Genomic DNA, 54,342 nt, shown 5'->3' with positions numbered 1-54,342 from the left:
CCTAGACACGGCGGTTCCAGTGCCGGAACAGCGGCTCCGCCAGGAACAGCACAAATAGCAAGCGCATCACCTGCATTGCCGTCACCAACGGCACCGACAGTTGCAGGGTCTCGGCCGTGAGGCTCATTTCGGCAATGCCGCCAGGCATCATGCCCAGGGTCAATGAGCGCAGGTCCAGATGGGTCAAGGCGCTCAAGCCCACTGCCGCCAAAGTCGCCAGCGCCATGGTCAGGGCCGTGCCGATCAAGGTGCGGCCCATGAACGACGGCGCGCGGCGAAAGAACTGACGGTTGAAGTGGCAACCCAGGCCGCTGCCGATCAGCCATTGACCCATCTGGCTGCCGCCGTCGGGCAGGCCGATGTGCAGGTCCCACACCACGCTGGCCGTCGCACTCACCAGCAACGGGCCGAACAGCCACGGGTTTGGCTGGCGCAAGCGTTGCCATCCCCAGGCTACCAACGCCCCGAGCGGAAACAACAACGCCAGCCATGCCCAACTGACCGGTGCCGGATGAAACTGCGGCGCGCCGCCTTCAAGCAGGTACTTGAAGATTGCCGGCACGCACAGCACCACCACCAGCACGCGCAAACTCTGCCCCGCCGCGACCCGGCTGAGTACCGCGCCATTGCGCGCGCCGAGGTTGACCATCTCTCCGGAGCCGCCCGGCATGCTCGAGAAAAACGCGGTGGCGCGGTCTTCGCCACTGCGGCGCATCAACCACACGCCGACGATGCTCGACAGGCTGGTGACCAGCGCGCCGAAGAAGATCAGGCCGAAGTGGCTCATCACCTGCTCGATCACCACCGGGGTGAAGTGCAGGCCGATGCCGATCCCCACCACCCATTGGCCGCATTTGCGCCCGCCGGGAATTTCCGCCAATTGCCACGGCGTGAGGCAGCGCACCAGGATGATCGCCAGTAACGAGCCGACCATGTACGGCAACGGCCAGCCAACCAGGCTGGCCAGGTAACCGCCGGCCAGGCCGACCAGCGGTGTTCCCCACCATTGTTTGAAGGTGACCTCAGACATCAGCCACGGCACGACGCTGCAGGGCACGTTTGCGGTAGATGCGCACCAGTGGGAAGGCCAGCATCAGCGCTGTCAGTACCCACACACCGAAGGTGATCGGGCTCGACCAGAGGATGTCCAGCGCACCGTTGGAGATCGACAGCGCGCGGCGCAGGTTCTGCTCCATCAGGCCACCGAGGATAAAGCCCAACAGTACCGGCGACAGCGGGAAGTCCAGCTTGCGCAGGATGTAGCCGAAGATGCCGATGCCGACCATCAGGAACAGGTCGAAGGTGGTGGCGTGGACCGCGTACACACCAATCGCGGTGATGATCGCGATCACCGGCACCAGCGCCCAGTTCGGCACGGCGAGGATGCGCGTGAAAATGCGGATCATCGGGATGTTGAGGATCACCAGCATGATGTTGGCGATGAACAACGAGGCGATCAGGCCCCAGACGATGTCCGGTTGCTGTTGGAACAGCAGTGGGCCCGGCGTGATGTTGTACAGCGACAAGGCGCCGATCATCACCGCCGTGGTGCCCGAACCCGGTACACCTAGGGTCAGCATCGGCACCAGCGCGCCGCAGGCGGAAGCGCCGATCGCGGTTTCCGGGGCGGCCAGGCCGCGCATGTCGCCCTGGCCAAATTTGCCGCTGGCACCGGCCAGGCGTTTCTCGGTCATGTAGGCCACGGCCGAGGCCAAGGTCGCGCCGGCACCTGGCAGTACGCCCATGATGAAACCAAGCAGGCCGCAACGGATGTTCACTACAAACACCGCAGACGCTTCCTTCAGGTTGAACATCATCCGTCCGGTGGCCTTGACCGCTTCCTGGCCACGGTGGGTTTTTTCCAGCAGCAACAGGATCTCGCTGATGGAGAACAAGCCCAGCACCAGCACGACGAACTGGATGCCGTCGGTCAGGTGGATGTTATCGCCGGTAAAACGGTAGACGCCGCTGTTGGCATCAATGCCCACCGCCGAGAGAAACAGGCCGATCAGCGCCGCGACGAAGGTTTTCAGCGGTTTGTCGCCGGCCATGCCGCCCAGGCAGACAATCGCGAACACCATCAGGACGAAATATTCCGCCGGACCAAAGGCAATCGCCCATTTGGCCAGCAGCGGTGCAAACAGCACCATGCCGCAGGTGGCGATAAACGCGCCGATGAACGAGCTCCATGCCGACAACGACAGTGCCACACCGGCCAGGCCTTTGCGGGCCATCGGGTAGCCGTCGAGGGTGGTCATCACGGTGGACGCCTCGCCCGGGATGTTCAGCAGGATCGAGCTGATACGGCCGCCGTATTCGCAACCCAGGTACACGGCGGCGAGCAGGATCAGCGCCGATTCCGGCGGCAGGCCCAACGCGAAAGCGATCGGGATCAACAACGCCACGCCGTTGATCGGGCCCAAGCCCGGCAACAGGCCAACCACGGTGCCGATCAAGGTGCCGCACAGCGCGGTCACCAGGTTGTAGGGGGACAGCGCAACGCCGAAGCCCTGGCCCAAATAGCCAAAAGTATCCATGTCAGTTCTCCAGAACGTCGAGCAGGCCGAGGGGCAGCGGAACATCCATGGCTTTATCGAACAGCAGATAAAGACCAATGGCCATCAGGCTGACGATCACCACGCTGGGCAACCAGCGGCCGCCATACAGGCGCGCCATGGGGATACCGATCAGCATGCTGCTGAGGATGAAACCCAGTGGTTCGAAGGTGCCGGCAAACACAATCAGCAGGGCCACGCAGACGCCGATCTTGATCAGGGTCTGGCGGTCCAGCGCGGGTTCTTCCTCGGTGTGCTTGGTCGGCTGTGGGCGAAACAGCATGTAGATCAGCCCCAGGCTCATCAGCCCGAGCATCAGCAGCGGGTAGGCGCGAGGGCCGACCGGCTCGTAGGAAAATGCCGCCTGATACGGCCAGGCCATCAGGGCGAGGCCGGCACAGACCAGCAACATCACCGAGGCGAAAATGCGTTGTAAGAGCATAGGAAACTCCTGGGCCACTTTTGCAGGCGCGACACTGCTCGCGAAAAATGCCCGGACGCCGCGTGTGTCCAGCAGCACGCGTCGTCGTTGACGTTTTTCGCGGGCAAGCCCGCTCCCACAGAGGGGCGATTACTGGATCAGGCCGAACTCTTTGGCCAGCACTTTGTAGTCAGCCACCTGCTTCTTCACGTAGGTGTCCAGCTCCGGGCCGGTCATGGCGAACGGGAACAGCTCGCGCTGGTCACGCAGCTTGGCGAACTCGTCGGAGGCCAGCAGTTTGTCGAAGGCATCCTTCCACCAGGCGTAGTCGGCATCGCTGACTTTCGGCCCGAGGTAGAAGCCACGCACCACCGGCCAGACGATGTCGTAGCCTTGCTCCTTGGCGGTCGGAATATTCTTCATTTCCGGCTCGTCCAGGCGCTGTTCGGAGAACACCGCGAGCAGGCGCATGTCACCGCTGAGAATGTGCGGCATGGAGTCGGAGATGTCGGTACTGCCCACCTGGATATGCCCACCGAGCAGCGCGGTGGCGATTTCACCGCCGCCCTCGAGGGCCACATAACGCAGCTCACGCGGGTTGATCCCGGCGGCCTTGGCGATCAGCGCGGTTTGCATCCAGTCCTGGCTGCCGACGGTACCGCCGGAGCCGATCACGACGCTGCCCGGATCTTTCTTCAGGGCTTTGACCAGATCGTCGAGGGTCTTGTAGGGCGAATCGGCTTTCACCGCGATGGCCCCGTAGCTGGTGCCGACCGCTGCCAGCCAGCGCACGGCGCTCTCATCGAAGCGACCGAACTTGCCCTGGGCCAGGTTCAGCAGCGAGCCACTGGACCAGGCCACCAGGGTGCCGGCGTCCGCCGGGCGCTGCGCGACCACCGCGTTGTAGGCCACCGCGCCCACGCCACCAGGCATGTAGGTCACGCGCATCGGCTTGCTCAGCAGCTTTTCATTGACCAGCGCGCTTTGCGCCAGTTTGCAGGTCAGGTCAAAACCGCCGCCCGGGGAGGCCGGTGCGATGCATTCCGGGCGCTTGGGCTCGTCGGCGGCCAGCAGTTGGCCGGCGAACAGCATGCAGCCGGCGGCGAGGGCCAATTTACGCAGTGAAGGGGTCATGATGATCTCCGTCTTTGTTGTTATGAGTTGTTACTACCAAAGCGCGACGCTATAGCTGACCAGCAGGCGCATTTCATCCGCATCACGGGCTGAATAGTTGGAACGATAAGTCGCGTTGCGCAGGCGCACCGATACATCCTTGAACGTGCCGCTTTGCACCACGTAGCGGATCTCGCTGTTGCGTTCCCACTCCTTGCCGGTCTCGCCGTTCTTGAGCTTGATGTTGTCACCCGAGAGGTAACGGCTCATGAAGCTCAGGCCGGGAATCCCCAGTTTGGCGAAGTCGTAGTCGTAACGCGCTTGCCAGGAGCGCTCTTCAGCGCCGGCGAAATCGTTGATCTGCACGAAGTTGACCAGGTACGGATCGCTGCCATCCACATACGGGAAGGCACTGTCACCGGACATGTGCTGATAACCGGCGCTGAGCTTATGGCCATTGAGCGCATAGCTGAACAGGCCGTTGAGGGATTGGTTGTCGATCTTGCCGCCACGGGCACTGCCGGTGTCATCGCTGATCGCCAGGCGCAGGTCGGTGGCGAAGGTCCCGGGGCCCATCGGGCGCGCAGCGACCAGGCCGAGGAAGTGCTGGCGGTAGACATCATCGAGCTGGGCGAAGTGGTAGCTGCCGGTGATCTTGTCGGCGAACTTGTAGTCGGCACCGCCAAAGTTGAAGTGCTTGCCGGTGGCGCCACTGAGGAAGCGGCTGTTCTTGTTATTGAGGGCGATGTCCTCGTAGTTGGTGTCGTCGCGGTCCTTGGCCTTGTCGAGCCGGCCTGCGGTGAACACCAGGTTCTTGAATTCCTTGGAGGTCAGCAGACCGCCGTTGAAGGTCTGCGGCAGGATGCGCCCGTCGTTGGGCTTGAGGATCGGCAGTTCAGGGATCAGCGCCCCGATCTTCAACTCGGTGGCAGAGATTTTCACTTTGCCGGTCAGGCCCAGCTTAGAGTACTCGTTGGCGGCGCGGCCATCGTCATGGGTCGGCAGCAGGCCGGTGCCGGTGCGGTCGGGGCTGGAGTCGAGCTTGACCCCGAGCATGCCCAACGCATCCACGCCAAAGCCGACGGTGCCGTCGGTGTAGCCCGATTGCAGGTTGAGCATGAACCCCTGGGCCCATTCGTCGCGCTTGGATTGCTGCGCACTTGTGCCGTCGCGAAAGTCGCGGTTGAAGTACATGTTGCGGGTTTCCAGGGTCGCGCTGCTGTCTTCGAAGAAGGCAGCCTGGCTGAGCGGCGCAAAGCCGGCGAGGGCAGCGGCACTGGCAAGGGCGGTGTGGGTCAGGCGAGAAGAACGAACAGGCGGGCAAGCCTGGGGCTGTGTCGACAGCATCGTTGGGTACTCCGTTATTGTTCTTATTTTGGCGAAAACGCTTCGAGGCGTTTTTCGGGCGCTACGGATCAGGTAGCTCGATGGGCATGACCCACCGTGGCTGGATGCTAAAGGGCGAAGCTTTCACTAACCTTTCAGTTGTCTTTCAATGTTTTCGGGCTTCACAGGCCAGGCGGCGCCTGTAAACTGCCCCGCAAAGCGTGGCGTCGGCCATGCCCGAACGAGGTAGAAGTCCATGCGTGTCCTCCTGGTTGAAGACCATCTGCAGCTCGCTGAAAGCGTCGCCCAGGCGCTCAAGAGCACGGGTTTGACTGTCGATGTGTTGCACGATGGCGTGGCCGCGGACCTGGCCTTGAGCAGCGAGGAATACGCGGCGGCGATCCTCGACGTAGGCCTGCCGCGCATGGACGGATTCGAAGTGCTGGCGCGGTTGCGCGCCCGTGGAAAAAACCTGCCGGTGTTGATGTTGACCGCGCGCAGCGATGTGAAAGACCGCGTGCATGGCCTGAACCTTGGCGCCGACGACTATTTGGCCAAGCCGTTCGAACTGACGGAACTGGAGGCGCGGGTCAAGGCGCTGCTGCGGCGCAGCGTGCTGGGCGGCGAGCGCCAGCAGGCGTGTGGTGTGCTGGTCTATGACCTCGACACCCGCCGCTTCACGGTCGGCGGCGAACTGATGACCCTGACCTCCCGTGAGCAAGCGGTGCTTGAAGCACTGATCGCGCGACCGGGCAGGGTGATGAGCAAAGAGCAACTCGCCTCGCAGGTGTTCGGCCTGGACGAAGAGGCGAGCCCGGATGCCATCGAAATCTACGTGCACCGCCTGCGCAAGAAACTCGATGGCCAGCCCATCGCCATTGTGACCTTTCGCGGTCTCGGCTACCTGCTGGAAGCGCGCGATGCATAAGCCCAGCAGCCTGCGCTGGCGCCTGCTGTGGAACCTGGCGCTGTTGCTGGTGCTGCTGATGCTGGCCAGCGGCATGAGCGCTTACTGGAATGGCCGCGAGGCCGCCGATACCGCCTATGACCGCACCCTGTTGGCCTCGGCCCGTACCATCGCCGCGGGCCTGACCCAGGTGGACGGCACCCTCAGTGCCAATGTGCCTTACGTGGCCCTGGACACGTTCGCCTATGACAGCGCCGGGCGCATCTATTACCAGGTCAATGACATCGACCAAAAGCTGATTTCCGGCTACGAAAACCTGCCCGGCCCGCCGCCCGGCACGCCGCGAACCGATGATTACCCGGCACTGGCGCGTTTCTATGACGCCGTGTATCTGGGCCAGCCGGTGCGGGTGGTCAGCCTGCTCAAGGCGGTGTCCGAACCGAACATGAACGGCATGGCGGAAATCCGCGTGGCCGAAACCGATGAAGCGCGCGTGAGCATGGCCCGCAGCCTGATGGCCGACACCTTGCTGCGCCTGGGCATGCTCGCCATCGGCGCCTTGTTGTTGGTGTGGTTTGCCGTCAGTGCGGCACTGCGCCCGCTGGAGCGCCTGCGCACGGCGGTGGAAGAGCGCCAGCCCGACGATTTGCGGCCGCTGCCATTGGTGGAGGTGCAACATGAGTTCGGCCCGCTGGTGCGGTCCCTCAACCACTTCACCGAGCGCCTGCGCGGCCAGTTCGAGCGCCAGGCGCAGTTCATCGCCGATGCGGCCCACGAACTGCGCACCCCGCTGGCGGCGCTCAAGGCACGGCTGGAGCTGGGCCTGCGCAGCGACGCCCCGGCCACCTGGCGCAGCACCCTGGAAACCGCGGCCCAGGGCACGGACCGCCTGACCCACCTGGCCAACCAATTGCTGTCCCTGGCGCGTATCGAGAACGGCGCGCGGGCGATTGCCGAAGGCGGCGCGCAGTTGCTCGACCTCAGCCAGCTCGCCCGTGAGCTGGGCATGGCCATGGCGCCGCTGGCGCATGCGCGCGGCGTGGCGCTGGCCTTGGAGGCCGACGAGCCGGTGTGGCTGCGCGGCGAGCCGACCCTGCTCAACGAGTTGCTGAGTAACCTGGTGGACAACGCCCTGGCGCACACGCCGCCCGGCGGCAACGTGATCCTGCGGGTGACGGCGCCGGCGGTGCTGGAAGTGGAGGATGATGGCCCGGGCATCCCGCTGGATGAGCGCGACCGGGTGTTCGAACGCTTCTACCGACGCAGCCAGCAGGGCATGGGTTCAGGCCTGGGGCTGGCGATCGTCGGCGAAATCTGCCGCGCGCATCTGGCGCAGATCAGCCTGCATGATGGCGAGCTGGCGGGGTTGAAGGTGCGCGTGAGTTTTATCGCCGGTTGATCAATAGAACATCGAGCGCGCTTCATCCAGTTCCGCGCGCAAGCTGTCACTGTAGGGGTCGACCCGCAGCTTCTTGATCGCCGGCAGGGTGGACACCGGTACGCTCGCCAACGGGTGATCGGTGCCGCGATGGCAATACAGCACTGCGATCTGCACCAGGTCGATGTAGTCGAGGCTGGCGGAGTCGCGCTCCAGGTTCAAATATTGTCCCGGCAACTTTGCCAGCATTTCCGGGAAGTCCCAGCCACCGAGCAGTTTGTCGCCGAGCAGTGGGTGGATGCTGTCGATCACGTGGTTGAGGCTGACCGGGTCCGAGAGCAACTCGTAGTGGTCTTCGGCGTAGGTCAGGATCGGCAGCACGCCGATCTGGTGCACCAGGCCGCCGAGGGCTGCCTGGTCGGGCTTGAGCAGGCTGTGGCTGCGGCACAAGGCGTAACTCACGCCGGCCACTTCCAGGCTGCGGCGCCATACATCGCGCATCTTCTGTTCGACGGCTTCGGAGCGGGCGTGGAAGATCTGTTCCATCACCAGGCCGATGGCCAGGTTACTGCTGTAGTTGGTGCCCAGCCGCGTGATGGCGGTGTGCAGGTCGGTGACTTCCTGGGTCGCGCGCAACAGCGGACTGTTTACCACTTTGATCAGGCGCGCCGACAGCGCGGTGTCACGACCGATTACCTTGCTCAAGTGGCTGATGCTGATGTCCGGGTCTTCGGCGGCCTGACGGATGTTCAGGGCGACTTCCGGCAATGTCGGCAGAACCAGGTCATCGTTGTCGATGGCCGTCACCAACGCCTGTTGGACTTTTTCCGCCAGCTTGTTCATTCATGATCTCTAGGGTGTTGCAAAAAGGTACGGCGACTAACGCTGGATCTCTCGATCACGGTCGAGTTGGTAAGGCAGGTCGAGCAGCTGTAAACCGGGGCCTTCCAGGGTGCCAAGATGCACATCGCCACTATCGGCTGCTTCGGCTTGCAACACGGCCAGAAGTTCAATCACCTGGTCCGCTTTTGCCGCAATCACCACCTCGCCAATGGCGCTGTTGTGGCTGGGGGAAAACAGCGGGGTGCCTGGCTCGGGCATTTGCGCCGCATTGAGGCTCAAGCGGTACAGGCGGCGCTTGAGTTTGCCCAGGTACTGCATGCGCGCGACGATTTCCTGGCCGGTGTAGCAGCCTTTCTTGAAGCTGACGCCGCCCACGGCTTGCAGGTTGAGCATCTGCGGTATGAACAGCTCGCGCGTCTGGGGCATGACCTGGCCGATCCCGGCGCGGACCTGGCCCAGCAGCCATTCATTCAAGTCTGCTTGTTTCAATTGCGTGGCCAATTGGCTGCGCACGGCATCGGCATGCTCGGCGGGGACCCAGAGCTCACTGCGGCCGGGCGACACGCGAATGGCGATCAAGTGGTCGGTGCGGGCAACACTGTCGGTGTCGGCCGGCAGTTCCAGACCCAGGCTGGCGAGGACCTGATCGGCTTCGGCCAGGCCGAAACGCACCCAGGCGGCGCTTTCGTCGGTGAGCTTGGATTTGGAGAACACGGCGTATTTCTTCAGGTCCGCCAGTTGCGGCTCCAGCAACTCGGTGGCCATCGCCAGCAGCACGCCGTCACCTTGCAACACAATGCGAAAACTCGATTGCATCCGGCCTTTTTGCGTACAGCGCGCGCCGAGACTGGCCTGCGTGTCGCTCAGGTAATTGAGGTTGCAGGTCAGTTGGCCCTGCAGGAATTTGGCAGCGTCGGAACCACGGACGGCGAGAACGCCTTCGTGGGACAGGGGGCAGAAGAAAGCAGAGTCAGCCATGGGTCATCGCAGGTCAAAAAGTCATGGGTGCATCATAGAGGGGCGCCCGGCAAATGGATAGTTTCCGTATGGGGCGACCAAAGCCGACTGTTCCGGTGCCGTTCGGCCTGTATACTCGCGCTCTATTTGAGGAGCGCTCCATGGTCGAAGATGTAGAACTCAATCGCCTCTACTGGCACAGCCGTCGCGGCATGCTTGAACTGGACGTGTTGCTGGTGCCATTCGTCAGAGAGGTCTATTCAACCCTTAATGAGGTGGATCGCAACGTCTATGTCCGCCTGCTGGAGTGCGAAGACCAGGACATGTTCGGCTGGTTCATGGAGCGTGCCGAGTCGGAAGACCCGGAGCTGCAGCGCATGGTCCGCATGATTCTGGACCGTGTACAACCCAAGTAATCGTTTTGAATGCCGCTGGCAGGCCTCGCGGCTCTTGCTGGCGGCGTATCTTCTTGCCCAGGCGTTCGCCTTGGGTGCCCTGTTGGTGGTGGATCTACCGTTCGCCAGTCTGGGCATGCTGGTGTGCCTGGCTCACGCCGCCTGGGTTTTACCGCGCCATATCCTGTTGACTCACCGTTCGTCGATTCGTGGCCTGCGCCGTGACGAAGACGGCTGGCAGTTATTCAGCGACGAGCTGGGCTGGCACAGTGTGCAATTGCGTCCCGACAGCCTGGCGTTGCCGCTGATCGTGGTGCTGCGCTATCGGCTGAAGGGCCAATGGCGCGTGCGTTCACTCTGCGTGCCGAGGGATTCGCAGGCCGCCGATGTACACCGGCACCTGCGGGTTCGCCTGAAGTTCAGCCGGCGTAGGTGGTTGGCACCAGAATAGTGTCGCGCGCCTCGGGCAGCATCTGCGGGTAGTCGAGGGTGTAATGCAGGCCCCGGCTCTCCTTGCGCTCCATGGCCGAGCGGATCATCAACTCCGCCACCTGGGCCAGGTTGCGCAATTCGATCAGGTCACGGCTGACTTTATAGTTGCTGTAGAACTCATCAATCTCATCCAGCAGCAACCGCACCCGGTGCTGAGCGCGTGCCAGGCGTTTATTGGTGCGCACGATCCCCACGTAGTCCCACATGAAGCGCCGCAGCTCGTCCCAGTTGTGGGCAATGATCACGTCTTCGTCCGAATCGGTGACCTGGCTGGCGTCCCAGTGGGGCAGGGCGGCCGGCACGGGGATACGCGGCAGCTGTTCGAGAATGTCCGCCGCCGCCGAGCGGGCGTAGACGAAGCATTCGAGCAGCGAGTTGCTGGCCATGCGGTTGGCGCCGTGCAGGCCGGTGAAGCTGGTTTCGCCAATCGCATACAGCCCGGGCACGTCCGTACGGCCTTGCTGGTCGACCATCACGCCGCCGCAGGTGTAGTGCGCGGCGGGTACCACCGGGATCGGGCCTTTGGTGATGTCGATATTGAAGGCCAGGCAGCGCTCGTAGACGGTGGGGAAGTGCGTCTTGATGAAGGCTTCGGGCTTGTGGCTGATGTCCAGGTAGACGCAGTCGATGCCCAGGCGCTTCATCTCGTGGTCGATGGCGCGGGCGACGATATCGCGCGGGGCCAACTCGGCGCGTGGGTCGAAGCGCTGCATGAAACGTTCGCCGTTCGGCAGTTTCAAGTGCGCACCTTCGCCACGCAGGGCCTCGGTGATCAGGAAACTCTTGGCCTGGGGGTGATACAGGCAGGTGGGGTGGAACTGGTTGAATTCCAGGTTGGCCACCCGGCAACCCGAACGCCAGGCCATGGCGATGCCGTCGCCACAGGCGCCGTCGGGGTTGCTGGTATAGAGGTAGACCTTGGCTGCACCGCCGGACGCCAGGATCGTGAAGCGCGCACCATAGGTGTCGACTTCGCCGCTGGCGCGGTTGAGCACGTAGGCGCCGAGGCAGCGTTCGCCCGCCAGGCCCAGGCGCTTTTCGGTGATCAGGTCGACGGCGACGCGTTGCTCCAGCAATTCGATGTTGGGGCGTTGGCGTGCCTGTTCGAGCAAGGTCTTGAAGATGGCCGCGCCGGTTGCATCGGCGGCGTGGATGATACGGCGGTGGCTGTGGCCGCCTTCACGGGTCAAGTGGAATTCGAAGCCGCCGTCGTCAGTGCCTGCGTGCTCGTCACGGGTGAAGGGCACGCCTTGGTCGATCAACCACTGGATCGCCTCGCGGCTGTGCTCGACGGTGAAGCGCACTGCGTCCTCGTTGCACAGGCCGCCGCCGGCGTTGAGGGTGTCTTCGACGTGGGACTGCACCGTATCGGTGTCGTCCAGCACGGCGGCGACACCGCCCTGGGCCCAGAAAGTCGAACCGTTGGCCAGGTCGCCTTTGCTCAGTACGGCAATTCGCAGGTGGCGTGGGAGGGTCAGCGCAAGGCTCAAGCCGGCCGCGCCGCTACCGATCACCAGCACATCGTGTTGAAACTGTTGGCTCATTTGAAGGATTCCGCAAAAAGCGATCCACAGGGTTGGCGCAAACAGGACGCCCGGATCGGCGAATCAAAGGGTCACACGGGCCACTAGTATATAGAGGGGGGGAGCGGCACAATAGCCGGGCATTCGTGGCAATGTGAGATTACGGTGCGCGGCTCGGGTTAAAATCGGCTGGTTATTGAGATGGGAACTTTTTGCATAAGCCCCGACTCAATAGCAGGTTGCCCGAAAGCTGGGAAAACGTTGAGTTTATTGGCCCGTCGGGAGCATTGGACGCGTCAGAAAACCGACGACAAGATTATTCGCGCAGTCGGCATTGCCCGTGCTGCGTTTTTCGTGTGTGCCAAATCAGTGCATGCCGGAAACTTGCTTGGAGGGGGAGAACTTTTGCGAAAAGTCCGAGTCTATGTTTGCAAGCCTGATCGTTTAGTTATGCAAGCCTCCTTCAAGTACAACGAGGAGTGTTCATGCTAACCCAGGAAGAGGATCAGCAGCTGGTCGAGCGCGTTCAACGCGGCGACAAGCGAGCTTTTGATCTGCTAGTGCTGAAATACCAGCACAAAATTCTCGGGTTGATCGTGCGTTTTGTGCACGACACCCATGAAGCGCAGGACGTTGCACAGGAAGCCTTTATCAAGGCGTACCGTGCACTTGGCAATTTTCGCGGTGATAGTGCGTTTTACACGTGGCTATACCGCATCGCCATCAACACGGCGAAGAACTATCTGGTGTCTCGCGGGCGCCGCCCACCGGATAGTGATGTAAGTTCAGAAGATGCAGAATTTTACGATGGTGACCACGGCCTCAAAGATCTGGAGTCGCCGGAGCGTGCATTGCTGCGCGACGAGATCGAAGGAACCGTTCATCGCACAATTCAGCAACTGCCAGAAGATTTACGTACGGCGTTAACTTTACGTGAATTCGATGGTCTGAGTTACGAAGACATTGCGAGCGTCATGCAGTGTCCGGTGGGGACTGTAAGGTCACGGATTTTCCGGGCCCGGGAAGCCATCGATAAAGCCTTGCAACCGTTGTTGCAGGAAAACTAAAGACAGCGGCGACAGCCAAGAGAGGAACCGCCATGAGTCGTGATGCCCTGCAGGAATCGCTGTCCGCAGTGATGGATAACGAAGCGGATGAACTGGAACTTCGTCGAGTGCTCAACGCATTTGATGATGCCGAAACCCGTGATACCTGGTCTCGTTACCAAGTCGCTCGGGCGGTGATGCACAAGGATCTTCTAATCCCTCGTCTGGATATTGCTGCGGCCGTTTCTGCCGCGCTGGCTGATGAAGCCGTTCCGGCAAAAGCTGCTCGTGGTCCTTGGCGTAGCCTGGGTCGCCTGGCAGTTGCTGCCTCGGTGACTGTTGCCGTGTTGGCCGGTGTTCGCCTGTACAACCAGGACGAAATCGCCGGTGTCGAACTGGCCCAGCAGACTCAGCAACCGGTCATGGCCGGTCCGCAAGTCAAAGGCCCAGCGGTATTGGCCGGCTACAAGGAAAGCTCTGACACCACCGGCCCTATGGCCAACGGTGTGTTGCAAGGGCAATCCGGCTGGCAGGACCAGCGTCTTCCAGGCTACCTGCGCCAACACGCACAGGAATCGGCCTTGAAAGGCACTGAAAGCGCTCTGCCATATGCACGTGCTGCAAGCCTGGAAAACCGCTAAACCGTCAAGGAGCCCTATGCGCGCCATACCGCTCCTTACGCTTTTGCTCAGTGGTTGGTTTGCACTCCCCGCCCATGCCGATGAAGCCCAAGACTGGCTGACTCGACTTGGGCGTGCAGAGCAGCAGCAAAGCTTTAAAGGTACGTTTGTCTACGAACGTAACGGCAGTTTTTCCACCCATGACATCTGGCATCGCGTCCAGGATGGTCAGGTCCGTGAGCGGCTCTTGCAGCTCGATGGCTCTGCCCAGGAAGTCGTGCGTCTGGACGGCCGTACTCAATGTGTCAGCGGCACTCTGGTCGCAGGCCTTGGCAATTCGCGTGATGCACCTTCACGCGCGCTGGATCCGCAAAAACTCAATCAATTCTACGAACTGGCCGTCATCGGCAAATCGCGCGTGGCCGGTCGGAATGCGGTAATCGTTTCGATAACGCCGCGTGATCAGTACCGTTATGGCTTTGAGCTGCACCTGGACCGTGAAACCGCGTTGCCGCTCAAGTCCTTGCTGCTCAATGATCAGGGCCAATTGCTGGAGCGTTTCCAGTTCACCCGCTTGGATACTTCCCTGCCCGATGATCACGACCTGCAGCCCGGCAGCGACTGCACGCCGGTCAGCGTCGCCAAGACTCAGGCACCGCAAGCCCAGTCTGTCGAGGCGTGGCACCTGGAGTGGTTGCCGCCGGGGTTTCAGCTGAGCAACAGCAGTGTGCGTAAAGACACGCAAACCAAGGCAACCGTCGAAAGCCTGATGTATGAAGATGGCCTGGCGCGCTTCTCGGTGTTTCTGGAGCCCATCAGCGATGTAAGCGTCACGGAAACCCGCACTCAGTTGGGCCCGACGGTGGCCGTGTCCCGTCGCCTGAATACGGTAGACGGCGAAATGATGGTGACGGTTGTCGGCGAGATTCCTATCGGTACGGCCGAACGTATCGCGCTGTCAGTGCGCGGTGAAAAAAAGCCAGTCACCCAGCCGTGAGCCGTTAATCCTATGTTCATCCTGACCTTTCACTGTGTATCCACGCCAGGTTGGCTGCCGAGAGCATGAAATGTCCGGATCAGCATTTTCACTTGCAAAAATCTCTCATGTTTTTTATAGGTCAGGGCTTGTCGGCTCTGGCCTTGTTTTGTTCGCGGAACAAAGATGTCGGTCGCAGTTTTCGGCGTTTCTTGAACCCTGTCGCTCAACCCTGCTCGTCGTAACGGGAGCTGTATGTCGATACCACGTTTGAAGTCTTACCTATCCATAGTCGCCACGGTGTTGGTGCTGGGTCAGGCCTTGCCTGCGCAAGCGGCCGAGTTGCCTGACTTTACCCAATTGGTTGAGCAAGCCTCGCCTGCCGTGGTGAACATCAGTACCACGCAGAAGCTGCCGGATCGCAAAGTCTCCAACCAGCAGATGCCTGACCTCGAAGGCCTGCCGCCGATGCTGCGCGAGTTCTTCGAGCGCGGCATGCCGCAGCCACGCACGCCCCGTGGCGGCGGTGGCCAGCGTGAAGCGCAATCCCTGGGGTCGGGCTTCATCATCTCGCCGGATGGCTACATCCTCACCAACAACCACGTGATTGCCGACGCCGACGAGATTCTTGTGCGCCTGGCCGATCGCAGTGAGCTCAAAGCCAAGCTGGTGGGAACTGACCCACGTTCCGATGTGGCGTTGTTGAAGATTGATGGCAAGGACCTGCCTGTGCTGAAGCTGGGTAAATCCCAGGACCTGAAAGCCGGTCAGTGGGTGGTCGCCATCGGTTCGCCATTCGGTTTTGACCACACCGTGACCCAAGGTATCGTCAGTGCTATTGGCCGCAGCCTGCCCAACGAAAACTACGTGCCATTCATCCAGACCGACGTGCCGATCAACCCGGGTAACTCCGGTGGCCCGCTGTTCAACCTGGCGGGCGAAGTGGTGGGGATCAACTCGCAGATCTACACCCGTTCCGGTGGCTTCATGGGCGTGTCCTTCGCTATCCCGATCGACGTGGCAATGGATGTTTCCAACCAGCTGAAAAGCGGTGGCAAGGTCAGCCGTGGCTGGTTGGGCGTAGTGATCCAGGAAGTGAACAAGGACCTGGCTGAATCCTTCGGCCTCGACAAGCCGGCCGGTGCCCTGGTCGCGCAGATCCAGGACGACGGCCCGGCTGCCAAGGGTGGCTTGCAGGTTGGCGACGTGATCCTGAGCATGAACGGCCAGCCGATCATCATGTCGGCTGACCTTCCACACCTGGTAGGTGCACTCAAGGCCGGCAGCAAGGCCAAGCTGGAAGTGATTCGTGAAGGCAAGCGCCAGACAGTTGAGCTGACCGTTGGCGCCATCCCTGAAGAGGGTGCGACCCTGGATGCCCTGGGTAACACCAAGCCGGGTGCCGAGCGCAGCAGCAACCGCCTGGGTATTGCCGTGGCCGAGCTGACTGATGAGCAAAAGAAATCCTTCGACCTCAAGAGCGGCGTAGTCATCAAGGAAGTGCAGGATGGTCCGGCAGCCTTGATCGGCCTGCAGCCAGGCGACGTGATCACTCACCTGAACAATCAGGCGATTGACTCTACCAAGCAGTTCACCGACATCGCCAAGGCGCTGCCGAAGAATCGCTCGGTGTCGATGCGCGTGCTGCGTCAGGGCCGTGCCAGCTTCATTACCTTCAAGCTGGCCGAGTAACCGCCAGCTCAATAAAAAGCCCCGCCTTCGGATGACGAAGGCGGGGCTTTTTTGTGGGCGATGGGTTTAGCTCATCATTCCCTTGACCAGGCGTTCCTGTTCGATCAGCTCACGTTGGCGCGCATCGATGCGTGACGACAGCGGGAAATTGTTGCCGGCGCGTCGCTTGGCAAAGTCCAACTGCTGAATGGCCTGCTGGAAATCGCCCACCAGGGCAAAGTATTCGGCACGCGCCTGGTGCAGGCCGATGATATTGCCGGACAGGCCGCGCGTCTCGGCAACCTGATACCAGACATCCGGATCGTCCGGACGAGACTTGAGCAATGCGTCGAGGGCTTTTTCTGCATCGGCGGTGCGGTTCTGCTTGAGCAGCAGATCCACTCTCACCTGATTCAACGGATAGTTGCCCGGATACTGGGTCAACATCTTATCGGTGCGCTGCTGCGCGTCCGGCAGGTGGTTGTTGTCGATGTCCAACTGGATCTGGGCCAGGTTGTAGGTGATGTCAGTGGGCGCCTTGGCCAGCAGCTGCGCGAGGTTTTCCCGCGCCTCCTTGAATTGCGAGCCCTTGATCTGGGCGATGGCCAAGCCATAGCGTGCCACGTCGTTTTTAGGGTTCTCATCCAGCTGTGCCTGGAAGCGCTTGGCAGCGAGCCCGGACGTATCTTCGTATTGCAGCTGCACGCGGGCGCGAATCAGTTGATAACGCAGGCTGTCTTCCTTGCCGCCGGGCTTGGCTTGCTCGGCGCGGTTGCGGGTGTCGGCGATCCGCGATTCGGTGACCGGGTGCGTCAGCAGGAATTCAGGCGGCTTGGCATCGAAACGGTACTGGCGCATCAGGCGTTCGAACATGGTCGGCATGGAACGCGGGTCGTAACCGGCTTTTTCCAGGTTGAGGATACCGATGCGGTCTGCCTCTTGTTCGTTCTGGCGCGAGAAGCGCCGTTGTTCCTGGATCGCAGCGGCCTGGGTACCGGCAATTGCGGCAATCCCCGCATCACCTGCGCCGGCAGCAGCGGCGATGATGCCGCCCAGCAAGGCCGCCATCATCGGGATCTGCATGCGCTGTTGCGCCTCAACGCCACGAGCAAAGTGGCGCTGGGACAAATGCGCCAATTCGTGTGCGAGCACCGAGGCGTATTCGCCCTCGGTCTGGGCATTGAGAAACAGGCCGCCGTTGACCCCGACAATCCCGCCGGGTGCGGCAAAGGCGTTCAATTGCGGGCTGTTGATCAGGATGAACTCCAGGCGCCGGTCATTCACCTGGCTGGTCTCTACCAGCTTGTACACGCTGGTTTCGACATAATCCTTGAGTTGCGGATCATTAAGCTGTGAGACCTGGCCGCGCAGATAGGCCAACCAGGCGCGCCCCAGTTGGTATTCCTGTTGTGGCGAGACAATGGCAGAACTGGCGTCGCCAAGTGACGGCAGGTCATCGGCGAAGCCCGGGGAGGCCAGCAGGCAAGCCAGCGTCAGCAGGGTAGGGCGCAAAAAAGTCATGCACAGAGCCTTTCGACAAAGAGCTTACTGTAGCCGGACACTGAGCTTCGGACCAGATATTCTAAGCAGCCCGAATGCGTGCCTGGAGTAAAACCATGACCGACGCTGTAGCCTTTGATGCCGAACTCGATGCCAGTGGCCTCAATTGCCCGTTGCCCTTGCTCAAGGCCAAGCTGGAGCTCAATCGATTGGCCAGTGGTGCAGTGCTCAAGGTCATTGCCACCGACGCGGGCTCCCAGCGTGATTTCCGTACCTTTGCCAAGTTGGCGGGCCATACCCTGCTACATGAAGAAGACGCCGCCGGTGTGTACCGTTACTGGTTGCGCAAGGCCTGAACCGTTCGCCCCCACCACCCGAGGTTGATTGATGTTCAAAGTGTTACGAGACTGGATCCAGCGCTACTTCTCCGACGAAGAAGCGGTGGTGCTGGCGGTCCTGCTTTTCCTGGCCTTTACGGCCGTGCTGACCTTGGGCGGCATGCTGGCGCCGGTACTGGCGGGGATGGTGCTGGCTTACCTGATGCAGGGCCTGGTCACCACCCTGGAGCGCCTGCGACTGCCGGGCGGCGCTGCCGTGGGCCTGGTGTTCGCCTTGTTCATGGGCTTGCTCGTGGTGTTTATCGTGGTGGTGTTGCCGTTGCTGTGGCACCAACTGATTACCCTGTTCAACGAACTGCCGGGCATGCTCGCCAAGTGGCAATCACTGTTGCTGCTGCTGCCGGAGCGTTACCCGCACCTGGTCTCGGATGAGCAGGTGCTGCAGGCCATCGAAGCGGCGCGCGGCGAGATCGGAAAATTCGGGCAATGGGCACTGACCTTTTCCCTGTCCAGCCTGCCGTTGCTGGTCAACATCATGATCTACCTGGTACTGGTACCGATCCTGGTGTTTTTCTTCCTCAAGGACCGCGCGATGATCGGTCGTTGGGTGAGCGGCTACCTGCCGCGCGAGCGGGCGCTGATCACGCGGGTGGCCGAAGAGATGAACCGCCAGATCGCCAATTACATCCGTGGCAAGGTCATCGAGATCATTATCTGTGGCGGCGTGACCTACATCGCCTTTATCGCCTTGGACCTGAACTACGCGGCATTGCTGGCGTTGCTGGTAGGGGTGTCGGTGGTCGTGCCGTACGTCGGTGCGGTGGTGGTGACGGTGCCGGTGATGTTGATCGCCTTGTTCCAGTGGGGCTGGAGCGACCAGTTCATCTACCTGATGGCGGTGTACGGCATTATCCAGACCCTGGATGGCAACGTGCTGGTGCCGCTGCTGTTCTCAGAGGCGGTCAACCTGCACCCGGTGGCGATCATTTGCGCAGTGCTGTTGTTCGGCGGGCTGTGGGGGTTCTGGGGCGTGTTCTTTGCCATTCCCCTGGCGACGCTGTTCAAGGCGGTGCTGGATGCGTGGCCGCGGCAGGAGCCGGTGGTGGCGCCGCTGCTTTAAACGTGGCGGGGGATTGAAGGCGCCATCGCCGGCAGCTCGCTCCTACAGGGAAATGCGTTACAACTGTAGGAGCCGGCTTGCCGGCGCTGACAATCCAAAGGTCGCAGCAGCAATCAAGCCTTGTTCAAAGCCTGCGCCGCCGCCAACACCGCATCCACATGACCCGGCACTTTCACGCCACGCCATTCCTGGCGCAGCACACCTTCGCTATCGATCAGGAAAGTGCTGCGATCCACGCCCAGGTATTCCTTGCCGTACAGCTTCTTCAGCTTGATCACATCAAACAGTTGGCAAACCGCTTCGTCCTTGTCGCTGATCAGCTCAAAGGGGAATTCCTGCTTGCCCTTGAAGTTCTCGTGAGACTTCACACTGTCGCGTGACACGCCAAACACCTCGGTGTTGGCGGCCTTGAATGCCGCGTACTGGTCACGGAAACCCTGGCCTTCGGTGGTGCAGCCCGGGGTGCTGTCCTTCGGGTAGAAGTAGATCACCACCTGCTTGCCCTTGAGAGCGGCGAGGCTGAAGGTCTGGCCGCTGGTGGCCTGGGCTTCGAAATCGGCTACGGGTTTGTCGATGACTACCGCCATGAAAAAACTTCCTTACATTGGGTTCTGTGGGCGCCACGGCTCGATCAGTGCGTCGAGGTTCAAGGCATCGGCAAAGTCCAGGAACTGGTCGCGCAACCAGCTGATCTGCACGCCGGCCGGCAAGGTCACGGTGAACGTGGCGTTGAGCATGGTGCCGCCGGTTTGTGGCGCCTGGTAGGTGTCGCAGGTGAGGTTCTCCAGTTCGACGTTGTGGTCGATAAAGAACTGGCACAGCTCATTGACGATGTCCGAGCGGTAGGCCGAGCTCACGTACGCTACATAAGGCAGGGCCTGGGGACGGTTCTCCAGGGCGGCGCTGCGCACCACATTGACGGTGAAGTCGTGCTTCTTGGCCAGGCCCGGCAGGCCGGTTTCCAGGCGCGCGAGGGCATCCCAGGTGCCGGAAATCTGCAGCACCAGCGCACTGCACTCGCCGTGGCGGGTCAAGCGGGAAGTCACGACGGCGCAGCGGTTTTCATGGCTGGCGCGGCACAGGACGTTGGTCAGCTCCATGGGGTTGGCGCCGAGGGCACTGATAACAAGGAATTGTTCGCGAACTGTGGGGGTGGACATGCAGCCTTCCTAAAACGATGAGCGGTCGATACTGTGAGGGCCGTATCGATCAAAGGATGAAGGGTAGCGAAAAGCGTCGCCAAGGGATAGGAGGTGGCGTTTTCATTGCGTGAACGGCGGAATTTTCTCGGGCTTGCGGCCGTACTTTGGCCCAATGATGGCATTGCCCGTCGTTTAGTTGCTCCGGAACGCATCGTCAGGCGGTACTTAGCTTGTACAAGCATCTTGGCGCCAGTACCATTACGGCTCTCTTTTTCCGGCAGGAGCGGTTGCATGATTGCGGGCAGTATGGTGGCACTGGTCACACCCATGGATGCACAAGGTCATCTCGACTGGGACAGCCTGGGCAAACTGGTGGACTTCCACCTGCAAGAAGGCACCAACGCCATCGTGGCGGTCGGCACCACAGGTGAATCGGCCACCCTCGATGTGGAAGAACACATCCAGGTGATCGAATTCGTGGTCAAGCGCGTCGCGGGCCGCATTGCCGTGATCGCCGGTACGGGCGCCAACTCGACGCGTGAAGCGATCGAGTTGACCAGGAACGCCAAGAAGGCCGGCGCCGATGCTTGCCTGCTGGTGACCCCGTACTACAACAAGCCGACCCAGGAAGGCCTGTACCAGCACTTTCGCACCATTGCCGAAGCCGTGGACATCCCGCAGATCCTCTACAACGTACCCGGCCGCACTGCCTGCGACATGAAGGCCGAGACCGTGATCCGCCTGTCCACCGTGCCGAACATCATCGGTATCAAGGAAGCCACCGGCGACCTGCAGCGCGCCAAGGACATCCTGGCCGGCGTGAGCAGCGACTTCCTGGTGTATTCCGGTGACGACGCCACTGCTGTCGAGCTGATCCTGCTGGGCGGCAAGGGCAACATCTCGGTCACCGCCAACGTGGCCCCGCGTGCCATGAGCGAAATGTGCGCCGCCGCCATCGCCGGCGACGCCGTGACCGCCCGCGCGATCCACGAGAAGCTGATGCCGCTCAACAAGACACTGTTTATCGAATCCAACCCTATTCCCGTGAAATGGGCACTGTTCGAGATGGGCCTGATGCCGGACGGTATCCGTCTGCCGCTCACCCGCCTCAGCGACGCCTGTCACGAACCGCTGCGACAGGCCCTGCGCCAGTCCGGCGTCCTGGTTTAATTGAGGAAGCACTACGCATGAAGCGATTGGCCGGACTTTCCGCACTTGCCTTGATTATCTCCAGCACCAGTGGCTGCGGTTGGATCTGGGGCCCGGAAGGCTACTTCCGTGACCGCGGCAGCGATTACCTGGAAGCACAAGCAACCAAACCGATGCAACTGCCGCCGGACGTCAATGTCGCCAAGCGCCTTGACCCGTTGCTGCCGATTCCACGCAATGTGGCCGACGACACCACCAAGGGTGAGTACGTGGTACCACGTCCACAGCCGATCTCGGCCGTGGCGGATGCCAGCGACTACAGCCTGCAGAAGAGCGGCGATTCGCGCTGGATCATGGCCCAGCGTCCACCTGCCGAAGTCTGGCCGGTGGCGGTGCAGTTCTTCCAGGACAACGGCTTCCGTATTGAAGAGCAGCGTCCACAGACCGGTGAATTCACCACTGCATGGCAGCACAGCAGCGAACTCTCCGCCAGCATGGCCAAGCGCCTGCAGGCCGGTGGTGTAGCCGCTGACAGCGAAGCCCGTGTGCGGGTGCGCATCGAGCCTGGCGTGCAGCGCAATACCAGTGAAGTCTACGTCGTCAGCGCCGAGCGTCCTGCCGGCAGCACCGCCAACGTCGATTTCACCAACCGTTCGGTCAACACCGGTGTCGACTCGGCACTGGTCGACGAGATGCTGGCCAGCATGAGCCGCATTTCCGAGAAGGGCGGTTCCGTCTCCCTGCTCGCCGCACGTGATTACGACACCCCGAGCCGCGTCAGCCTCACCGAAGACGGCAGCGGCAACGTGGTGCTGAACCTGGGTGAAGACCTGGACCGTGCCTGGGCCAGCGTTGGCCGTGCCTTGGAGCAGGGCCCATGGCGTGTTGAAGACATCAACCGCAGCCTGGGCCTGTACTACATCAACGTGGCCGAAAAAGCCGAGCGCAAAGATGAAGAGCCAGGTTTCTTCGGCAAATTGTTCGGCAGCAAGCCGACCAAGGAAGAGATCGAGACCCGCGCCGAGCGCTACCAGGTTCGTTTGAGCAAGGTTGGCGAAAGCGTACAAGTCACCGTCGAGAAGAACATCAATACCGTTGCGCCAGCTGAAACAGCGCGCAAAGTGTTGGGCGTGATTCAGGACAACCTGGGCTGATCCGATGCGTTTTGCCGTTCTCGGCAGCGGTAGCCAAGGGAACGGCACGCTGGTCGCTCATGACGACACGTACGTGCTGGTGGATTGTGGTTTCTCGTTACGGGAAACCGAGCGGCGCCTGCTGCGCCTGGGGGTTCACCCCACGCAGCTGAGCGCGATTCTGGTGACCCACGAACATGCCGACCACGTGCATGGCGTGGGTTTGCTGTCTCGGCGCTACAATCTTCCGGTGTACCTCAGTCGCGGTACCTTGCGCGGGATGCGCAAACCGATTGAACCCGCAGGTTTCCTGGCCGGTGGCGAGCAACTGCAGATCGGTGCGTTGAGCATTGATGTGATTGCCGTGGCGCACGATGCCCAGGAACCGACGCAGTATGTATTCAGTGATGGGGAGCGGCGTTTCGGCGTACTCACCGACCTGGGCTCCTACTGCGCCAAGGTGCTGGACGGTTACCGGAACCTCGATGCATTGATGATCGAATCCAACCACTGCCGGGACCTGCTGGCTCGCGGTCATTACCCCTACTTTCTCAAGCAGCGGGTCGGTGGCGAACTGGGACATTTGAACAACCACCAGGCGGCGTACCTGGTGTATGAGTTGGGCTGGCAAGACCTGCAACACCTGGTCCTGGCCCACTTGAGCAGCAAGAACAACCTGCCGACGCTTGCCCGGCAATGTTTTGTCGACACCCTTGGGTGCGACCCGGACTGGCTGCAACTGGCCGATCAAGATTCAGGGCTCGACTGGCGACACATCGCCTAGCCCACCTCACTCAAAGCGGAGCCCATCATGGAAAAACGTGAAGAACTCTACCGCGGCAAAGCCAAGTCGGTTTACAAGACCGACGACGCCAACCGCCTGATCCTGCTGTTTCGCAACGACACTTCGGCGTTCGACGGCAAGCGCATCGAACAGCTTGATCGCAAGGGCATGGTGAACAACAAGTTCAACGCCTTCATCATGCAGAAACTCGAAGCGGCCGGCATTCCGACCCAATTCGACAAACTGCTGGGCGACAACGAGTGCCTGGTCAAGAAGCTGGACATGATCCCGGTGGAATGCGTCGTGCGTAACTACGCTGCCGGCAGCCTGGTCAAGCGCCTGGGCGTGGAAGAGGGCCTCAAGCTCAATCCCTACACCTTCGAGCTGTTCCTGAAGGACGACGCCAAGGGCGACCCGTTCATCAACGAATCCCACGTCGTGGCATTCGGCTGGGGCACCGCTGAGCAACTGGCGCGCATGAAAGAGTTGTCCCTCAAGGTCAACGACGTGCTGAGCAAGCTGTTCGACGACGCCGGCCTGCTGCTGGTGGACTTCAAGCTCGAATTCGGCGTATTCCACGATGGCTCCATCGTCCTCGGCGACGAATTCAGCCCGGACGGCTGCCGCCTGTGGGACAAGGACACCAAGAAGAAGATGGACAAAGACCGCTTCCGCCAGGGCCTCGGTGATGTGATCGAAGCCTACGAAGAAGTCGCCAATCGTCTCGGCGTACCGCTTTAATCGACGCAAGCATCTGATAGCACGGAAAAAAATCGCGTTTGGGGTTTGCTTCCGCGAAACACACTGTTATGATGCGCGCCGTTGGAGAGATGCCAGAGTGGCCGAATGGGACGGATTCGAAATCCGTTGTACCTTCACCGGTACCTAGGGTTCGAATCCCTATCTCTCCGCCATTACATAGAAAAAGCCCCGTAGCTGAACAAGCTACGGGGCTTTTTCGTTTCTGCGGTTTGATCAGCTCGGCTGGGCCACCAGGCTATTGCTCACACGACGCCCCAGTACCAGCACCGTCACGAACCCACAGCCCACCAACGCCGTGGCCAGGCTCAGCAGCACCGCGCTGCCCATCTGGTCGACAATCCGGCCGCCGAAGAACGAGCCCAGGGCGATGATCACCTGGAACAAGGCGACGAACAGTGGCATGCCGCGTTCGACATCCTTGGGGGCCACGACAAACATCCAGATACTTGCGCAGGCCGGGAAGGCGCCGAAGGCGAAGCCCCAGAGGGCGATCAGCATCGCTGCGCCGGTCATGCCGGTGGCGAAGTAGGGGAACAGGGCGGTGCTGGTGCCGATCATCAGCGCGACCAGTAGCAAGGTGTGGCGCACGCTGCGGTTGGCGGCGAAGCCGGCGAAGACATTACCCATGACCCCGGCCACGCCGTAGAGCAGCAACAGTGAGCCAATCGTCGGTCCGTCAAAGCCCGAACTGTTTTTGAAGAAGGGCGCGACGTAGGTGTAGGCGGCGAAGTGCGCCAGGCCGATCAGCAGGACGGCAATCAATCCGACCCGTGCTTGCGGGTTGATGAACAAGGCGGGCAGGTCACGCACCTGAATGGCCTTTTCCGGCTTCAGGCGGGGCAGCAGGAGGACTTGCGCGAGCAGCACCGGCACGCCGACCAGCGCGGTGACCAGGAAGGTCATGCGCCAGCCCATCAGGCCGCTGAGCCAGGTGCCCACGGGGACGCCGAGTACGGTGGCCAGGGTCACGCCCATCATGATGATCGAGGTGGCCTTCGCGACGCCCACGCCCTTGGGGGCGAGGCGGCCGCTGAGGGCGATTGCCGTGGCCCAGAAGCCGCCGATGCTGATACCCAGCAGGACACGGCCGAACAGCAGGAGGCTGAAGTCGCTGGCGTAAGCCACGACCGAGTTGGCGATGATCATGATCAGCGTCAGGCCGATCAGCAGATAACGACGGTCCATGGCGCCAATGCTGACAGACAGCAACGGGGCGGCGAGGGCGGCCATGATACCGGGCAGGGTCACCATCAGGCCGGCATGCCCGGCACTGATGCCGAGGTCGCTGGCGACGTCGTTGAGGACGCCCACCGGCAGAAACTCACTGGTGACCAGGGCAAAGGCGCCCACGGCGACCGAGAGAATCGCCAGCCACTGCTGTTTGACACTCTGTTGATTATGTTCGGGACGGCCGCTGGGGGCCTGGCTCGCGCTTGGCATGGTGCTGGATTCCAGAAGGGGAATGTCGCCTGAACTCAGGCGAGGGGGAGGGAAAGTGGAGGCGATTATATGAATCGGCTCTGGCAATCACACAGGCGCTCGTTTCGATAATAACCATCAGTGCAATCGATTCGACGCCCCTACAGGACGGTTGGGTTTTTCTTACCTGCATCTCCAACGCAGCCTACAGGCAATGCATTGCGACCCGTGGCGTTAGTCACTATCTTGGGCCCCACGGTTTTTCAGGTAGAAATTCCCACACTGCATAGGAAATGCATCATGAGCAAAAACACGAAAAAAACCTCCGACAAAATGGCCACGCTGGCCGCGCACACCCTCACTGATCCAAACGCCTCGGCCATTGCCAAAAGCCTGGCGGCGTCTGCATTGGCCCAGAGCGGTACCGACAAGCAGACCAGCGCCGACATGGAGGAAAAAGCCGGGAAGGCCCTCCAGGGCGGCCACTACAGCGAGAAAACCAAATCCCTGGCGGCCTCGGTGCTTTCCCAAGCCAATAAAGAGCGCGGCAACTGAGTTACAACTCATGAAAAAAGCCCCGCAGCTGAACACGCTGCGGGGTTTTTTCGTTTGCGGGCAGGCGCGCATAAATTATTCGCGCCCCACCGAATAACTTCCCCTCCTGCGGTGTTCACTCCACAGACCACCCAGGAAGCGCCCATGAACACACCTGTCGACCGCTACGACCGCCTGACCCGCACCTTCCACTGGCTGACCGCTGCCGTGGTGATCTTCATGTTCGCCAGTGCGCATATCTGGGAAAACCTGGAAAAAGGCACGCCGCTGCGCAAGGGCCTGCAGTCGGTGCATATCTCCCTGGGCATTGCCCTGGCGGTACTGATCCTCGCGCGGATCGCGTGGCGGCTGTCTGGCGGCACCCGGCTCAAGGCCGACAGTCACCCGGCGCTTAACCTGCTGGCGAAAATGGCGCATGGTTGCCTGTACCTGTTGCTGCTGGCGCAGATTGTCCTGGGGTTCCTGTTTCGTTGGGCACAGGGCGAGCCATTCAACTTTTTCGGACTGTTTTCAGTTTCCGCGCCGTTTGCGATTGATCACGCATGGCGCGGCACGCTGGGCGGTCTGCATGACACCGTGGCGTGGGCGATCATCGGGCTGGCTGGCCTGCACGCCTGTGCGGCGCTGTGGCACCACAGCATCAAGCGTGACAACACGCTGCGCCGCATGCTGCCCGCCCCACGGGACGCTGTTTGAAGTGATGTTTGCTGCTGTATCTCCCTATCGTTACGGAGCACGACAACCATGAAGACTCGCCACCAACACCCCATTACTTATTGCACCGCGCTGCTCTTCGGTGCCTGCCTGGCTGTCGCCTTGCTCGCCGGCCAGGCCCGGGCTTCCGGCGATGAATCAGCGCCGCCCAAGCCGAACTGTCCGAAGGGCCAGGTGTGGGACACCAAGACCGGCAAGTGCGTGCTGCAAACCAGCAAGGCAACGTCGGATGCCGATCGGACCGACTACGCCTACCGCCTGGCCAAGGACGGGCGCTATGAAGAAGCCCTGGCCTTGCTCGATACCCTGAGCAACCCCAACACCGCCAAGGCCCTCAACTACCGCGGCTACGCCACGCGCAAACTCGGGCGTACCGATGAAGGCATCGGCTATTACCTGCAGTCCGTGGCGTTGGACCCCAACTACGCCCAGGTCCGCGAATACCTGGGTGAGGCCTATGTGATCAAGGGCCGGGTGGACCTGGCCCAGGAGCAGCTGCTGAAAATCAAGGCGCTGTGCGGCACCACCTGCGAAGAATATGAAGACCTGGCCGAGGCCATCACTGCTGCGCCCCAGGTATGACGTCGGTGACTGAACGATCAGGGGGCCGCCATTACTCGAGAGGCTGATTTTCGTCGCGAATTGGGCCAGTTGTTGCCGCGTTTATGGCGATACGGCCTGGTGTTGTCGCGACAAAAGCACCTGGCCGAGGACCTGGTGCAGGCCACCTGTGTGCGGGCGCTGGAGCGTGCCGGGCAATTTGTCGCCGGCACGCGGCTGGATCGCTGGTTGCTGGCGATCATGCACTCGATCTGGCTCAACGAGCTGCGCTCGCAGCGGGTTCGCCAGGGGCAGGGCTTTGTCGATGCAGAGCAGGCGTTGTCATTCGATGGCGAAAGCCAGGCCCAGGATCACGTGCTCGCCGCGCAAGTGATCAAGCGGGTCAACGGGTTGCCCGAAGCGCAACGAGAAACGGTTTTTCTGGCGTATGTCGAAGGGCTTTCATACAAGGAAATTGCCGATGTCCTGCAAATACCGGTCGGCACAGTCATGAGTCGGCTCGCGGCCGCACGCGCCAGGCTGGCCGAGACGGCCCCGGCAAAAGCCCACGCGGGACACGCCAGTGGAGAACGCCGATGACTCACACACACTTGCCTTGCGATGAGCAGTTGGTGGCTTATCTGGATGGAGAACTGGACGCTGACCAGCGCCGGGTCATCGCCGACCAGATCCACACTCACCCTGCGGTCGCTGCGCGCCTGGAGGTGCTGCGGTGCGCTGATATGCCGTTCAAGGACGCGTTCGACAGCGTGCTGGATCAAGCGCCGACCGATCGCCTGCAGTCGATGCTCAACGCCTTGCCGCCGGCAGCGGTCCCCGCCTTGAGTCGCCGCCGTTTCCTCGCCGTGGCCGCAGGTTTCGCGGTGGCCGGCGTGGTTGCCGATCGCCTGTTCCTGGCCTGGCCGCGTGGGGAACCCGGCCAGGGCTGGCGCGCCTCGGTGGCTGAATACATGGCGTTGTACACGCCGCAGACCCTGGACAATCTCAGCGCGGACCCGGCTGCCCACCTCGCGCAACTCAGCGCGGTGGGCACGCAACTGGGCCTGCCGTTGTCGCCCGCTGCCGTGGCCTTGCCCGGCGCCGAGTTCCGGCGGGCGCAGAGCCTGGACTATGACGGCGTGATCATCGGCCAGTTGACCTACCTGGATCCCCGCCACGGTCCACTGGCGCTTTGCATCACGGCCAACAAAAGAGCCCCGGCGACTTTCGCCACCGAGCAGCGCCGAGGCATGAACGTGGTGTATTGGGCCAGCGCGTCCCATGCCTTCATGCTGATCGGCCGAAACCCTTTCGAGGATTTGCAGATCATGGCCAGCAGCGTCGAGCGCAGCTTGCCGGCCTGATCTCAGTGACGGGTCTGCAGGGCGCGCCAACGCGTGGGCGTGGTGCCTTCCCAGGTGCGAAACGCGCGATAAAACGAGTTGGTGTCTTCGTAACCGAGCAGGCAGGCGATCTCGTCTATTTCGATCGACGGCTCCGCCAGCAGATGGCGCACCACCTCCTGGCGGCTCTCCAGCAGCAATTGCCGAAAGCCTGTGCCTTCCTCGGTCATGCGCCGCTGCAAGGTGCGTTCGCTCAGGCCCAGTTCGCGGGCCACGTCGACCATCTCCGGGCGACCACTGGCGAAGAGACGCTTGAGGGTGCTTTTCACTTGGTGGCTGATCGTGGCCGGCGCGGTCGCTTCGGCCAACGCCGCCACCAGGGCTGGGTTCAGCAGGTCGAGCAGTTCCGGGTTATGGCCAGGGAAGGGCCGTTTGAGGTCGGCGGTATCGAACACCAAGGCATTGCGCGCGGCACCGAAACGGATGGCACAGCCGAAAAACTCCGCCAGTGCCGGGCTGTTGCTCCGGGGGCGGGCCAGTTCGACACGGCGCGGCGTGATGTGCACCCCCGAGCCGCGCCGGCCCAGCTCGACAAACGTCGCAAACGCCGCGTCGATCAACAGCCGCGGTGGCGGCTGCTGGGTGCGCAGCCAGTCGAGGGTGACCGTGCAGGTCGCGCCGTCCTCGCTCACCTGCACGCGTTCGGGCGTACACAGTTGCTTGAAGCGTGCGAGGCGATGCAGGCCATCGCGAAAGTCGCGGGCGATGAACGCGGCAAAACTGGACGGTGGCAGGGCGCTGCTGTCCAGCTGGGTGACCAGCAGGACGCCGGCCGCCGGGTCGGGATTGAGCACGCCCACGGCTTCCCACAGGCGAAAATATTCCTCGGTGCTGACGTGGCGACGATCACCGCGCTCGTCCAAGTGCAGGGTCATTGGCAGTCGTGCCTGGCGTAACACCGCTGCAGGCTCCAGCCCGATGGTTGTCAGGGCGTGCCAGAATACCTGCGGAATGTTGAAGCGCGATTGGCGTGCGTCAGACATGGACCACCTTTGTTTCAATCAATCGGAGGCTGACACACTGAGGTCATGCCATTTCTCGTCGGAAGCTGCCAGGTCCGCCGCCGCCCGCGCGGCATATTGCACCGCGTCGCTGCCGATCAACAGGCGCAGGGGCGCGTCTTCACGCAGGGCCAGTTCGAGCACGATCTCGGCCACCCGCTCCGGCCCGGTCGGCAAAATGCCGGGGGAGTTGAGCAACTCAACCAGTGCACCGACACTTTGCTGATAGGGCGCACTGATCGGCGCAATCGTCATGGAGCTGCCCGACCAGTCGGTACGCATGCCACCCGGTTCCAGCACCGTCACCTGCACGCCCAGCGGGTTGACCTCTTGCGCCAGCACGGTTGAAAAGCCGCCCACGGCCCACTTGGCACTCTGGTACGCCGCCAGGCCCGCCATGCCAATCCGCCCGCCCAACGACGATACCTGAAAGATATGCCCGCGACCCTGGGCGCGCAGGATCGGTACCACGGCCTTGCTGACGTGCACGACACCATAGAAGTTGGTGTCGATCTGTGCCGAGAAGTCCTCCAGGGTGACATCCTCGACCGACGCCAGGTCGCCATACCCCGCGTTGTTGACCACCACATCCAGGCGACCGAAGTGCGCCACGGCGGCCTCCACGGCCTGTAGGACCTGCAGGTTGTCGGTCACATCCAGTTGCAGTGGGTAGATTGCGTCACCGTACTCGGCCACCAGTTCATCCAGTTGGCGGGGAGTGCGTGCAGTGGCCACCACACGATCGCCGGCGCGCAAGGCCGCTTCGGTGATGGCGCGGCCAAGGCCACGCGAACTGCCAGTGATAAACCAGATCTTGGACATGCGAACACCTCTTCGTTTCGAGCGGCTCAAGCAGCCTGGGCACCCAGGATGGTCGATGAACGCGGTCCGGGCACTAGCAGAAGGGCGCCAAGTGACTTGCAAAAGACGCCAATTATTCGCGGGTCAAGCGCTCGGCCAGGCTCTCGATAAACACCGTCTCGGCCCGACTCATCTTCTGTTCACGATTCCACAACAGGTGAATGTCCACATCGGCGATCCCTTCATCGGGCGGCAGCCGCCACAGCAGCCCGTTTTTCACGTCCTCCGCCACCACATGGATCGGCAGGCACCCCAGGCCGAACCCGGCGATCACCAGGCGTCGCACTTCTTCCAGGCTGGAGGACGAGGCCACGATGCGCCCGCTGAAGCCTTGCTGATCGCGAAAGATGGTCAGTGGCGAGAGCATCCCGCCGATCTGGTCGCTGGTGAAACTGACGAAGTTCTCCGACTGCAAATCACCTTCGGCCAAACCGGTACGGCCAAACAGCGGGTGGTGGCGCCCGCAAAAGAATGCGTAGCGTTGACGCAGGAACAGGTGCTGCTCCAGGCGCGGCTGCGGCCGGCGATTGAGGCTCAGCCCGAGGGTCGCGGTTTTTTCCAGCAGGGCGGCGACGATGTCGGAGCTGCGCATCACCTCGACCTCGAGGTCGACCCGCGGATGTTCGCGGTGGAAGCCCGTGAGGAAGTCATCAAAGGTCTCTGAGTTGATGCGGCTGATCATCAGCAGGCGCACTTTGCCGATCACTTCATCGCCGGGTTTTTGCAGGGCGTTGCTCATCTGCGAGACCTGGCCGTACATCTCGCCGGCGATGGCGAAAATCTGTTCGCCGGCTTCGGTCAGTACAAAGCGCGGGCCACGGCGCACGATCAGTTGGCAGTCGAGTTGTTCTTCCAGGCGTTTGAGCGCCTGGCTGATCGCCGGTTGCGTCAGGTGCAGGCGCGCGGCGGCGCGGCTGATGCTCAGCTCCTGGCCGATCACGCGAAAGGTGCGCAGCAGGTTCCAGTCCAGCCGGTCGTTGAGCAGCGGGTGAATATCGCGGCGGGGTTCGGACATGCGCGGGCTCGATCATAAGCAGGATTTATAATCGGCATAATAAATAGAAAATTGACTAATCATAGCCCCGAGACGAAAAATCCTCCTCGACAAGCGCCATCAGAGCGCCTGCGTTTGACCTTTCTCCTGCCAAAAAAATAACCAAAGGAGCCCGCCCATGAAGCCTTCCGCTTCGCCCCAGCCTCGCCGTGCTGCGGCCGCCGCTTTTATCGGCACCATGATCGAGTGGTACGATTTCTACATCTACGCCACCGCCGCTGCACTGGTGTTTGGCCAACTGTTTTTCCCTTCCGAAGACAAACTGTTCAGCACCATGGCCGCGTTCGGCACCTTCGCCGTGGGCTTCTTCGCGCGGCCCTTGGGCGGCATTGTGTTCGGCCATATCGGCGACCGGATCGGCCGCAAGAAATCCCTGGTGATCACCCTGGTGATGATGGGCGTGGTCACCGTCTGCATCGGCCTGTTGCCGACCTATGCGCAGATCGGCGCCGCAGCACCGGTCTTGCTGGTGCTGTTGCGGGTGGTGCAAGGCATTGCCGTCGGCGGCGAGTGGGGCGGGGCGGTATTGATGGCCGGCGAGCACGCGCCGAAAGGGCGGCGTAACTTCTTCGCGTCCTTCGCGCAACTGGGCAGCCCGGCGGGGTTGATCCTGTCCCTGCTGGCGTTCAGCGCAGTCACCCGTTTGCCCGAAGAAGACTTGCTCAGTTGGGGCTGGCGCCTGCCGTTCCTCGCCAGCGCCTTGCTGCTGGTGGTCGGCCTGGCGATTCGCCTTGGCGTCAACGAGTCGCCGGAGTTCCTCGAAGACAAGGCCCTCGCGGAAAAAGCCCGGGCAATCAAGCGGGACCAGGCCCCGGTGATCGAAGTGCTGAAAACCGCCTGGCGCCCACTGTTGCTGTGCATCGGTGCCAATACCCTGGGGATTGCCGGGGTGTATTTCACCAACACCTTCATGATTGCCTACAGCACTCAGCAATTGGACCTACCGCGCTCGCTGATCCTGGAGTGCCTGTTCTTCGTGGCGATCATTCAGTTCTGTGTCCAGCCCCTGGCGGCCTGGGTGGCAGAGAAGGTCGGTGCCACGCGTTTCCTGTGTGCGATGACCGTGCTGGCAATGGCCTCGCCTTATCCGATGTTCGTGCTGGTGAGCAGTGGCCAGGCGCCGTTGATCATCCTCGGCATCGCCTTGGCAGTGGTGTGCATGGCCTCTTTTTATGCGGTGATCGCAGGCTTTGTCAGCGGCCTGTTCGAAACCCGCGTGCGCTACACCGCCATCTCCCTGGCTTATCAGGTGTGCGGTGCGCTGGCCGGTGGCCTGACGCCGTTGATCGGCACCTGGCTGGCCCACGAATACCAGGGCCAATGGTGGCCGATGGCAGTGTTCTACAGCCTGATCGCGGCGGTGTCGCTGGTGTGCGTACTGGCCTTGTCGCGCCGCCACGCCAGCGCGCACCGAATTGAAATGGCACAGAGTGCCTGAGGGAGATTGCATCATGTTGAAGATTAACGGCGAACGCCTGTGGGCCAGCCTGATGGCCATGGCCGAGATCGGTGCCACTGCGCGCGGCGGCAGTTGCCGGCTGGCCTTGAGTGCCGAAGACCAGGCCGGTCGCGAGCTGTTCAGTCACTGGTGTAGCGCTGCCGGGCTGGCCCTCAGCGTGGACGCCATCGGCAACCTCTTCGCCCGGCGCGCCGGCACGGACAAGGACGCCGCCCCGGTGATGATCGGCAGTCACCTCGACACCCAGCCAGAAGGCGGGCGCTTTGATGGCGTCTACGGCGTACTGGCTGGCCTCGAAGTGATCCGCAGCCTCGACGACCACGGCATCCGGACCCGCAAACCGCTGGAGATTGCGGTGTGGACCAACGAGGAGGGCGCGCGTTTTACCCCGGCCATGCTCGGTTCGGCGGTATTCACCGGCAGCCTGGCGCTGGCCCCGGCGCTGGCCACGACCGATGTCGACGGTATCAGCGTGGCCGAGGCCCTGCGCGCCACCGGCTATAACGGCGCGCGCCCGCTGGGCGGCGCGGTGGATGCGTACTTCGAAGCGCATATCGAACAAGGCCCGATCCTGGAAGACAACGCCAAGAGCATCGGCGTGGTGACCGGCGGCCAGGCGATTCGCTGGCTCGACGTGCGCGTCGAAGGCATGGCCGCGCATGCCGGCACCACGCCGATGCCGCTGCGCAAAGATGCGCTGTATGGCGCGGCCCGGATGATCCAGGCGCTGGAGCAATTGGCCGCCGATTTTGCCCCCGAGGGCCTGACCACCGTCGGTGAGCTGAGCATTGCCAAATCGTCGCGCAATACCATCCCCGGCCTGCTGAATTTCACGGTCGACCTGCGTCATCACCGCGACAGCGCTATCGACGCCATGGAGCAACAGGTGCGCCAACAGTTGCAGGCCATCGCTGAGCAGCGCGGGCTCACCGTCACCGTCACCCCGCACTGGGTCAGCCCGGCAACGCCCTTCGACGCCGAATGCGTGGCCTGCGTGCAAACCGCGGTGGATGCGCTGGGCTACAGTCAGCAACGAATCGTCAGCGGTGCTGGCCACGATGCCATCCACCTGGCGCGCTATTGCCCGACCGCGATGATCTTCATCCCCTGCGTCGGCGGCCTCAGCCACAACGAAGCCGAAGACGTGTTGCCCGAGGACGTGCGCCAGGGCACCGACGTATTGCTCAACGCCGTGCTGCAACGCGCCGGCCGGGCCGACTGACAACACCGTTCGGGAAGACTGAAGAAGCTCACCTGTGGGCAGCGTCTACCCGCAACCCTGTGTATTGAGGAGATTGCCATGCGTACTTTTTTCCACCCCGAACAGCTGCTGCACCATCCACGCAGCTATTACTCCCGTGGCCAGATGCGCACGCCGCAGGAGGTTCCCGAGCGCGCGCGCAACCTGCTGCAGGCCGCGCAGACTCTTGGGTTCGACATCCAGCAGCCGGCCGATCACGGCCTTGAGCCGCTGCTTGCCGTGCACGGTGCGCCTTACCTGACGTTCCTGCAGGAAGCCCATCAGCGCTGGAAAGAAATCCCCGAAGACTGGGGCGACGAAGTCATGTCGAACATCTTCGTGCGCGAGCCCAACGCGCTGCGCGGCATCCTTGCCCAGGCCGCACGCTACCTCGCCGATGGCAGTTGCCCGGTCGGCGAACTCACCTGGCGCTCGGCCTACTGGTCGGCGCAAAGCGCAGTTGCCGCCGCCCGGGACATTCTCGACGGCGCCCCGGCTGCCTACGCGTTATGCCGGCCACCGGGGCATCACGCGCGTTTCGATGCGGCAGGGGGGTTCTGCTACATCAACAACGCCGCCGTGGCCGCGCAAGTGTTGCGCGACGGCTTCCAGCGTGTTGCCGTGCTCGACACCGACATGCACCACGGCCAGGGCATCCAGGAGATTTTCTACACGCGCGACGACGTGCTCTACGTGTCGATCCACGGCGACCCGACCAACTTCTACCCCGGTGTCGCCGGCTTCGCCGAAGAGCGTGGCAGCGCGGCGGGTGAAGGTTTCAACCTCAACCTGCCGATGCCTCATGGCGCCAGTGAGGCTGTGTTCTTCGACAAGCTTGAAGTGGCGTTGAAGGCGCTGAAGGACTTTTCGGCCGATGTGCTGGTGCTGTCCCTGGGCTTCGATATCTACGAGTTGGACCCGCAGAGTAAAGTCGCGGTGACGCGCGAAGGCTTCGCGCGGTTGGGCGAATGCATTCGCGGGCTGGGCCTGCCGTGTGTGATCGTGCAGGAGGGTGGCTATCACCTGGAGACACTGGACGCGAATGCGCAGGCGTTTTTCGATGGGCCACAGGCTTGGGTGAAGTAAGGCAAGAGTGACGTGGCACCTGCGTGACGATCTCGCGTTGTGATCGTCACGTGGCTTGTCATGAGGGGGCGGTCACCGGGAGCTTGAACGGTTTGACCAGGCGTTCTGCCGGGATAGCAACTTCCCGATCACAATCAACGCGTCGAAGCGCCGTCGTCGCCCACCGCAACATGCGTCATGGGCGGCGTCAACTCCAGTACCCGGTCACGCCCACCTTCGGCCAACAGGTAAGTGCCTCGAGTTGTCGGCACAATCGACTGCGGCGCTTTCAGGAATGACAGGATCGTCTGCCGGTGCCCCTGCTTGTCGATCAGCAGCAAGCGCGCGCGGTGGGTGGCGTCCTCGTTGATCCACAGGCCCCGCGCATCACACATCAGGAACGTCGGCTGGTTCAGCCCGTCCACGACCATCGGGTCGCTGCCGTCCTCGGTCAGCTCGCGCACCATGCCTTCCTTCTTTTTGGTGTAGAGCATGCGCCCGTCGCTGCAGCGGATGATCGATTCGCCTTCGTCCATGCCCGTGCGTACGACGCTCAGGCTCTGGTCACTCCAGCGATAACGCAGCACACGGCCCTCGTCGCGCCGGTCTTCCATGGCATACAGGTAGTCGCCGTCGTCCCACAGGCCTTGCACGTTCTGGCCCCTGAACAGTTCGGTGACGTGGCCGTCCTTGAGGAAACTGACGGGCGAATCGAGGGCCTCCTGGCTGAACACCCAGCCGCCGCGCGTGGCAAACATGCCGTCGGGCTTGGACAGGTTGCCCACCACCACTTCGCGGCTGCCGTCGGGGTGGATGCGCACGATGCTGCCCTTGCCGTCGTCGAGTTCCTGGCTGACCATCAGCGAGCCGTCGTCCAGGGGCATCAGCGAGGCGGCCTTGGCCACGTCCGTGTGCAGCACCTGGTAATGCCACTGGCCGCTGGCGCTGACCGGGTAGTAAGTCTGCCAGGCAAAAAAGCCCAGGGCGGCGGTACACACCAGGACGAGTGTGCACAGTGCGGTTTTCAGGGTTCGGATCATTGCTTGGCGCCGACGGATCGAAAGGTCGACCACGTTACCAAGCATGCCGCCGAACATCACCCGGCAATTGCGCGATGTCCCCTTTATCCGGCGCCTGCCGCGCCATCCAGGCCACGGCGGATCTTCTCCAGCAACTCGTCGATATGAAACGGCTTGGAGATCAGGTCCATGCCTTCACCGAGAAAGCTCTGGCGATTTGCCGCGTTCTCGGCGTAGCCGGTCATGAACAGAATCGGCAGCGCGGGGTGCATTTCGCGTGCGATGTCGGCCAGCTCGCGCCCGTTCATGTAGGGCAGCCCGACATCGGTCAGCAGCAGGTCGATGCTCGGGTCGTTGCGCAGGCTGGTGACGGCTTCGTCGCCATCGGCGGCCAGGCTGCAGCGGTAGCCGGCATCGACCAGCACCTCGGCGACAAAGCTGCGCACCGAGGGCATATCCTCGACGATCAACACGTGTTCGCCGCTGCTCTGGCCGGGGGCTGCAACCGGCCTGGTCGCCGTGCTGGCGGGACCGCTGGCGGCGGGCAGCATGATGGTCACTTCGGTGCCCTGGCGGGTCACGCTACGGATCAGTGCGTCGCCGCCGGACTGGCGCGCGAAGCCATAAATGGTCGACAGGCCGAGCCCGGTACCCTGGCCCAGGGGCTTGGTGGTGAAGAACGGGTCGAAGACCTTGTCGATAACGCTGTGCTCGATACCCACGCCGTTGTCGCGTACCGACAGGGCGATATAGGGGCCGTTTTCCAGTTTCAGGTTGCCGTTGGAATAGGCCGGGTAGGTGGTCACCCAGATATTGCCGCCTTTGGGCAGTGCATCGCGGGCGTTGATCACCAGGTTGAGCACGGCGCTTTCCAGCTGGATCGGGTCGACCATTGCCACGGCGGGGTTGTTGGTCAGTTCGAGCTTCAGCGCGATATGTTCGCCGATGGTGCGCACCAGCAGTTCTTCCAGTGAGCGGATATGTGCATTGATGTCGATCGGTCGCGTGTCCAGCGGCTGCTGGCGGGCGAAGGCGAGCAGGCGGTTGGTCAGGCCGGCGGCACTCAGCGCCGAACTCAAGGCCGCATCGGCGTAACCCATGACCTTGTCGGTGCGCTGGCTGTCGATGCGTTTCTTGATCAGCTCCAGGCTGGTGATGATCCCGGTCAGCAGGTTGTTGAAGTCATGCGCGATGCCACCGGTGAGCTTGCCCAGGGCATCCATTTTCTGCGCCTGCAACAGCTGCGCCTCGGTGCGCGCCAGTTGGGTGGTGGCGTTGGCCAGTTCGGCCTGCTGATGACGTTCACGGTGGCGGTGTTCGGTCACGTCCTCGACAAACACCAGGCTCAATTCGGCGCGGCGATAGGGTGAAATCTGCCACTCGGTTTCGCGCAATTGGCCGTCGACCTTCATCTGCAGCGTGCCTTTCCAGCGCTCACCGGCGGCCAGGCGCTGGCACAGCTCCTGGATTACCGTGAGCTGGTCGGCGGCGAAGCACTCGAGCAGGGCGTCCGGGTTGAGGTTGTCGTGAATCAATTGCGCGAACGCGTGGTTGCATTCGTGCACCTTGAGCTGTGCGTCCATCACCGCAATCGGTGCGCTGATATTGAAAAAGATCTCGCGAAACCGCGCCTCGCTCTCGCGCAACGCGTATTCGGTGTCACGTACGCGCAGCAGGGTGCGCAGGGTCGCGAGCAGCACATCAGGGTCGACCGGATGGATCAGGTAGGCATCGGCGCCGGCATCCAGGCCGGTGATGATGTCGCCGGTCTCGATGGAAGCCGCCGACACATGCACCACGGGCAGCAAGGCGGTGACCGGGTCGGCGCGCAACACCCGCACGATGTCGAAGCCGCTCATGTCCGGCAGGTTGACGTCGAGGATCAGCCCGTCGATCTTTTCGCGGGCGATCAGGTCCAGCCCCTCCTGGCCGGTGCCGGCTTCGAGCACGTGATAGTCGTGGCTTTCCAGGCGTCGCCGCAGGGCGTAGCGGGTGGCGGCATTGTCGTCGACGATCAGCAGTTGAATGTCACGATTCATCGACGGGTCCGCCAGCGATAGAGAGAGGAATGATCACAAAGAACATCGAGCCCACGCCGGGAGTACTTTCGACGCCGACCCGGCCGCCAAGCAGCTCGGCAAAACGCTTGCACAGCGACAGGCCCAGCCCGGTGCCGCGCAGGCGTTTTTGCAGTGGCGAGTCGATCTGCGAAAAATCTTCGAACAGGTTGCTGTGCAGTTGGGCGGGAATGCCCAGGCCGGTGTCCTGTACGGCAAAGCGGATTTCTGCCTCGCCGACCCGTTGCGCCGACACGCGGACCTCGCCTTGCACGGTGAATTTGAGGGCATTGGAAATGAAGTTGCGCAGGATCTGCGCAAGCTTCTTGTCATCGGTGTAGAGCTTGGGCAAGCCGACGGGCTCTTCGAAGATCAGGTCCACCGATGACGCGTCGACAATCGGCCGGAACATGCCGCGCAAGGCCGAGAACAGGTCGAACATATCGAACCAGGCCGGCGAGATAGTGATACGGCCCGCCTCGATCTTGGCCAGGTCGAGCAAATCGTCGACCATTTCGCGCAGTTCGCGCGCCGAACTGCGGATAAACCCCACCTGGGTGTGTTGCTCCGGGCTCAGCGGGCCATCGAGTTCATCGGCCAGCAGGCTGGTGATGCTCAGGATCGAGCCCAGCGGCGTGCGGAATTCATGGCTCATGTACGACAGGAAGCGGCTTTTCAGGTCCGAGGCCTGGCGCAGTTGATCAGCCTGCATGTCCAGCTCGGCATACAGCGCCAGGACACCCTGGTTGGTCTCGTCCAATTCCGCGCGCAACGCCTCCGCTTCCTGGCGCAGGCGCAGCACTTCATCGGCGAGGGAAACAGTGGCTTCAGCCATCGATGGCCTCCAGGGCAATCACGAAGACGGTGACGTCATCCCGTCCGCGACAGAAATCACGGTGCAAAATGGCGGCGATCAGGGCGGGGTGGCGGTGAGAAAGCCCAGGATAGTCGGCAAGGTTCCAGCGTGACTGCAGGCCGTCGCTGTAGAGAATCAGCAACTGGCCGCTGATCTCAGCGTAGTCGAAGGGCTGCGCCTTGCGAAACTGCACGCCGACAATGCCCGGGTGGGACGCCAGCCCGCGCGACTTGCCGGGACCGATCAGGCTGGCGCCGATATTGCCCACTCCGGTAAAGCGCAGGCCGTCGGCCGTGGCGTCGTATTGCGCGACCGCCACGGCGCCGCCGCGGGTGCCGGTCATGCCGATATGCAGGTCGTTGAACAACACGCCGGCGTCGAGGAACGCGTCATGGGCAAACACTTCCTCACCGGCGCGCGCGGCCCGTTCGGCCTCGCTGCCATGACCCAGGCCGTCGGCCACCATCACGCTGAAGCGGCCCGGTTGGATTGCAAGGTGCCAGGCATCGCCGCAGGCCGGGTCGTGGTGCAGGGAATGCTGGCTGACGCCGTAGCGAATGTCCTTCGCGCCGGCCGCGCGTGGGTACAGCCGCGCCAGCATCGCCGTACCGCGTTGGTCGGCGTACACATCGAAGACCTGGGCCACGCGGGAGATCGCGCCCATGCCGATGCCCTGGGTGCCGCCGGTGGAAAACCCATCCACCAGGCAGCTGTCCAGGTCGAAACCCTGGCCGCGGTCCACGGCGATCAGCTCCACGCCCTGGTTGCCGGTGGCGCGCAGATGCAACTCGCCATGGGCGGCATGCTTGAGGATATTGCTGGCCAGCTCGGTAGCCACCAGCGCGACGCGACCGGCATCGGTTTCGTCAAAGCCCAACTGTTCGGCGAATTGTTGCGCGGTACGCCGTGCGTAGCCGACCTGGCTGACGTCTTCGATCAACAGCACCTGGGTCAGGGCACTGGGAATGTTCACGTCCATCGGGTGATCGTCACGCGGGTACCCTGGCCGGGTGCGGTGTCCAGTTCGAACTCGTCGACCAGGCGCTTGGCGCCGGTCAAGCCCAGGCCCAGGCCGCTGCCGGAGGTCCAGCCGTCGGTCATCGCCAGCTTGAGGTCGGGGATGCCGGGGCCTTCATCGCGAAAGGTCAGGCGCAGGCCAGGGCGGTGGTCTTTCTCGACCACGGCCCAATCCATATGACCGCCGCCGCCGTAGACCACGGTGTTGCGCGCCAGCTCGCTGACGGCGGTGACCAGTTTGGTCAGGTCGATCAGGCGCATGCCGCATTCCTGGGCCAGCTTGCGCACCAATTGTCGGGCCAGCACCACGTCCTGTTCGATGAGCACCGGGTGGGTGCCGCTGCTGGCCTGGGTCATGAGTGGTCTACCCGGTCACGCAGCAGATTCATGCCGCGCTCGACGTTCAACGCGGTCGCCACGCCCGGCAGGGTCATGCCCAGTTCCACCAGGGTGATGGCGACGGCCGGCTGCATGCCGACCAATACGGTCTGGGCATCCATGATGCGCGACAGGCCGGAAATGGTGCCGATCATGCGACCGATGAACGAGTCGACCATGTCGAGTGCCGAGATATCGATCAACACGCCCCGCGCCGAGGTGCGGCTGATGCGTTCGGACAGGTCGTCCTGCAACGTCAGTGCGAGTTGGTCATGCATGTCGACCTGGATGGTCACCAGCAGGAATTCGCCCATCTGCAAAATAGGGATGCGTTCCATACTTAAACAGCCTTGCTGATGGTGACGCCCAGGCGCTTCAGGGCCAGCGCCAGCGCATCGGCCAGGTTGGCCTTGGTGACCACGCCCTGCAGGTCGAGGCCCAGGTGCACGATGGTCTGGGCGATTTGCGGGCGCACGCCGCTGATGATGCAGTCGGCACCCATCAGGCGGATGGCGGTCACGGTTTTGAGCAGGTGCTGGGCCACCAGGGTGTCCACGGTCGGCACGCCGGTGATGTCGATAATGGCAATTTCCGAGCCGGTGTCGACGATGCGCTGCAACAGCGACTCCATGACCACCTGGGTGCGTTGCGAATCCAGGGTGCCGATCATCGGCAGGGCCAGTACGCCGTCCCACAGCTTGACCACCGGGGTAGAGAGTTCGAGTAATTCTTCCTGCTGGCGCTTGATCACCGACTCACGGGATTTCTGGAACGTACGGATGGTGTGCATGCCCAGTGCGTCGAGCAACTCGGAGATTTCCCACAACTGTTCGGCGAGTTGCGTCGGTTGCTCGGCGTATTCACGCTGCAGCAAGGCGAACAACGGGCCCTTGAGGGCGAAGATAAAGCTGGCGGTCTGCTGCGAGTCCTGGCCGACCAGGGCACGGCTATGGGAGAGCTTTTCCAGGAACACGCGGGTCTCGGCCCAGTTTTCCTGGCCGACCTGCTGGGAACCGCCTTGCTGCAATGCCGCGATCAGCAGGTTGAGGAAGTCGTTGGCCTGTTGCTTGGCGTCCTCACCCTTGACGTTGCGTGTGGCCCCCGAAGCTTCAAGGCTGGCAACCCACTCGGTCAGCAGGGTAGGGCGATGGGTGTGGAGCGCCTGAATGGTGTGAGCTTGCAAAGTTGCCACGGGGAATCTCCTTGAATGCCTGGGTGAATGGCATGCAATTTATACTAAAACGGACTGTTTTGAATTGTTTCGAGTGTTTTCGTTCAATTCGTAGAGGCCCTATGGATTGGGCGCTCCAGCGGGTTTTGGGGTTGACAGGGGAAAGGTCTCTGCAGGCTCGAAAAAATCTATGCGGTGACGCGGCGTTCTCTGGCAAATCAATCGCATGGGGCAGGTGGACTTTTTGATCGTGGCAAGCCTGCTCACCCCAACACGCTTGCCCTTCACAATCATGGCGCCCCATCGTCTCTAGGACGATAATGCCCCCCACCCCGACTCAACTGGCCGCCTCCCGTGATCATCAACTTCGACCTCAACGACCTCCAAGCCTTCCGCGCCGTGGTAGACAAGGGCAGTTTTCGCGGCGCCGCCGAAGCGATTCGCATCTCGCAGCCGGCGCTCAGTCGCCGTATCGAGAAGCTTGAGTCCGCGCTGGATGTGAAGCTGTTCGAACGCACCACGCGGCGGGTCAGCCTCACCATGGTCGGCCGCGCGTTCCTGCCGCAGGTCGAACGCATGCTCGACGACCTCGACGTCGCCCTGATGGGCATCAGCAACGTCGCCTCCACGCGCATGGGCAACGTGACCATCGCCTGCGTGCCGTCCACCGCGTACTACTTCATGCCCCACGTGATCTCCGAATTCCACAAGCTCTATCCGAAGATTCGCCTGCGGGTGCTCGACGCCAGCGCCGGCGAGGTGTGCAACGCGGTGGAAAGCGGCGAGGCGGATTTCGGCGTGAGTTTCAGCGGTAGCCTGGCCGATGAGGTGGAGTTCGAGTTGCTGCTGCAGGAGCGCTATGTGCTGGCCTGTCGGCGTGACCACCCGCTGGCCGGGCGCGACAGCGTGACCTGGGCCGAAGCCTACGAGCACGACTACATCACCGTGGACAAGACCTCGGGCAACCGCTTCCTGCTGGATCAGGCCCTGCGCGGGGTGCGGGTGAAAAAACCGAGTATCTGCGAGACGCACCACGTGACCACGATGATCGGGCTGGTGGAGGCGGGGTTGGGCGTGGCGATGGTGCCATCGATTGCGATGCCGGCGAGCGATCACCCGATCCTGCTGAGCGTGCCGTTGGTAGAGCCGCAGGTGATGCGCAATGTGGGCTTGATCAAGCGCCGCGGGCGGACGTTGCCACCGGCGGCGCTGGAGTTGGAGCGGTTGGTGCGCGAGACACCGTTTCGGTCAATGTGATACCGAGTCCAGCCCGGTCGATTGCACCACCGGTTGGGCTTCGGGCGACGCCAGGTAGCGCAGCAGCGCCTTGGCCTGCGTCGGGTGTTCGGCGTTGACCGGAATGCCCGCGGCAAAACGCGTCACCGATTGCACGTCTTCCGGGATCTTGCCGACGTAGGTCACACCCGGTACCGGCAACAATTCCGCGACCTGTTGCAAGCCCACCTCGTAGTCACCCTTGGCGACCTTCTCGGCCACCGGAATGCGTTCGACCATCGTGCCTTTGGCCGGCATGCCGAGTTTCTTGAACAACTCCTTCTCGACATACACACCGCTGGCGCTGTCCGAATACGCCACGGACTTGGCCTTGAGCAGCACCGCCTTGAGTTCGGCGTCGGTGTCGATCGCAGGCTTGGGCGCGCCGTCCTTGACCACCAGGCCGATGCGCGAGTCAGCCAATTCGACACGGGAGGCCGGATCGACCTTGCCCTGCTTGATCAGGTCGTCGAGGGCGTAGCCAACCATGATCACCACGTCGGCGTGTTCGCCACGGGCCAGGCGGTTGGGAATCGCTTCCGGCGCCTTGCCCATCGACGGGCCGAGGATGGTATCCAGGCTGTCACCGCTTTGCTTGGCGTACTGCGGGCCGAGCAATTTGTAGGCGGCGGTAAAACCGCCGGAGGTCATCACCTTGAGTTCCTCGGCCTGTGCCGTCAGCGCCAGTGCGCCGAGGGCCAGGGCCGTCAGGGCCGTGAGCAGCGGCTTCATCATGCCGCCCCCTGCATCACCTGCCCGCGAGTGTTGGCGCGACGGTACAGCGCCAGCGTCGAGCACAGGGCGCACAGGGCGGCAAACATCATCCAGTAGGCCGGCGAGGCCTTGTCTTCGGTGATGTGGATGAACCAGGTGGAGATCGCCGGGGTGAAACCACCGAAGATCGCAGTCGCCAGGCTATAGGCCAGCGAGAAGCCTGCCACGCGCACTTCCACCGGCATGATTTCGGTGAGCGCCGGGATCATCGCGCCGTTGTACATGCCATAGAGGAACGAGAACCACAGCAGGGTTTCGAGCATGTGGGCGAAGCTCGGTGCATTCACCACGTAGGACAGCGCCGGATAAGCCGTGAGAACGGTCAGTACCGTCATGGCGATCAGCACCGGTTTGCGGCCGAAGCGGTCACTCAAGGTGCCACCGATCGGCAGCCAGACAAAGTTCGACACCGCCACCAGCAGGGTCACCAGCAGCGCATCCGAGGTGCTCAGTTGCAGCACGGTCTTGCCGAAGGTCGGCGCGTACACGGTGATCAGGTAGAACGCGGTGGTGGTCATGGCGACCATCAGCATGCCGCCGATGACCACGGTCCAGTTCTTCACCAGGGTCGCCAGCACTTCACGCATGCTCGGGCGATGTTTGCGGTTGGCGAACTCTTCGGTCTCTTGCAGGTTGCGACGCAGCAGGAAGATGAACGGAATGATCACGCAACCGATGGCAAACGGAATGCGCCAGCCCCAATCAGCTACCACCGAAGGCTCCATCCACACGTTCAGGCCATAGCCGAGCGCGGCGGCGACCACGATGGAGATCTGTTGGCTGCCCGACTGCCAACTGGTGTAGAAGCCTTTGCGGCCCGGGGTGGCCATTTCGGACAGGTAGACGGACACGCCGCCCAGTTCCGCGCCTGCCGAGAAGCCTTGCAGCAGACGGCCGAGCAGCACCAGCAACGGCGCCCACAGGCCAATGGTGTGGTAACCCGGTACCAGCACGATCAGCAACGTGCCGCTGGCCATGATCGACAGGGTGACGATCAGCCCTTTGCGGCGACCGACGTCATCGATGTAGGCACCCAGGATGATCGCGCCCAACGGACGCATCAGGAAGCCTGCGCCGAATACGGCGAAGGTCATCATTAATGACGCAAACTCATTAGCGGCGGGGAAGAACGCGGCAGCGATATAGGTGGCGTAGAAACCGAACAGAAAGAAGTCGAACTGTTCGAGGAAGTTGCCCGAAGTAACGCGGAATACCGCACCAACTTTCGAACGGGCAGAGTCGGGCCGGGTAGGGCTAGTCATGGTTTTGTGTCTCCAGCGTTCTTTTTAAAGTGCTTGTTTCGCTTAAGACCTAGAATAGTGGCTGACACATTTAGAAATGATAAGTGACAAATTTGGATAGATTGATGTGCATTGGCTATCAATCCGGGTGTCCGTCGAAATTCCAGCCCTGCTCTATGCTTGAAGGTGTGACCAATTCTTATCGATGGAGGTGGCAATGGCTGACGAACATAAGCGCCGCGATGAGCCGGAGCGTGAGCAACCCCGGCGGCAGGAAGAAGAAAAACCGCAGACCTGGAAGCATCCCGATGATGGGACAGAACTGTCCGAGCGCGACCAGGAGCGTCCGCTGAAGCCTTGATATCAGGTTAAACGCGGTGCAAATGTACGGGTGGTCGCCGCGCTGGCAGCGCGGCGCTCGCGTCAGGGGCAGAGGTCATGAAACCAGCAACGAAATAGGAAACCCCGACGCCAGCACCAGGAACGCCACCACTGCCGCCAGGCACAGGCCAACAAACACCCGCAACAAAGTGCGGGCGGTGGGGTGGGCAATCAACCGGATAGCCCAGAGACAGAACCCGGCCACGACAATGGCCAGGGCGAGAATGACCAGCACGGAAGATGCTCCAGCGACCCTGAAGAGCTGATTTATAGTCGCAAAGGCTTACGATGAACAGTGTGCACATAGACGCAGCCCCCCGGGCTTTCTAAACTGCGGCTTGTCTTGGGGAAGGGGCAGGCGCCGATGAATCGCAATGAATTACGCAAGGCCGACATCAACCTGATGGTGGTGTTCGAAGCTTTGATGCTCGAGCGCAACGTGACCCGGGTCGCCGAGAAGCTGTTTCTCGGCCAACCGACCATCAGTTCGGCGCTCAACCGCTTGCGCACCTTGTTCAACGACCCGCTGTTCATTCGTGTCGGCCACCGCATGGAGCCCACCGCGCGGGCCGAGGAAATCATCCAGCACCTGTCGCCGGCCCTGGATTCCCTGTCGTCGGCACTGAGCCTGACCCACGATTTCGACCCGTCCATCAGCACCATGACCTTTCGCATCGGCCTGTCCGACGATGTCGAGTTCGGCCTGTTGCCGCCGCTGTTGCGGGCCCTGCGCCAGGAAGCGCCGCAGGTGGTGTTCGTGGTGCAGCACGTGGACTATTGGCGGATTCCCGACCTGCTGGCCTCGGGTGATATCACCGTCGGCATCACCCAGACCCGTGGCCTGCCGGCGAATGCCAAGCGCAAGCTGCTGCGCCACATTCATCCGCGCATCCTCAGGGCGGACGCCAGCGATACGCCGCTGACCCTCGATGAATATTGCTCACGCCCCCACGTGCTGGTGTCGCACACCGCCAACGTGTCCGGGTTTGCCGATGAGTGGCTGGCCGAAATCGGCCGCAAGCGCCATGTGGTGCTGTCGGTGCCGCAATACAGTGCGCTGCCGGCGTTGCTTGCCGGCACCGACTTGATTGCCAGCCTGCCGGACTACACCGCCGAAGCCATGGCGGTATCGGGCAAGCTGTTCTGCGAGCCGTTTCCGTTCCAGACGCCGACCCTGGATTTGTCCATGGTCTGGCTCAGCCACGTCGACACCGACCCGGCCGAGCGCTGGGTGCGTTCGCGGCTGGAGGCCTTCATGAGTGATCGAGGGTTGGCGGGTAAAACCTGACTGACACAGCTTTCATGCCTGGGGCGTTGCGCCCCGTGCTATATCTACGAATCTTCCTACAACAAACTTGGAGAAACCCATGCCGCACCTGCACCTGGAATACACCGCCAACCTCACAGGCCTGGCCGTCGAGAAAACCTTGCTGCGGCTGAACAATGTGCTGATGGTGTCCGGGCAGTTCGCTTCCGAGTTCGATATCAAGAGCCGCGCGGTGAAGGTCGAAAGTTTCCAGGTCGGCACCTCCCTCGGCCCGCGCGGGTTCATCGCGGTGAAGCTGTCGTTGCTCAGTGGGCGCTCACCGCAGGTCAAGCAGCAGTTGTCGCAGAGCCTGTTGGCGGCGTTGCAGGATCTGGGCGACTGGCCAGAAGGGCTGCAGGTGCAACTGAGTGTGCAGTTGGTCGACATGGATCGCGATTCCTACAGCAAGGCCGCGATCGGCTGACCTTCCCAGCAGCCGCTATAACAAGCCCTGATCGGCGCAGACCTTAACCACCTGTTCCCGAAACCAGGTATTGGCGCTGTCCTGGTGACTGCTTTCATTCCACTGCATGTCCAGGGTGAAGCCCGGCAAGCCGTTGGGCGCTTCGCAATGCCCATACAGCGTGGCCGGTGCCAGCAGCTTCTGCACGCGACGCGGCAGGGTGACGACGAAGTCGGTGCCGGCAATCATCTTCAGGGCGGCGCTGTAGCTGTTGGCCCGCGCGACCACTTGGCGCTTGTGGGCCTGGCGCGAAAGCCAGCCATCGATCATGTTGGTGTCGGAGGTCCACGGCGTCGGGAACACGTGGCGCCGTGCCGTGAAGGACTGCAGGCTGAGCGCCGGCTCGCGGGGCGTCGCGCGTTTGTCGAAGACGCACACGAGGTCGTCCTCCAGCAGCATCTGGGTCTTGAAATCCTTGTGGGCGCGGTGAAAGTGCGGGCCGAAGCAGACCACCAGGTCGAGGCGGCCTTCGCGCAGGTCGTCGGCGGGAATATCGGTTTCCAGCTTCTGCACATTGACGATCACCGGCAGGTCGGCGCGGTCGAAGTTCTTCAGCAGGCGCGGCAGGATCAGCTGTTCGAAGTATTCCGGCGCGCAGACGTTGAAGGTCACGGCCTTCTGGGTGGGGTCGAACGCCTGGCCACCGGCGTGGCACAGGTTGATGCTTTCGAGGATTTTCTGCACATGGCCGTACATGGTGCTGGCCTTGTACGTAGGACGCATACCCGCCCGCGTGTTGATAAAAAGCTCATCTTCGAAGCTGGTGCGCAATTTCTTCAGGCTGTAGCTGACAGTGGACTGGCTGACGAACAGCGTTTCTGACACCTCGGTAACGCTGCTCTGGTCGTAGACGGCGATGAACACCATCAAGTCCTGCATATCGAGCTTTCTGAGCAAGTTACTGTTTAGCATCCATTCCGTCCGTAAGCCCGGTGCACCGAAGTCAGTACAAAACCGTGCAAAAGCTTAACGGAACGGACGTGCCAATAGAAAGTGCTGTAGGGCGTTTCTATGTTTGGAGTGGGACAAATACTTTTGGCAATACGACCTCAGCGGATATGCCGCGCGTAATGCCGTGGGTTGAAGCGCGTGACGATCACCAGCATCACCACGATCACGGCGGTGAGCGACCACCAGGCCCATTCAAAGCTGCCGAGTTGGTCGCGGATCATCCCGGCAATCAGTGGCGACAGGCCAGCGATCAGGTAGCCGATGCCTTGCACAAAGGCGGTGAGGCCACCGGCGCGGCGCGGGTTGTCCAGGTGGTCGAGCGAGAGGATCAGGCTCATCGGAAACAGGCCGCCGATGCCCAGGCCCAGCAGGCATGGCCACAGCAGGCTCAAATGATGAGGGCTGAGGATCAGGCCGCAGAATCCCAGGATGATCAGCACCAGCAGCACCGCGACCACGCCGCGTTTATCCTGGCGACGGTTGGCGATGGCCGGGGTGACCAGCCCGGATACCACTTCCATGGCGGTCAGGAACCCCAGCAGCAACCCGGCGTTCTGTTCGCTCCAGCCCAGCTCCACGTAGTACGGCGCCAGCCACGCCAGCACGCAGGTGTAGGACGCGGTGCCGAGGCCGAAAAAGATCGCCAGCAGCCAGGCGCGCCGATTGCCGAAAAACGATTCCTGCGCGCCCGTGCCGGCCTGGGGCATCGGCGGCACTGCCGCGCGCTGGGCATACCAGAACACCAGGGCGAGCAGGGCCAGCGCGGCCCAGATCGCCAGGCCGATGCGCCAGCTGCCGGTCTGCACCTGCACGAACGGCGCGAACGAAGCCGCCAGCGCCGCGCCGCCCATGATGGCGGTCACATACAGTCCCATGAACAGCGAAACGTTATCGCTGAAGCGCGACTTGATCAGCGCCGGCATCACTGCCTGGATCAGCGCAATGCCGACACCGGCGGCAACCGCACTGACGATCAACTCCAGGGCCGAATCCAGCCACAATCGCGACAGCGTCGCCAGGCCAATCACCAGCAGCGACAGCACAATGCTGCGGTGCTCGCCCACCCGCTTGGCCAGGCCCATGCCAAAGAACATCGCCAGGCCCATGGCCATGACCGGCAACATGGTCAGCAACGCCGCACTGCTGAAACTCAACGGCACGTCACCGCGAATCGATGACAGCAACGGGCCAACGGCGGCCATCGACGGGCGCAGGTTGAGGGCCACCAGTACCACGCTGATCATCAGCCAGACGGCGGTGGTGGGTTTTGCGTGAACGTTTTCCATGGGCAGGCCTTGAATGAACAAGGGCGAATCAGGCCATGTACGGGGGAGGGGGGCAAATGAGAAAGTCGTTAGGCTTATCTAAAAAATCCAGATGACTGCAGCACCACGGGCAAAGTGCGGAGCTGGCTGGCCGGCGATGGCGGTCTATCAGTCAAGCCTGCTGCAACTGAGAGAGTGCTATCGCCGGCAAGCCAGCGCCTGCAGGGGGCGCGGTATCAGATCGATCTAATCACGTGCTTGATCTCCTGAAACGCCGCCAGCCCCCACGGCCCCAGCTCGCGGCCGATGCTGCTCTGCTTGTAACCGCCCCACGCCGTCTGCGGGAAGATCACTTGCGGGGCGTTGATCCACACCATGCCTGCCTGCAACCCATTGGCCACGCGCTCAGCCGTTTCTGCATCGCGGCTGACCACGCTCGCGACCAGGCCGAAGTCACTCGCGTTGGCCAGCGCGATGGCTTCGTCCTCGTTGGTAAAGCGGCGTACGCACAGCACCGGGCCGAAGATTTCTTCGTTCCACAAGGCGCTGTCCAGCGGCACGTCGGTGAACACCGTGGGGCGGATGAAAAAGCCGTTGGGCAGGTCTGCCGGACGCGCGCCACCACACAACAAGCGCGCGCCCTGCTCAATGCCTCGCTGGATATGCCCGAGCACCCGCTGGTACTGCGTACGGTTGATCAGCGCGCCCATTTCCACGTCTTCGGCAAACGGGTCCGCCACGCGGATCGCCTCCGCCCGTGCCTGCAAGCGCTGCAGGAATTCATCCGCCAGGCTGTCCGCCACCAGCACCCGGCTGGTGGCCGAACACATTTGCCCAGCGTTGAAAAAACCACCGCCACACGCCAGCTCCACCGCCAGGTCGAGGTCGGCATCGGCGAGCACCAGCAGCGATGATTTACCGCCCAATTCCAGGCTCACGCCCTTGATGGTTTCGGCGGCGCGTTGCATCACCTGCACCCCGACGGCGTTGCTGCCGGTAAAGGAAATCTTCGCCACGCGAGGGTCCGCCGCCAGCGGAGCGCCCACCGCCAGCCCGGTGCCGCAGACCAGGTTGAAGACGCCCGCCGGAAAACCGGCCTCGGCAATGATGCGCGCCAATTGCAGCTCCGCCAGTGGCGTGACTTCCGAGGGCTTGAGCACCACGCAGCAACCGGCGGCGAGGGCTGGGGCGAGTTTCCAGGCGGTGGTCACCATGGGGAAATTCCACGGCACGATCAGCCCCACCACGCCGCACGGTTCGCGGCGCAGGCGGGCGCTGAAATCTTCGCTGGGCAGCGCCACCGAGGCGTCCTGGCTGGCGTCCATGGCGTCGCAGACACCCGCGTAATACTCGAAGGTGGCGATCACGTCATCCACATCGATGCCCGCTTCAAACAGCGGCTTGCCGTTGTTGCTCGACTGCACGTGCATCAGCTGTTCGCGCTGCTCGCTCACCCCTTGGGCAACCTTGCGCAGCAGCGCGCCGCGATCACGGCCAGTGCTTTTCGACCAGTCGACAAAGGCTGCGCTGGCAGCATCGACCGCCTCGGTCACGGCATTCGCATCGCCAACGCTGACCTGCGCCAAGGTGGCTTCGGTAGCCGGGTTGATCACCTCCAGCACCGTCTCGCCAGCTCGCCACGCACCGTTGATATACACACCGTTCACGACTGCGCTCATAGCGCTACCTCCTTCATCCAAAGACCCTGGTCGATTTCAATCAGCGTCGGCCCCTGGCGGTCAGCGGCGACGCGCAAGGCGCGGCGTAAAAGGTCGGGGCTGTGCACGCTTTCGGCCGCGCTGCCGAGCGCCTTGGCCACGCCGATGAAGTCCGGGGTGTAGATGTCCACACCGACGGGCTCGATGGCGCGGTTGAGCATGTATTTCTTGATCTCTTCGTAGCCCTGGTTATTCCACAGCAGCACGATGATGGGCGTACGCGCCTCGACCGCACTGGCGAGTTCCGGCAGGGTGAATTGCAACCCGCCGTCGCCGATCAGGCACACCACCGGCTGCCCGTCGCCACGCCCGAGCCAGGCGCCGATCGCAGCGGGGAGGGCGTAGCCGAGGGTGCCGTAGCCGGTGGAGGAATTGAACCAGCGGCGTGGGTGGTCGAGGTTCAGGGTCAGGTTGCCGCTGTACACCGGCTGGGTGGAGTCGCCCACCAGCACGGCGCCGGGCAGGGCCTCCAGCACCGTGTTGAGGAACAGGGTCTGCGCGCGGGTGGCGGCGTCCCAGGTGGGCGCAAGGTCTGCCCACAGGCGGGCGACGCGTTCAGTCCCCCACTGTGGATCGCGGTGGGGTAACGGCTGGTGGCTCAGTTCGGCCAGCAAGGCTTCGGCGGCGATCTGCGCGTCGGCCACCAGCGCCACTTGTGGCGGGTAGTTGCGCACGGTCTGGTCCGGATCGATATCGACGCGCAGCAGCGCACCGGGAATTTCAAAGCCGCCGGCGAAGGTCACGTCGTAGTCGGTTTCAGCCAGCTCGGTGCCAATCGCCAGCACCACGTCGGCCTCGGCGACCAGCGCGCGGGTGGCGACCAGGGTCTGGGTCGAGCCGATCAGCAACGGGTGGGCGGCGGGCAGCATGCCTTTGGCGTTGATGGTCAGGGCCACTGGCGCGCCGAGCCGCTCGGCCAGACGCGTCAACTCGGGAGCCGCATCAATCGCGCCGCCGCCGGCGAGGATCAACGGCCGCTTGGCCGCTGCGAGCAACTGGCTCATCTGCTTGACGGCCGCTGGCGCTGCACCGGCACGCGCCACGCTGACCGGCTCGCTGCCCAGCAATGCGTCGGCGTTTTCCACCAGCACATCCAGCGGGATCTCGATATGCACCGGGCGTGGCCGACCGGCCTGGAACACCGCAAACGCGCGCGCCAGGACGCCGGGCAACTCCGCCGCCGACATCAGTGTGTGCGAGAAGGCGGCCACGCCGGCGATCATCGCGCCCTGGTTCGGCAGCTCGTGCAACTTGCCGCGCCCGCCCCCCAACTGGCTGCGCGATTGCACGCTGGAAATCACCAGCATCGGGATCGAGTCGGCGTAGGCCTGGCCCATGGCCGTGGTGATATTGGTCATGCCCGGGCCGGTGATGATGAAACACACGCCCGGCTTGCCGCTGGTGCGCGCGTAACCGTCGGCCATGAAGCCGGCGCCCTGTTCGTGGCGTGGGGTGACGTGGCGGATGCTGGACCGTGCCAGGCCGCGATACAGCTCCACGGTATGCACGCCGGGGATGCCGAACACCTGGTCCACGCCGTAGCTTTCCAGGAGGTTGACCAATACTTCGCCGCAGGTCGCCATAGATGTCGCTCTTGTTATTGATTCGAGGCGGTATTGGACCGGCTGGCCCGTAGCGGCAACAATCGATAAAAAGTCATACTAGCCATGTTCTCACGTCATGGCTGCGCCCCGATGAAACGCCTTCCGCCCCTGCCTGCGCTGCACACCTTCTGGGTCACGGCCCAGTGCTGCAACTTCACCCGCGCCGCCGAGCAGCTGCACATCACCCAGGGCGCGGTGAGCCGGCAGATTGCCGGGCTTGAAAGTCACCTGGGCTATGCCTTGTTCCAGCGCCAGGCCCGCGGCTTGAGCCTGACCGAGGAAGGGCGTGAATGGTCGCTGCGCGCGCAGCAGGTGTTCGGCCTGATCGCAGAGGCAGTGGAGCAGATCGGCAGCCGGCGCGAGACCCTGCAACTCAAGGCCTCTACCTGCGTGATGCGCTGGCTGTTACCGCGCCTGATGCAGTGGCAACGGGAGCGCCCGGATGTGCCGGTGGAACTCACCACCACCGTGGCCTACACCGTCGACTTTCGTCGCGAGGCCTTCGACGCGGCGGTGATCTACGCGCCCATTGCCGAACAGTCGGCCGAGGCCCGGCATTTGTTCGATGAACAACTCACCCCCGTGTGTGCGCCGGGGCTGCTCGGCACATTGCTCACGCCTGCGGACCTGCAGCAGCAGGTCTTGCTGCACCCCACGCGCGATGAGCGCGATTGGGCGCTGTGGCTGCAAGCTGCGAATACGCGCCTGAGCAATCTGGCCCAGGGGCATCATTTTGAAACCCTGGACCTGGCGATGACCGTGGCGTCACAAGGCTCCGGCGTGGCGATTGGCGACAGCGCGTTGATTGGCGAGGATTTGAAGGCCGGTCGCTTGGCGACACCGTTTGAGCTGAGGGTGCCGACGGGGATGGGCTATTACCTCGTGTACCCGCCGGGGACAGCCCCGTCGGCCGGGCTTGAAGCGCTGATGGAGTGGCTGGTGGGCCAGGCACAACAGGCGGAGCGCTGAGGAGCGAGTGTGGGGGTGGGTTTGTGCGCGAGGGCGGTGGTTCAGGGGATGTTTTCGGTGACTGGCAGGCAGCCTTCGCGGGCAAGCCCGCTCCCACATTTTTGTTCGGTGTGAGGCTTGGGGTGTGGCGGTGTGGCTGGAATAGTCCGGCCGTGCACCGCAGGCATGGACGACGCATCCCCCACTGTGGGAGCGGGCTTGCTCGCGAAAGCGGTGTGTCAGTCGATGATGTTTCAACTGAACCACCGCCTTCGCGAGCAAGCCCGCTCCCACATTTTTGTTCGATGTGAGGCTTGGAGTCTGGCGGTGTGGCTGGAATAGTCGGGCCGTGCACCGCAGACATGGACGACGCATCTCCCCACTGTGGGAGCGGGGGGGGGGGGGGGGGGGGGGGGGGGGGGGGGGGGGGGGGGGGGGGGGGGGGGGGGGGGGGGG

General features: G+C 62.6%; 56 protein-coding genes and 1 tRNA gene. 28 read left to right on the top strand and 29 right to left on the bottom strand.

Annotation, left to right across the window (positions count from 1 at the left end):
* Window position 1 precedes the first annotated feature (1 nt).
* The 5 genes from AC07SI_RS21880 to AC07SI_RS21860 form a co-directional block, all read right to left on the bottom strand.
* Window positions 2–1,030, bottom strand: a complete 1,029-nt coding sequence (locus AC07SI_RS21880; RefSeq protein WP_495006493.1) for an AbrB family transcriptional regulator — start codon at window positions 1,028–1,030, stop codon at window positions 2–4.
* Window positions 1,023–2,537, bottom strand: a complete 1,515-nt coding sequence (locus tag AC07SI_RS21875) for a tripartite tricarboxylate transporter permease (protein ID WP_065899413.1) — start codon at window positions 2,535–2,537, stop codon at window positions 1,023–1,025. Before AC07SI_RS21875 ends, AC07SI_RS21880 begins: the two co-directional genes overlap by 8 nt.
* A gap of 1 nt (window position 2,538) precedes the next feature.
* The gene (locus AC07SI_RS21870) at window positions 2,539–2,997 is read right to left on the bottom strand and encodes a tripartite tricarboxylate transporter TctB family protein (protein WP_065899412.1); all 459 of its coding nucleotides are present in this window, start codon (window positions 2,995–2,997) and stop codon (window positions 2,539–2,541) included.
* Between the two features lie 129 nt (window positions 2,998–3,126).
* The gene (locus AC07SI_RS21865) at window positions 3,127–4,110 is read right to left on the bottom strand and encodes a Bug family tripartite tricarboxylate transporter substrate binding protein (protein WP_065899411.1); all 984 of its coding nucleotides are present in this window, start codon (window positions 4,108–4,110) and stop codon (window positions 3,127–3,129) included.
* Window positions 4,111–4,143: 33 nt separating this feature from the next.
* The gene (locus tag AC07SI_RS21860; protein WP_065899410.1) at window positions 4,144–5,436 is read right to left on the bottom strand and encodes an OprD family porin; all 1,293 of its coding nucleotides are present in this window, start codon (window positions 5,434–5,436) and stop codon (window positions 4,144–4,146) included.
* Window positions 5,437–5,671: 235 nt separating this feature from the next.
* On the opposite strand from AC07SI_RS21860, the gene AC07SI_RS21855 reads away from it, so the two are divergent.
* On the top strand, window positions 5,672–6,343 hold the full coding sequence (locus tag AC07SI_RS21855) for a response regulator (RefSeq protein ID WP_010212220.1): 672 nt from the start codon (window positions 5,672–5,674) through the stop codon (window positions 6,341–6,343).
* On the top strand, window positions 6,336–7,721 hold the full coding sequence (locus AC07SI_RS21850; RefSeq protein WP_065899409.1) for a sensor histidine kinase: 1,386 nt from the start codon (window positions 6,336–6,338) through the stop codon (window positions 7,719–7,721). Before AC07SI_RS21855 ends, AC07SI_RS21850 begins: the two co-directional genes overlap by 8 nt.
* On the opposite strand, the gene AC07SI_RS21845 is transcribed toward AC07SI_RS21850, so the two are convergent.
* The gene (locus AC07SI_RS21845; RefSeq protein ID WP_065899408.1) at window positions 7,722–8,543 is read right to left on the bottom strand and encodes an HDOD domain-containing protein; all 822 of its coding nucleotides are present in this window, start codon (window positions 8,541–8,543) and stop codon (window positions 7,722–7,724) included.
* A 36-nt stretch (window positions 8,544–8,579) separates the two neighbouring features.
* On the bottom strand, window positions 8,580–9,521 hold the full coding sequence (ygfZ, locus tag AC07SI_RS21840) for a CAF17-like 4Fe-4S cluster assembly/insertion protein YgfZ (RefSeq protein WP_120447841.1): 942 nt from the start codon (window positions 9,519–9,521) through the stop codon (window positions 8,580–8,582).
* A 140-nt stretch (window positions 9,522–9,661) separates the two neighbouring features.
* Here ygfZ and AC07SI_RS21835 point away from each other — a divergent pair, with 140 nt between their 5' ends.
* On the top strand, window positions 9,662–9,916 hold the full coding sequence (locus AC07SI_RS21835) for an FAD assembly factor SdhE (RefSeq protein ID WP_010563680.1): 255 nt from the start codon (window positions 9,662–9,664) through the stop codon (window positions 9,914–9,916).
* Window positions 9,900–10,346, top strand: a complete 447-nt coding sequence (locus AC07SI_RS21830; protein ID WP_495006492.1) for a protein YgfX — start codon at window positions 9,900–9,902, stop codon at window positions 10,344–10,346. Before AC07SI_RS21835 ends, AC07SI_RS21830 begins: the two co-directional genes overlap by 17 nt.
* On the opposite strand, the gene nadB is transcribed toward AC07SI_RS21830, so the two are convergent.
* Window positions 10,315–11,931: an L-aspartate oxidase gene (gene nadB, locus AC07SI_RS21825; protein WP_495006491.1), complete on the bottom strand. Its 1,617-nt coding sequence runs from the start codon at window positions 11,929–11,931 to the stop codon at window positions 10,315–10,317. The genes AC07SI_RS21830 and nadB overlap by 32 nt on opposite strands.
* Window positions 11,932–12,395: 464 nt before the next feature.
* Here nadB and rpoE point away from each other — a divergent pair, with 464 nt between their 5' ends.
* From rpoE to AC07SI_RS21805, 4 genes are all read left to right on the top strand, one after another.
* Window positions 12,396–12,977: an RNA polymerase sigma factor RpoE/AlgU gene (gene rpoE, locus AC07SI_RS21820; RefSeq protein ID WP_003172477.1), complete on the top strand. Its 582-nt coding sequence runs from the start codon at window positions 12,396–12,398 to the stop codon at window positions 12,975–12,977.
* 32 nt (window positions 12,978–13,009) lie between these two features.
* On the top strand, window positions 13,010–13,597 hold the full coding sequence (locus AC07SI_RS21815) for a sigma-E factor negative regulatory protein (protein ID WP_495006490.1): 588 nt from the start codon (window positions 13,010–13,012) through the stop codon (window positions 13,595–13,597).
* Between the two features lie 16 nt (window positions 13,598–13,613).
* Entirely contained in the window at window positions 13,614–14,573 is a 960-nt protein-coding gene (locus AC07SI_RS21810) for a MucB/RseB C-terminal domain-containing protein (protein ID WP_065899404.1), read from the top strand.
* Window positions 14,574–14,807: 234 nt separating this feature from the next.
* Complete coding sequence (locus AC07SI_RS21805) at window positions 14,808–16,244, top strand: DegQ family serine endoprotease (protein WP_065899403.1); 1,437 nt, start codon at window positions 14,808–14,810, stop codon at window positions 16,242–16,244.
* A 66-nt stretch (window positions 16,245–16,310) separates the two neighbouring features.
* On the opposite strand, the gene AC07SI_RS21800 is transcribed toward AC07SI_RS21805, so the two are convergent.
* Complete coding sequence (locus AC07SI_RS21800) at window positions 16,311–17,744, bottom strand: M48 family metalloprotease (protein WP_065899402.1); 1,434 nt, start codon at window positions 17,742–17,744, stop codon at window positions 16,311–16,313.
* Window positions 17,745–17,839: 95 nt separating this feature from the next.
* Between AC07SI_RS21800 and AC07SI_RS21795 the strand changes: the two genes are divergently transcribed.
* Window positions 17,840–18,079, top strand: a complete 240-nt coding sequence (locus AC07SI_RS21795; RefSeq protein WP_010212198.1) for a sulfurtransferase TusA family protein — start codon at window positions 17,840–17,842, stop codon at window positions 18,077–18,079.
* Between the two features lie 31 nt (window positions 18,080–18,110).
* The gene (locus tag AC07SI_RS21790; protein WP_065899401.1) at window positions 18,111–19,181 is read left to right on the top strand and encodes an AI-2E family transporter; all 1,071 of its coding nucleotides are present in this window, start codon (window positions 18,111–18,113) and stop codon (window positions 19,179–19,181) included.
* A gap of 113 nt (window positions 19,182–19,294) precedes the next feature.
* Here AC07SI_RS21790 and AC07SI_RS21785 read toward each other — a convergent pair whose 3' ends face one another.
* Together AC07SI_RS21785 and AC07SI_RS21780 are read right to left on the bottom strand one after the other, a co-directional pair.
* Complete coding sequence (locus AC07SI_RS21785; RefSeq protein ID WP_025855402.1) at window positions 19,295–19,768, bottom strand: peroxiredoxin; 474 nt, start codon at window positions 19,766–19,768, stop codon at window positions 19,295–19,297.
* A 12-nt stretch (window positions 19,769–19,780) separates the two neighbouring features.
* The gene (locus AC07SI_RS21780; RefSeq protein ID WP_003172487.1) at window positions 19,781–20,341 is read right to left on the bottom strand and encodes a glycine cleavage system transcriptional repressor; all 561 of its coding nucleotides are present in this window, start codon (window positions 20,339–20,341) and stop codon (window positions 19,781–19,783) included.
* A gap of 273 nt (window positions 20,342–20,614) precedes the next feature.
* Between AC07SI_RS21780 and dapA the strand changes: the two genes are divergently transcribed.
* The 5 genes from dapA to AC07SI_RS21755 all read left to right on the top strand — a co-directional run bounded on the left by dapA (window position 20,615) and on the right by AC07SI_RS21755 (window position 24,303).
* Window positions 20,615–21,493, top strand: coding sequence for a 4-hydroxy-tetrahydrodipicolinate synthase (dapA, locus tag AC07SI_RS21775; RefSeq protein ID WP_065899400.1), 879 nt, complete (start codon window positions 20,615–20,617; stop codon window positions 21,491–21,493).
* Window positions 21,494–21,510: 17 nt separating this feature from the next.
* A complete protein-coding gene (gene bamC, locus AC07SI_RS21770; protein ID WP_065899399.1) occupies window positions 21,511–22,626 on the top strand; it encodes an NlpB/DapX family lipoprotein in 1,116 nt (371 codons plus the stop codon).
* 4 nt (window positions 22,627–22,630) lie between these two features.
* Complete coding sequence (locus AC07SI_RS21765; protein ID WP_065899398.1) at window positions 22,631–23,389, top strand: MBL fold metallo-hydrolase; 759 nt, start codon at window positions 22,631–22,633, stop codon at window positions 23,387–23,389.
* A gap of 27 nt (window positions 23,390–23,416) precedes the next feature.
* Entirely contained in the window at window positions 23,417–24,130 is a 714-nt protein-coding gene (gene purC / locus AC07SI_RS21760) for a phosphoribosylaminoimidazolesuccinocarboxamide synthase (RefSeq protein ID WP_010212191.1), read from the top strand.
* 83 nt (window positions 24,131–24,213) lie between these two features.
* Window positions 24,214–24,303 (top strand) — tRNA-Ser (locus AC07SI_RS21755).
* 61 nt (window positions 24,304–24,364) lie between these two features.
* Here the strand turns inward: AC07SI_RS21755 and AC07SI_RS21750 are convergent.
* Window positions 24,365–25,591, bottom strand: a complete 1,227-nt coding sequence (locus tag AC07SI_RS21750) for an MFS transporter (RefSeq protein ID WP_065899394.1) — start codon at window positions 25,589–25,591, stop codon at window positions 24,365–24,367.
* A gap of 279 nt (window positions 25,592–25,870) precedes the next feature.
* On the opposite strand from AC07SI_RS21750, the gene AC07SI_RS21745 reads away from it, so the two are divergent.
* From AC07SI_RS21745 to AC07SI_RS21725, 5 genes are all read left to right on the top strand, one after another.
* Entirely contained in the window at window positions 25,871–26,125 is a 255-nt protein-coding gene (locus AC07SI_RS21745) for a hypothetical protein (protein ID WP_065899393.1), read from the top strand.
* Between the two features lie 144 nt (window positions 26,126–26,269).
* Window positions 26,270–26,821: a cytochrome b gene (locus AC07SI_RS21740; RefSeq protein ID WP_495006489.1), complete on the top strand. Its 552-nt coding sequence runs from the start codon at window positions 26,270–26,272 to the stop codon at window positions 26,819–26,821.
* A gap of 48 nt (window positions 26,822–26,869) precedes the next feature.
* Window positions 26,870–27,421 (top strand): tetratricopeptide repeat protein, encoded by a 552-nt coding sequence (locus tag AC07SI_RS21735; RefSeq protein WP_495006488.1) that lies wholly within the window; start codon window positions 26,870–26,872, stop codon window positions 27,419–27,421.
* A 60-nt stretch (window positions 27,422–27,481) separates the two neighbouring features.
* On the top strand, window positions 27,482–27,979 hold the full coding sequence (locus AC07SI_RS21730; protein ID WP_065899485.1) for an RNA polymerase sigma factor: 498 nt from the start codon (window positions 27,482–27,484) through the stop codon (window positions 27,977–27,979).
* On the top strand, window positions 27,976–28,743 hold the full coding sequence (locus tag AC07SI_RS21725) for an anti-sigma factor family protein (protein WP_495006487.1): 768 nt from the start codon (window positions 27,976–27,978) through the stop codon (window positions 28,741–28,743). The genes AC07SI_RS21730 and AC07SI_RS21725 overlap by 4 nt, the downstream gene beginning before the upstream one ends.
* Before the next feature lie 2 nt (window positions 28,744–28,745).
* Here AC07SI_RS21725 and AC07SI_RS21720 read toward each other — a convergent pair whose 3' ends face one another.
* The 3 genes from AC07SI_RS21720 to AC07SI_RS21710 form a co-directional block, all read right to left on the bottom strand.
* Window positions 28,746–29,765, bottom strand: coding sequence for an AraC family transcriptional regulator (locus AC07SI_RS21720; protein WP_495006486.1), 1,020 nt, complete (start codon window positions 29,763–29,765; stop codon window positions 28,746–28,748).
* Between the two features lie 18 nt (window positions 29,766–29,783).
* A complete protein-coding gene (locus AC07SI_RS21715; protein ID WP_495006485.1) occupies window positions 29,784–30,605 on the bottom strand; it encodes an SDR family NAD(P)-dependent oxidoreductase in 822 nt (273 codons plus the stop codon).
* Window positions 30,606–30,717: 112 nt separating this feature from the next.
* Window positions 30,718–31,659 (bottom strand): LysR family transcriptional regulator, encoded by a 942-nt coding sequence (locus AC07SI_RS21710; RefSeq protein WP_495006484.1) that lies wholly within the window; start codon window positions 31,657–31,659, stop codon window positions 30,718–30,720.
* Between the two features lie 157 nt (window positions 31,660–31,816).
* Between AC07SI_RS21710 and AC07SI_RS21705 the strand changes: the two genes are divergently transcribed.
* The 3 genes from AC07SI_RS21705 (at window position 31,817) to AC07SI_RS21695 (ending at window position 35,483) form a co-directional block, all read left to right on the top strand.
* Window positions 31,817–33,136, top strand: a complete 1,320-nt coding sequence (locus AC07SI_RS21705) for an MFS transporter (RefSeq protein WP_495006483.1) — start codon at window positions 31,817–31,819, stop codon at window positions 33,134–33,136.
* Window positions 33,137–33,149: 13 nt separating this feature from the next.
* Window positions 33,150–34,379, top strand: coding sequence for a Zn-dependent hydrolase (locus AC07SI_RS21700; protein ID WP_495006482.1), 1,230 nt, complete (start codon window positions 33,150–33,152; stop codon window positions 34,377–34,379).
* A 78-nt stretch (window positions 34,380–34,457) separates the two neighbouring features.
* The gene (locus AC07SI_RS21695) at window positions 34,458–35,483 is read left to right on the top strand and encodes a histone deacetylase family protein (RefSeq protein WP_201143718.1); all 1,026 of its coding nucleotides are present in this window, start codon (window positions 34,458–34,460) and stop codon (window positions 35,481–35,483) included.
* A 134-nt stretch (window positions 35,484–35,617) separates the two neighbouring features.
* Here the strand turns inward: AC07SI_RS21695 and AC07SI_RS21690 are convergent, their stop codons facing one another.
* The 7 genes from AC07SI_RS21690 to AC07SI_RS21660 form a co-directional block, all read right to left on the bottom strand.
* The gene (locus tag AC07SI_RS21690) at window positions 35,618–36,502 is read right to left on the bottom strand and encodes a hypothetical protein (RefSeq protein WP_495006481.1); all 885 of its coding nucleotides are present in this window, start codon (window positions 36,500–36,502) and stop codon (window positions 35,618–35,620) included.
* Window positions 36,503–36,585: 83 nt separating this feature from the next.
* Window positions 36,586–38,520: a PAS domain-containing hybrid sensor histidine kinase/response regulator gene (locus AC07SI_RS21685; RefSeq protein ID WP_495006480.1), complete on the bottom strand. Its 1,935-nt coding sequence runs from the start codon at window positions 38,518–38,520 to the stop codon at window positions 36,586–36,588.
* Window positions 38,510–39,373: a sensor histidine kinase gene (locus tag AC07SI_RS21680; protein WP_065899383.1), complete on the bottom strand. Its 864-nt coding sequence runs from the start codon at window positions 39,371–39,373 to the stop codon at window positions 38,510–38,512. The genes AC07SI_RS21685 and AC07SI_RS21680 overlap by 11 nt, the downstream gene beginning before the upstream one ends.
* Window positions 39,366–40,373, bottom strand: coding sequence for an ATP-binding protein (locus AC07SI_RS21675; protein WP_495006479.1), 1,008 nt, complete (start codon window positions 40,371–40,373; stop codon window positions 39,366–39,368). Before AC07SI_RS21675 ends, AC07SI_RS21680 begins: the two co-directional genes overlap by 8 nt.
* Entirely contained in the window at window positions 40,364–40,768 is a 405-nt protein-coding gene (locus AC07SI_RS21670) for an ATP-binding protein (RefSeq protein ID WP_120447872.1), read from the bottom strand. The genes AC07SI_RS21675 and AC07SI_RS21670 overlap by 10 nt, the downstream gene beginning before the upstream one ends.
* On the bottom strand, window positions 40,765–41,127 hold the full coding sequence (locus AC07SI_RS21665; protein ID WP_106804853.1) for an STAS domain-containing protein: 363 nt from the start codon (window positions 41,125–41,127) through the stop codon (window positions 40,765–40,767). Before AC07SI_RS21665 ends, AC07SI_RS21670 begins: the two co-directional genes overlap by 4 nt.
* Window positions 41,128–41,129: 2 nt before the next feature.
* Window positions 41,130–41,981 carry an STAS domain-containing protein gene (locus AC07SI_RS21660; RefSeq protein ID WP_106804852.1) on the bottom strand — a complete coding sequence of 284 codons (852 nt, stop codon included), beginning with the start codon at window positions 41,979–41,981 and terminating at the stop codon, window positions 41,130–41,132.
* Window positions 41,982–42,314: 333 nt separating this feature from the next.
* Here AC07SI_RS21660 and AC07SI_RS21655 point away from each other — a divergent pair, with 333 nt between their 5' ends.
* A complete protein-coding gene (locus tag AC07SI_RS21655; RefSeq protein WP_495006478.1) occupies window positions 42,315–43,217 on the top strand; it encodes a LysR family transcriptional regulator in 903 nt (300 codons plus the stop codon).
* Here AC07SI_RS21655 and AC07SI_RS21650 read toward each other — a convergent pair.
* Together AC07SI_RS21650 and AC07SI_RS21645 are read right to left on the bottom strand one after the other, a co-directional pair.
* Window positions 43,209–43,967: a substrate-binding domain-containing protein gene (locus tag AC07SI_RS21650; protein ID WP_495006557.1), complete on the bottom strand. Its 759-nt coding sequence runs from the start codon at window positions 43,965–43,967 to the stop codon at window positions 43,209–43,211. The two genes, AC07SI_RS21655 and AC07SI_RS21650, sit on opposite strands and share 9 nt — an antisense overlap.
* Complete coding sequence (locus tag AC07SI_RS21645; protein ID WP_065899377.1) at window positions 43,967–45,271, bottom strand: MFS transporter; 1,305 nt, start codon at window positions 45,269–45,271, stop codon at window positions 43,967–43,969. Before AC07SI_RS21645 ends, AC07SI_RS21650 begins: the two co-directional genes overlap by 1 nt.
* Window positions 45,272–45,467: 196 nt before the next feature.
* On the opposite strand from AC07SI_RS21645, the gene AC07SI_RS21640 reads away from it, so the two are divergent.
* Window positions 45,468–45,611 (top strand): hypothetical protein, encoded by a 144-nt coding sequence (locus tag AC07SI_RS21640; RefSeq protein WP_495006477.1) that lies wholly within the window; start codon window positions 45,468–45,470, stop codon window positions 45,609–45,611.
* Between the two features lie 75 nt (window positions 45,612–45,686).
* Here AC07SI_RS21640 and AC07SI_RS21635 read toward each other — a convergent pair whose 3' ends face one another.
* Window positions 45,687–45,866 (bottom strand): hypothetical protein, encoded by a 180-nt coding sequence (locus AC07SI_RS21635; protein WP_065899376.1) that lies wholly within the window; start codon window positions 45,864–45,866, stop codon window positions 45,687–45,689.
* A 129-nt stretch (window positions 45,867–45,995) separates the two neighbouring features.
* Here AC07SI_RS21635 and AC07SI_RS21630 point away from each other — a divergent pair, with 129 nt between their 5' ends.
* Window positions 45,996–46,919, top strand: coding sequence for a LysR substrate-binding domain-containing protein (locus AC07SI_RS21630; protein ID WP_106804849.1), 924 nt, complete (start codon window positions 45,996–45,998; stop codon window positions 46,917–46,919).
* A 79-nt stretch (window positions 46,920–46,998) separates the two neighbouring features.
* A complete protein-coding gene (locus tag AC07SI_RS21625; RefSeq protein WP_065899374.1) occupies window positions 46,999–47,361 on the top strand; it encodes a 5-carboxymethyl-2-hydroxymuconate Delta-isomerase in 363 nt (120 codons plus the stop codon).
* Window positions 47,362–47,376: 15 nt separating this feature from the next.
* On the opposite strand, the gene AC07SI_RS21620 is transcribed toward AC07SI_RS21625, so the two are convergent.
* From AC07SI_RS21620 to AC07SI_RS21605, 4 genes are all read right to left on the bottom strand, one after another.
* Window positions 47,377–48,312, bottom strand: coding sequence for a LysR family transcriptional regulator (locus tag AC07SI_RS21620; RefSeq protein ID WP_106804848.1), 936 nt, complete (start codon window positions 48,310–48,312; stop codon window positions 47,377–47,379).
* 137 nt (window positions 48,313–48,449) lie between these two features.
* Window positions 48,450–49,637, bottom strand: coding sequence for a cyanate transporter (locus AC07SI_RS21615; protein WP_495006476.1), 1,188 nt, complete (start codon window positions 49,635–49,637; stop codon window positions 48,450–48,452).
* 215 nt (window positions 49,638–49,852) lie between these two features.
* Window positions 49,853–51,295, bottom strand: a complete 1,443-nt coding sequence (locus tag AC07SI_RS21610; RefSeq protein ID WP_495006475.1) for an aldehyde dehydrogenase family protein — start codon at window positions 51,293–51,295, stop codon at window positions 49,853–49,855.
* The gene (locus tag AC07SI_RS21605) at window positions 51,292–52,917 is read right to left on the bottom strand and encodes a 5-guanidino-2-oxopentanoate decarboxylase (RefSeq protein ID WP_495006474.1); all 1,626 of its coding nucleotides are present in this window, start codon (window positions 52,915–52,917) and stop codon (window positions 51,292–51,294) included. Before AC07SI_RS21605 ends, AC07SI_RS21610 begins: the two co-directional genes overlap by 4 nt.
* Window positions 52,918–53,028: 111 nt before the next feature.
* On the opposite strand from AC07SI_RS21605, the gene AC07SI_RS21600 reads away from it, so the two are divergent.
* Window positions 53,029–53,907, top strand: coding sequence for a LysR substrate-binding domain-containing protein (locus AC07SI_RS21600; RefSeq protein WP_495006473.1), 879 nt, complete (start codon window positions 53,029–53,031; stop codon window positions 53,905–53,907).
* Window positions 53,908–54,342: the final 435 nt, after the last annotated feature.

It is taken from the genome of Pseudomonas sp. GW821-FHT05D12 (genome assembly GCF_059419825.1).
Note: the sequence above shows the minus strand (reverse complement) of the source record. Positions and strands in the feature narration are given on the sequence as shown.

What these genes read in the sequence shown, in the direction of transcription:
- AC07SI_RS21880 (WP_495006493.1), bottom strand. Translation starts at nt 1,030, where the DNA reads ATGTCTGAGGTCACCTTCAAACAATGGTGGGGAACACCGCTGGTCGGC.
- AC07SI_RS21875 (WP_065899413.1), bottom strand. Translation starts at nt 2,537, where the DNA reads ATGGATACTTTTGGCTATTTGGGCCAGGGCTTCGGCGTTGCGCTGTCC.
- AC07SI_RS21870 (WP_065899412.1), bottom strand. Translation starts at nt 2,997, where the DNA reads ATGCTCTTACAACGCATTTTCGCCTCGGTGATGTTGCTGGTCTGTGCC.
- AC07SI_RS21865 (WP_065899411.1), bottom strand. Translation starts at nt 4,110, where the DNA reads ATGACCCCTTCACTGCGTAAATTGGCCCTCGCCGCCGGCTGCATGCTG.
- AC07SI_RS21860 (WP_065899410.1), bottom strand. Translation starts at nt 5,436, where the DNA reads ATGCTGTCGACACAGCCCCAGGCTTGCCCGCCTGTTCGTTCTTCTCGC.
- AC07SI_RS21855 (WP_010212220.1), top strand. Translation starts at nt 5,672, where the DNA reads ATGCGTGTCCTCCTGGTTGAAGACCATCTGCAGCTCGCTGAAAGCGTC.
- AC07SI_RS21850 (WP_065899409.1), top strand. Translation starts at nt 6,336, where the DNA reads ATGCATAAGCCCAGCAGCCTGCGCTGGCGCCTGCTGTGGAACCTGGCG.
- AC07SI_RS21845 (WP_065899408.1), bottom strand. Translation starts at nt 8,543, where the DNA reads ATGAACAAGCTGGCGGAAAAAGTCCAACAGGCGTTGGTGACGGCCATC.
- ygfZ (WP_120447841.1), bottom strand. Translation starts at nt 9,521, where the DNA reads ATGGCTGACTCTGCTTTCTTCTGCCCCCTGTCCCACGAAGGCGTTCTC.
- AC07SI_RS21835 (WP_010563680.1), top strand. Translation starts at nt 9,662, where the DNA reads ATGGTCGAAGATGTAGAACTCAATCGCCTCTACTGGCACAGCCGTCGC.
- nadB (WP_495006491.1), bottom strand. Translation starts at nt 11,931, where the DNA reads ATGAGCCAACAGTTTCAACACGATGTGCTGGTGATCGGTAGCGGCGCG.
- rpoE (WP_003172477.1), top strand. Translation starts at nt 12,396, where the DNA reads ATGCTAACCCAGGAAGAGGATCAGCAGCTGGTCGAGCGCGTTCAACGC.
- AC07SI_RS21815 (WP_495006490.1), top strand. Translation starts at nt 13,010, where the DNA reads ATGAGTCGTGATGCCCTGCAGGAATCGCTGTCCGCAGTGATGGATAAC.
- AC07SI_RS21810 (WP_065899404.1), top strand. Translation starts at nt 13,614, where the DNA reads ATGCGCGCCATACCGCTCCTTACGCTTTTGCTCAGTGGTTGGTTTGCA.
- AC07SI_RS21805 (WP_065899403.1), top strand. Translation starts at nt 14,808, where the DNA reads ATGTCGATACCACGTTTGAAGTCTTACCTATCCATAGTCGCCACGGTG.
- AC07SI_RS21800 (WP_065899402.1), bottom strand. Translation starts at nt 17,744, where the DNA reads ATGACTTTTTTGCGCCCTACCCTGCTGACGCTGGCTTGCCTGCTGGCC.
- AC07SI_RS21795 (WP_010212198.1), top strand. Translation starts at nt 17,840, where the DNA reads ATGACCGACGCTGTAGCCTTTGATGCCGAACTCGATGCCAGTGGCCTC.
- AC07SI_RS21790 (WP_065899401.1), top strand. Translation starts at nt 18,111, where the DNA reads ATGTTCAAAGTGTTACGAGACTGGATCCAGCGCTACTTCTCCGACGAA.
- AC07SI_RS21785 (WP_025855402.1), bottom strand. Translation starts at nt 19,768, where the DNA reads ATGGCGGTAGTCATCGACAAACCCGTAGCCGATTTCGAAGCCCAGGCC.
- AC07SI_RS21780 (WP_003172487.1), bottom strand. Translation starts at nt 20,341, where the DNA reads ATGTCCACCCCCACAGTTCGCGAACAATTCCTTGTTATCAGTGCCCTC.
- dapA (WP_065899400.1), top strand. Translation starts at nt 20,615, where the DNA reads ATGATTGCGGGCAGTATGGTGGCACTGGTCACACCCATGGATGCACAA.
- bamC (WP_065899399.1), top strand. Translation starts at nt 21,511, where the DNA reads ATGAAGCGATTGGCCGGACTTTCCGCACTTGCCTTGATTATCTCCAGC.
- AC07SI_RS21765 (WP_065899398.1), top strand. Translation starts at nt 22,631, where the DNA reads ATGCGTTTTGCCGTTCTCGGCAGCGGTAGCCAAGGGAACGGCACGCTG.
- purC (WP_010212191.1), top strand. Translation starts at nt 23,417, where the DNA reads ATGGAAAAACGTGAAGAACTCTACCGCGGCAAAGCCAAGTCGGTTTAC.
- AC07SI_RS21750 (WP_065899394.1), bottom strand. Translation starts at nt 25,591, where the DNA reads ATGCCAAGCGCGAGCCAGGCCCCCAGCGGCCGTCCCGAACATAATCAA.
- AC07SI_RS21745 (WP_065899393.1), top strand. Translation starts at nt 25,871, where the DNA reads ATGAGCAAAAACACGAAAAAAACCTCCGACAAAATGGCCACGCTGGCC.
- AC07SI_RS21740 (WP_495006489.1), top strand. Translation starts at nt 26,270, where the DNA reads ATGAACACACCTGTCGACCGCTACGACCGCCTGACCCGCACCTTCCAC.
- AC07SI_RS21735 (WP_495006488.1), top strand. Translation starts at nt 26,870, where the DNA reads ATGAAGACTCGCCACCAACACCCCATTACTTATTGCACCGCGCTGCTC.
- AC07SI_RS21725 (WP_495006487.1), top strand. Translation starts at nt 27,976, where the DNA reads ATGACTCACACACACTTGCCTTGCGATGAGCAGTTGGTGGCTTATCTG.
- AC07SI_RS21720 (WP_495006486.1), bottom strand. Translation starts at nt 29,765, where the DNA reads ATGTCTGACGCACGCCAATCGCGCTTCAACATTCCGCAGGTATTCTGG.
- AC07SI_RS21715 (WP_495006485.1), bottom strand. Translation starts at nt 30,605, where the DNA reads ATGTCCAAGATCTGGTTTATCACTGGCAGTTCGCGTGGCCTTGGCCGC.
- AC07SI_RS21710 (WP_495006484.1), bottom strand. Translation starts at nt 31,659, where the DNA reads ATGTCCGAACCCCGCCGCGATATTCACCCGCTGCTCAACGACCGGCTG.
- AC07SI_RS21705 (WP_495006483.1), top strand. Translation starts at nt 31,817, where the DNA reads ATGAAGCCTTCCGCTTCGCCCCAGCCTCGCCGTGCTGCGGCCGCCGCT.
- AC07SI_RS21700 (WP_495006482.1), top strand. Translation starts at nt 33,150, where the DNA reads ATGTTGAAGATTAACGGCGAACGCCTGTGGGCCAGCCTGATGGCCATG.
- AC07SI_RS21695 (WP_201143718.1), top strand. Translation starts at nt 34,458, where the DNA reads ATGCGTACTTTTTTCCACCCCGAACAGCTGCTGCACCATCCACGCAGC.
- AC07SI_RS21690 (WP_495006481.1), bottom strand. Translation starts at nt 36,502, where the DNA reads ATGATCCGAACCCTGAAAACCGCACTGTGCACACTCGTCCTGGTGTGT.
- AC07SI_RS21685 (WP_495006480.1), bottom strand. Translation starts at nt 38,520, where the DNA reads ATGAATCGTGACATTCAACTGCTGATCGTCGACGACAATGCCGCCACC.
- AC07SI_RS21680 (WP_065899383.1), bottom strand. Translation starts at nt 39,373, where the DNA reads ATGGCTGAAGCCACTGTTTCCCTCGCCGATGAAGTGCTGCGCCTGCGC.
- AC07SI_RS21675 (WP_495006479.1), bottom strand. Translation starts at nt 40,373, where the DNA reads ATGGACGTGAACATTCCCAGTGCCCTGACCCAGGTGCTGTTGATCGAA.
- AC07SI_RS21670 (WP_120447872.1), bottom strand. Translation starts at nt 40,768, where the DNA reads ATGACCCAGGCCAGCAGCGGCACCCACCCGGTGCTCATCGAACAGGAC.
- AC07SI_RS21665 (WP_106804853.1), bottom strand. Translation starts at nt 41,127, where the DNA reads ATGGAACGCATCCCTATTTTGCAGATGGGCGAATTCCTGCTGGTGACC.
- AC07SI_RS21650 (WP_495006557.1), bottom strand. Translation starts at nt 43,967, where the DNA reads ATGAAGCCGCTGCTCACGGCCCTGACGGCCCTGGCCCTCGGCGCACTG.
- AC07SI_RS21645 (WP_065899377.1), bottom strand. Translation starts at nt 45,271, where the DNA reads ATGACTAGCCCTACCCGGCCCGACTCTGCCCGTTCGAAAGTTGGTGCG.
- AC07SI_RS21640 (WP_495006477.1), top strand. Translation starts at nt 45,468, where the DNA reads ATGGCTGACGAACATAAGCGCCGCGATGAGCCGGAGCGTGAGCAACCC.
- AC07SI_RS21630 (WP_106804849.1), top strand. Translation starts at nt 45,996, where the DNA reads ATGAATCGCAATGAATTACGCAAGGCCGACATCAACCTGATGGTGGTG.
- AC07SI_RS21625 (WP_065899374.1), top strand. Translation starts at nt 46,999, where the DNA reads ATGCCGCACCTGCACCTGGAATACACCGCCAACCTCACAGGCCTGGCC.
- AC07SI_RS21620 (WP_106804848.1), bottom strand. Translation starts at nt 48,312, where the DNA reads ATGCTAAACAGTAACTTGCTCAGAAAGCTCGATATGCAGGACTTGATG.
- AC07SI_RS21615 (WP_495006476.1), bottom strand. Translation starts at nt 49,637, where the DNA reads ATGGAAAACGTTCACGCAAAACCCACCACCGCCGTCTGGCTGATGATC.
- AC07SI_RS21610 (WP_495006475.1), bottom strand. Translation starts at nt 51,295, where the DNA reads ATGAGCGCAGTCGTGAACGGTGTGTATATCAACGGTGCGTGGCGAGCT.
- AC07SI_RS21605 (WP_495006474.1), bottom strand. Translation starts at nt 52,917, where the DNA reads ATGGCGACCTGCGGCGAAGTATTGGTCAACCTCCTGGAAAGCTACGGC.
- AC07SI_RS21600 (WP_495006473.1), top strand. Translation starts at nt 53,029, where the DNA reads ATGAAACGCCTTCCGCCCCTGCCTGCGCTGCACACCTTCTGGGTCACG.